This window comes from Nonomuraea sp. LP-02 (assembly GCF_036289125.1).
Lineage (GTDB): Bacteria > Actinomycetota > Actinomycetes > Streptosporangiales > Streptosporangiaceae > Nonomuraea > Nonomuraea bangladeshensis.
This window is the reverse complement of record NZ_JAXCLK010000001.1, coordinates 2024043-2081713: the sequence shown is the minus strand read 5'-3', so window position 1 is coordinate 2081713 and position 57671 is coordinate 2024043. Positions and strand designations below refer to the sequence as shown.

Here is a 57671-nt window from a genome sequence, read left to right as displayed (position 1 = left end):
CCAGGTAGCCGGTGCCCGGCATCACCGGCACCCCGGCCACCCGGTGCTCGCCGAGCACCCAGTGCGTCTCCGGCGACAGGGTCGCGGCGTACCAGGGGCGGCGGCCGGTGCTCTCGTGCCGGTGACCGAGGATCGGGTGCTCCAGCCGGGTGACGCGGTCGCCGCGCTGCAGGGCGCGGAACGCCACCGGCGCGGCCACCTCGGCGGCCATGCCGACCTCCAGCCAGGCCCCCCAGTTCACCGACACGACCCGGCCCGGCCAGACGTGCGCGTACGCGTCCATGAACGCGTTGGCCCCGCAGTAGTCCACCTGGCCGAACCCGCCCGCGACGGCGGTCACCGAGGAGCAGAGCAGCACGAAATCGAGCGGCAGGTCGCCGAACACCTCGCGCAGCGCCGCCGTCCCCGCGAGCTTGGGCCCCATGACGGCGTCGGCGGCCTGCCGCTCCTTGACCTCGGCCATGCCGCCGCCGGGCACCCCGGCCGCGTGCACGATCCCGTCGACCGTGCCGAACCTGGCGAGCGCGTCGTCCCGCACCCGGCGCAGCGACGCGGGGTCGGTCACGTCGGCGGACAGCACGACCACCTCGGCGCCCGCCCGCTCCATCCGGCGGACGGCGGCCACGGCCCGCCTGGTCCGCTCCGGGGCGCCGTCGAGCGCGTCCCACTCCTCGCGGGGCGGCAGCCCGGTCCTGCCGAGCAGCACCAGCCTGGCCTCGGCGCGCCGGGCCAGGTCCTCGGCCACGGTCAGGCCGATGCCGCCGAGCCCGCCGGTGATCACGTACACGCCCTGCCGGCGCAGCGGGTCGTCCTGCGGCGGCAGCGGCACCGGCGCGAACGCGCGCACCCAGCGGCGGCCGGCGCGCAGCGCGACCGGGGACGGCGGCACGCCCTCCTCCGGCTCGCCTGGCTCGGCGGCCAGCTCGGCCAGCACCTTCCCGGCGTCGTACGGCCCCGCCTCCAGATCGACGTGCCGGGCCGTCAGCCAGCGGGCCTCCAGCGGGACCACGCCCGTGATCCCGGCCACCGTGGCGTGCTCGGGCCGTGACACGTCCCCGCCGATGACGCCCTGCGTGCCGGCGGTCACGATGTCCAGGTGGACCGGCGTCTCCCGCTCGGCCCCCGCCATCGCCTGCACCAGCGCCAGCAGGCTGTGGAACCCGAGATCCTGGGCGGCGGTGACCTGCTCGGCGGTCGCGGCGGGAGCGCCGTCCAGCGCCCACGCGTGCACGACGCGGGCCGGCACGCCGGTCGCGGCCAGCAGCGCCTCGTAGTCGTCGCGCTCGGCCGGCCGGACGGTGACCGTCCCGTCGGGGCCGACGCCGTACGCGTCGCCCGGCACCACCCTGATCGCGTCCGCGCCGGCCGCGCGCAGCCCGTCCAGCAGCGGTTCGGCGGCCGGTCCGGCGAACACCAGGCAGCGCAGCCCGGCGAGCGCCGCCGTCCCGGCCGGGGCGACGGGCTCCTGCCGCCAGGCCGGCACCGAGAACCACTCCTCCAGCGGCAGCGCGCCCGCCCGCGGCGGCCGGGGGAAGACCAGCTCGGGATCGAAGTCGGTACGCACCCAGTGCTCGGCCCGCTCGTACGGGTACGCCGGCAGCGGCACCCGGCGGGCGGGCTCGGCCAGCGCGTCGGTGTCCAGCGGCACGCCCGCCGTCCACAGCGCGCCGGCCGTCGCGTACAGCACCTCCAGGTCGGACTTGCCGTCGGCGGGGCCGGGCAGGCTGGCCAGCGGGCGCGGCGCGGTCTTGGGGAGCTGGTTCCGCGCCAGCCCGGCGAGCTGCCGTCCCGGGCCGCACTCCACCAGCCGCCACTCGCCCTCGGCGGCGAGCGTCGCCACGCAGTCGCCGAACCGTACGGTCTCGCGCACGTGCCGCGTCCAGTAGGCGGGGTCGGTGGCCTGCTCGGCGGTGATCCAGTCGCCGGTGACGTTCGACAGGAACGGCAGCGCGGGCGCGTGCCGGGCCGCGGCGGCGACCGCCTCGTGGAAGTCGCCGAGAATCGGGTCCATCATCGCCGAGTGGAAGGCGTGCGAGGTGCGCAGCGCGGTGTGCTGGACGCCGGCCTCGTCGAGACGGGCGGCGTAGGCGGCGACCAGCTCGCCGGGGCCGGCGATGACGCACGTGCCGGGGCCGTTGACGGTGGCGATCGACAGGCCGTCCGGCAGGTCCCCGCGCACCTCCGCCTGGTCGAGGCGGACCGCGAGCATCGCGCCCGCCGGCACGCTCTGCATGAGCCGGCCACGGACGGCGACCAGGCGCAGCGCGTCGGGCAGGGAGAAGACGCCCGCGACGGTCGCGGCGACGTACTCGCCGATGCTGTGCCCGATCATCGCGGCCGGCTCCACGCCCCACGAGCGCCACAGGGACGCCAGCGCCCACTCCAGCGTGAACAGCGCCGGCTGGGTGAGCTCCGTCTGCCTCAGCCGCTCGTCGGCGGCCTCCCGCTCGTCGTCGCCCGGGAACAGCAGGGTGCGCAGGTCCAGGCCCAGCTCCTCGCGCAGGATCGCGGCGCACTCGTCCACGGCGGCGGCGAAGGCCGGCTCGGTGCGGTAGAGACCCGCGCCCATGCCCGCGTACTGCGCGCCCTGGCCGGAGAACAGCCAGGCCACCTTCGGCGTGCCCGCCCGGCCCTTGACCAGCCGGCGCGGCGTGGTCAGCGCCGCGACCGCGTCGGCGGTGTCGGTGGCCACCACGGCGGCGCGGTGCGCGTACCGGCGGCGGGACCGCAGCGTGTGAGCCACGTCGGCCAGGTCGAGCTCCCGCCCCTCCAGGTGGCCGGCCAGCCGGGCCGCCGTCGCGTCCAGCGCGGACGGGGTCCGCGCCGACAGCAGCAGCAGGTGGGCCGGGCGCGGCTGCGCGGTGGGCAGCGGCGCGGGCGGCGCCTGCTCGACCAGCACGTGCGCGTTGGTGCCGCCGATCCCGAACGAGCTGACGCCCGCCCGGCGCGGGAAGCCGTTCGTCTCCCACTTGGTCAGCGACGAGACCACCCGGAACGGGTTGGAGCCGAAGTCGATGCGCGGGTTCGGCGTCTCGAAGTTGAGGCTCGGCGGGATCAGGCCGTGCTCCAGCGCGAGCACGGTCTTGATGAAGCCCGCGATGCCCGCCGCCGGGCCGAGATGGCCGATGTTGGTCTTGACCGAGCCGAGGCCGCACCAGCCCGCCTCGTCGGTGCCGGCGCCGAGCACGCTGGACAGGGCCCCCACCTCGATCGGGTCGCCCAGCGAGGTGCCGGTGCCGTGCGCCTCCACGTATGTGATCGTGCGCGGGTCGATCCGCGCGACGCCGAGCGCCTGCGCGACCGCGGCCGCCTGGCCCTCGGCGCTCGGCGCGGAGAAGCCCATCTTGGTGGCGCCGTCGTTGTTGATCGCGTTGCCGATCACCACGGCGCGGATGTGGTCGCCGTCGGCGAGGGCGTCCGACAGGCGCTTCAGCACCGCCATGCCGCCGCCCCCGCCCCAGATCGTGCCGGCCGCGGCGGCGTCGAACGCCCGGCAGTGCCCGTCGGGCGCGTAGATGCCGTCCTGGTGGAACTGGTATCCCCACTCGGCGGGCAGCTCCAGCGAGGCGCCGCCGGTCAGCGCCATGTCGCACTCGCCGGTGCGCAGCGCCTCGCACGCCACGTGCAGCGCGACCAGCGACGAGGAGCACGCCGTGTGCAGGGTCACGCTGGGGCCGCGCAGGTCCAGCTTGTACGACACCATCGTGGCCAGGTAGTCGGGGTGGTTGCCCGTGTAGACGGCGAGGTTGCCGACGGAGGCGAACACCTTCTTGTTCGGCCGGATGTACATCCACTGGTACTCGTCGGAGCCGATGGCCCCGTACACGCCGATCTCGCCCGGATAGCGGGCCGGGTCGTAGCCCGCGTCGTCCAGCGCGCTGCTGGCCAGCTCCAGGAACATGCGCTGCTGCGGGTCGCGTAACTCCGCCTCGCGCGGCGACATGCCGAAGAAGGCCGCGTCGAGGGCGCCGTAGCCGTCCGCGATCGAGCACGCCCTGACGAACGTCGGATCGTCCAGCAGGTAGTCGGGCACGCCGAGCGCCGCCTGCTCCTCGCGGGTGTAGAAACGCACCGACTCGACGCCGCCGACCAGGTTGCGCCAGTACGCGGGCACGTCCTCGGCGCCCGGGAGACGGCAGGCCAGGCCGACGACCGCGATCGGCTCGACCCCGGGCCCCTCGTCGTCGTGGTTCAGCTCAGAGGTCATTCGTCACTCTCCCGTCTGGCCCGGTGGGGCCGAGTTGAGGGGCGTGCCCTGCGCGCCGCGACCCGCCGCGCGGCGCGCTCCGCGCCCGGCGTACGCCGCTCGCCGTCGAGGTGCGCGGCGAGCGTCCGTACGGTCGGGAAACGGAACAGGTCCACGATCGGCACCTCGCGGCCGAGTGCGGCGGCGAGGCGGGCCTGGACCTGAGCGGTGGCGAGCGAGTGCCCGCCGATCTCGAAGAAGTTCGCGTCCGCCGCCACTCGCGGCAGGCCCAGGACCTCCCGCCAGACGCCGGCGACCAGCCGCTCGGTCGCGGTGGCCGGCTCCTGCCCCGGCCCGGCCGCGGCGCGTGGGGGAGGGGCGGGCAGGGCGGCCCGGTCCACCTTGCCGTTCGGCGTCAGCGGCAGCGCCGGCAGCAGCACCAGCTCGGCCGGCACGGCGTAGTCGGGCAGGCGGGCCGCGAGATGCCGGCGCAGCTCCCCGGCCTGCACGGCCGCGCCCGCGGGCACCGCGTAGGCGTGCAGCACCGGCCCGCCGGGCTGCTCGGCCGTCCGCGCCGCCGCCGCCAGGACGCCGGGGTGCGCGGCCAGCGCCGCCTCCACCTCGCCCAGCTCGACGCGGTGACCGCGGATCTTCACCTGCCCGTCGGCCCGTCCGGCCGGCACCACCCGGCCGTCTGGGTCGTAGCGGCCGAGGTCGCCGGTGCGGTAGCGGGCGGGCCCGCCGCCGGGCTCCCTGCTGAACCGGCTCCTGGTCAGCTCGTCGTCGCCCGCGTACGCCTGCGCCAGGCGGCGGCTGCGCACCACGACCTCGCCGAGCTCCCCCACGGCCGCGGGGGCGCCGCCGGCGTCGAGCACCAGCAGCTCCGCCCCGTCCACGCCGTGACCGACCGGCACCGGGTCGCCGCTCGCGCCCACCTGGCCGGTGATCTCGTGGACGGCCTGCGCCTGGGGCGTCTCGGTGGTGCCGTAGGCGTTCACCAGGCGGGCCTTCGGCGCGACCGCCGCGAACCTGGCCACGTCCGCGAACGTCAGCCGGTCCCCGCCGAACACCACCAGCCGCAGATCGGGCAGCTCCACCCCGGCCGCGGCGATCAGGGTGGCGAGCTGCGGCGTCACGTGCGCCACCGTGATCGCCCGCTCCCGCAGCCACGCCGCGAGCCGCGCCGGGTCCCGCACCCGATCCTGGTCCGGCACATGCAGCGTCGCCCCCAGGGTGAGCGGCGTCCAGACGTCCCGCAGCAGCGGATCGTGCGCCAGCCCGGCCAGCAGCGCGAACCGGTCGTCCGCGGTCAACGCGAACTCGGCCGCGTACCAGTCCAGGAACCGGGCCAGCGGCTCCTCGGCCGCCACCACCGGCTTCGGCTCACCGGTGGTCCCGGAGGTGAACGCCACATACCCCCGCTCCCCGAACTCCACCCTCCCGACCTCCCACAACCCGGCCAGGCCGCCCGTCTCGGGGGACCGGGCCGGTTCGGGGAACCGGTCGGGATGGGGCGAGTTGGCCAGTTCCGGGGGCGTGGTCGGCTCGGGCAGCCACGGTAGTTCGGGCAGCCAGGCCAGCTCAGCCGGGACGGTGACGCCGGGGCAGGCGATCAGTGCACAGGCCCCGGCGGCTCGCGCCTGGGCCGCGAGGCGCGCGGCCGGCAGGGCGGGGTCCAGCACGGCCCAGCGCCCCCCGGCCCCCAGGACACCCAGCATCAGCGCGGGCAGCTCGCACGTCCGGGCGGCCAGGATCGCCACCACCGCCCCCGAACCCACTGCCTCGCACGAAGCGTGCGCTTCCGTTGAACCGATCGCCTCAGCGGGACCGAACGCCTCAGCCGAACCCACCGCCTGACCTGGGCTCACTGCCTTGCCCGGGCGCACCGCCGTGGCCACGGACTCCGCGACCGCCCCGGCGAGCCGGACCAGCGCCGCATAGCTGAGCGCGCCCTCCTCACCGGCGACCGCCACCCGGTCGCTCCCCGCGTGGCCGAGGACCCGTTCCACCACACCGGGCCCGCTCCAGCCGGGCAGGGGACGGGTGCCGTCGGGGAGCCGGACGCCCTCCCGGCCCGGCAGGGGGCGGAGGGACGCGCGTCGCACCGGCAGCTCAGGAGCGGCCACCAGGTCGCCGAGCAGCCGCAGGTAGCCGGCCAGCAGCTCCTCGATCCGCTCCGGGCGGAACAGCCGCGGGTTGTAGGCGGCCTGCAGCACGTACCGCCCGTCGCGTTCCCCGACGTACAGGGTCAGGTCGAACAGCGCGCCCGGAAGCCCCGGCGGCAGCGGGACGGCCGTGACGCCGGGCAGGTCCAGCCGCGGCTCGGCGAAGTCGTACATGTTGAACAGCACCTGGACCAGCGGGTTCCTGGACAGGTCGCGGCCGGGCCCGAGCCGGTCGACCAGCCGCTCCAGGTGCACGTCGAGATGGGCGAGCGCGCCGGACAGCGTCTCCTGGCAGCGCGTCACGTGCGCCGCGAAGCTCGCGCCGTCCTCGACGCGCAGCCGTACCGGCAGCACCTGCACCAGGCACCCGACCAGTGGGTGGAAGGCCGGGTCGCGCCGGTCGGCGACGGGCGCGCCGACGATCAGGTCGTGCTGCCCGGTGAGCCGCCGCAGCACCTGCCCGAACGCCGCCAGCAGCACCGCGTACGGCGTGCTGCCGAGCCGCGCGGCCAGCGCCCGCACGCCGTCGCTGACGGCCGCCCCGGCCTCGGCCGCCGCGCCGGCGCCCTCGAACGTCTGCACCGCCGGGCGCGGATGGTCGCGCGGCAGGTCGAGCACGGCGGGCGCGCCCTCCAGGTGCCGCCGCCACCACTCCAGGCTCGCCTCGCCGTCCCGCCCGCCGAGGTAGGCCGTGTACCCGCCGAACGAGGTGCGCAGCGGCGCGAGCGCCGCCTCCCGGTAGGCGCGGCCGAGGTCGTCGTAGAGCACCCGCTGCGACCAGCCGTCGAACACCAGGTGGTGCGCCGTGATCGCCAGCACGTGCTCCCCGGCGGCGACGCGCAGCAGCCGGGCCCGCCACAGCGGCCCCGCCGCCAGGTCGAAGGCGAGCCGGGCCTCCGCCGCCAGCCGCTCGCCGACCTCCGCCTCCGTCACGTCCTCCACGGGCAGCGGCACCGGGCCGGGCGGCGACACGGCGACGGCCGGCACCCCGCCGGACTCCGGGACGCGCCATCTCAGCACCTCGTGCCGCTCGGCCACCGCCGCCAGGGCGGCGCGCAGGGCGGCGACGTCCAGCGGCCCGGACAGGCGCTGCGCCATCGCGATGTTGTGCGCGGGCGTTCCGGGCGCCAGCCGCTCCACGAACCACATCCGGCGCTGCACCGCCGACAGCGCGGCCGGCGCCGCGGCGAGCGGTTCGTCCCGCGCGGGCGGCGCCAGCTCGGCCAGGCGGGCGATGCCGGCGACGGTACGGCCCGCGAGCACGTCCCTGACCTCGATCTCCTTGCCGAGTCTGGCCCGCAGCAGCGCGGCCAGGCGCATGGCCACCAGCGAGTGGCCGCCGGACGCGAAGAAGTCGTCGTCCGGCCCCGGCTCGGCCCCGGCCCCGAACGCCTCCGCCCACGCCGCCGCGACCCCTCGCTCCGCCCCGCTCCCGCCGGCCTCCGGGGTCGCGCCGCCCGCCGGGGACTCGTCGCGCCGGGCGCGCAGGGCCGCCAGGTCGATCTTGCCCGCCACCGTCAGCGGCAGCGCCGCCAGCCGTACCACCCGGGTCGGCGCCATGTACGCCGGCATGCTCTCCAGGCAGTGCGCCCGCACCTCCTCGATGCCGGGCGCGTCCTCGGGCGTCAGGTACGCGGTCAGCTCCTTCAGCCCGGTGGCCCCGTCCGTGACGTCCGCGACCGCCTGCCGCACGCCGGGATGCGCCCGCAGCACCGCCTCGACCTCGCCGATCTCGACGCGCTGGCCCTGGACCTTCACCTGCCGGTCCAGCCGCCCGATGAAGCCGATCCGGCCGTCGTCCTCCAGCACGACCTGGTCGCCGGTGCGGTACATGCGTGCCCCGGGCTCACCGTACGGATCCGGCACGAACCGCTCGGCCGACAGCCCCGGCCGGCCGAGGTAGCCGCGGGCCAGCTGCGGGCCGCCGATGCACAGCTCACCCGGCGTGCCGGGCGGGCAGGGCCGCAGCAGGTCGTCGAGGATGTACGCCCGGCAGCCCGGCAGCGCGTACCCGATCGGCAGCGGCCGGTCCCAGACGCCCGACAGCTCGGTGCCGACGACGCACACGGTGGTCTCGGTGGGGCCGTACCAGTTGTGGAAGCGCCGCCCGCCGGCCGTCCAGCGGGCCACCTGCTCGGGCCCGGCGGGCTCGCCCGCGGTGAGCAGGTCGCGCAGCCACGGCAGCCGCTCCGGCTCCAGCAGCGGGAGCAGCGCGGGCGGGATCGTGCCCCAGGTCACCTGGTGCCGTTCCAGGAACCGTTGGAGCCGGGCGGCGTCCACGCGGTCCTCCTCGGGCACCAGCATCACCGACCCGCCGCGCGCCAGCGGCGCGAAGACGTCCAGGACCGACACGTCGAACCCGAGCGCGGCGAACCCGATCGACCGGCACCCGGCGTCGAGCCCGAACACCTCGCCCGCCATCGTCACGAACGACACCGCCGAGGCATGGCTCACCACCACCCCCTTGGGCCGCCCCGTCGAGCCGGAGGTGTAGAGCACGTAGGCCGCCGCGCCCGCCGGCATGACCCACGCGGCCGCCCCAGCACCCCCGTTCTCCGCCGGCCCGGCCTCCGATTCCTCGGTCCCGAGCGACGCGGTTTCCAGCCGCACCGGCAGACCGGCCAGCAGGTCCGCGCCGGTCTCGTCCGCGACGACCGTGGTGATGCCGGCGTCCTCGATGACGCCGGCGAGCCGCCGGCGTGGGTGCGCGGGGTCCAGCGGCACGTACGCGGCCCCGGACATCAGCACCCCGAGCACGCGGACCAGCAGGCCGGGCGTGCGGCGGTGGCAGATGCCGATCCGCGTCTCGGGGCCAGCGCCGAGCTCGCGCAGCCGGTGCGCCAGCACCGCCGCCGCCGAGACCAGCTCGCGGTAGGTCAGGCTCCGCTCGCCCTGCCGTACGGCCGTCGCGTCCGGAGTGCGCCCGGCCTGCGCCAGGACGAGGTCATGAAGAAGCGCCCCGTTGGTCACTCGTGTCTCCCCGCTGTCTCCTCGCCCGCTCCCCGTCACCGTGCTCGTTCCGGCGGCAGGTCCACGCTCAGCCGCACCTCGTCGCGGGGCACGGCGACCGCGGCCAGCGCCTCACCCCGGGAGGTGTGCAGCGCCACGTGCGTGATCCGCCACCGGGACAGCCGGTCCGGCTCCTGGCCGGACTGGACGCGCCAGGGGCCGGGATCGGCGAGGTCGGGAAATTCGACCGCCGTGGGATCGGCGGACCCGCCGTCGGCGGCCATCAGCGCCCGCTTCGCGGTGACGGCGCGCAGCGCCAGCCACCCCCGGTCCTCCTCGGCGGCCTCCTCGACCTGCTCCCGCTCGTCCGCGCTCAGCTCGACCGGCTCGCCGAGGTCCCGCGCGCGCAGCACGCACACCCCGATCCCGGGCCCGTGCCCGGCGACCACGGCGGCCAGGTCGCCGGCGTCACTCGTGGCCACCGCCTCCCGCCCCGCGTGCCGGCGCAGCACCGCGTCGCGACCGGCCGCCGGACCCACCCAGAGGTGCACCTCGTCCGCCTCGGCGGGAACCTGTCCCGCCGTGAGGTCGGCGGTGATGAGCCCGGCCAGCTCGTCCGGGCGGTCCTTGACGAACAGGTGGCCGCCGCGGACCGTCCGCAGCCGGAAGCCCGCGCTGGTGTGCCGGGCCCAGCCGAGCATCTCCGCCACCCCGGCCTCCCCGTCGTCGAGCCCGGCGAAGGCCACGATCGGGGTGCCGAGGGGCGGCTCGGGGACGAAGGCGTAGTTCTTGATCCAGGCGAAGTCCGAGCGCAGCACCGGCAGCATCAGCTCCCGCAGCTCCGGCAGGTCCCTGAGCTCGGGCAGCGCCCCCGACCTGCGGATGAGCTGGTCGATGAAGGCGTCGTCCGGGAGGTCGGCGGCGGCCGCCAGCGGCACCCGGCGGTCCGGGGGGTGCGCGCCGCCGACGTACAGTCTCGACGGCTCGGGCAGGCCGCGCCTGCGCAGCTCGCGGGCCACCTCGAAGGCCAGCCGGGCGCCCATGCTGTGGCCGTACAGGACGTACGGCTCGCCGGTGGCGGGCGCGACCTCGTCGGCGATGTCGCTGATCGTGAAGGCGGGCGGCTCGCCGATGCGGTTCTCTCTGCCGGGAAGCTGGAGGGGGACCACGGTGAGGCCGGTGAGCCGGCGGAGGAGCCCGGCGTAGGCGCTCGCGCCTCCTCCGGCGTAGGGCAGGCAGATCATCGTGCGTGCGGGGCACGGACCGGTGGGGTGGGGGTCCCGCGTCGCCGCGGCTAGCTGGCCACTGATGGCCCAGCACCTCCCTTGCCGGGAGTCGCCGTCCGCGGCGCACGCGGCCTGGGCAGGGGGGTGGGCTGGGGGTTTCGTCGATGAATACGGAGGTCGTCAACCGCCATGTTACGGCGCTCCTCGACAAATGCCGCGAAACAACACCGAAATGTAAGGGGTGCGAAATGTCGGACAATGCGTGTGATCTCACGCTGTTGCACGACATGAACCTTATATCGACGCGGCAGGGTGGCGTCAATGAGCGATTCGCGGGCGCACGTCGGCCTGTCATTCGCCCGAGGAGCCTCTTGCGCGGCGGGTCGCGCGGTGATAGATGGGGGAGCTCTCCGGAGGACCGTAACCAAGTTTCGGACGTCCGAAACCGCCTGCCGCACCCGCCGGCAACGGAGGGAAAAGATGCGCGAGGCCCCGTACGCCGCGCCGCCCGCCGCCGTTCTCCGGCGGCCATTCGCCAAAAGCCGCCCCCTCCCTGGGGTGTGCGACCCGGCGGCGCGTCCACTCACCTCCGGACTCTCTTGTCGGCGACTTTGTCAAGATGCCATGAAACTTTCAAGTATCGGCCCGGCCGTTTGCCTGATCACCCTAACCAGAGCTCGTGACGCGCCGAAACTCCCGGCTCGACGTGCGCGGTTGATTATTCAACTAGAAATGAGTTCAATTCTCGATCAACCGATGAAAGGCGAAACTGTTCGCCGGAGAAGTCAAGGTGAAAGTCGCGCGGCTCAATCGACCGCGGAAAGGCGTAAATCGCGCACCTGGTTCCACCGCTGCCCCGTGACGATTCTCGCGGTCAAATCGTCCAGGTCGTAAACGATCGACCATTGGGTGTGCGGCTGGGCGACCCTGCGGAGCAGTTTCATCGCCTCCGTGCCGCCGCCCTCGGCGAGGAGCCGGTAGCGGCGGTCGGCCATTCTGGCGGCCCGGTCCGTGCCGGTCATGGTGATGTTGGTGAGGTAGCGGTCGTCGATGACGTTCATGCGGCCCTCGGCGTACTCGACGACCGCCGACCTGCCGGCGCGGTCCGCGATCAGGTAGTGGAGCTGCGGGCCGCCGGTGAAGTCGAGGTCGTAGCGGCGCATCAGCTCGATCGCCTCCGGCACGGTCGCGGCCCTGTCCAGCATCAGCCGGATGATCCGCACCCCGCTCACCGTGATACGGCCCGCGCCCGGCGCGGGCAGCTCGGCGTCCGGAGCCTGGGCCAGGCCGACGACGAGCCCCTTCTCGTTCATGCCGTCGAACGGGATCAGCACCGCGTGCGCCAGCCGCCGCCGGTCCTCGGCCTTGGTCAGCTTCGGCTTGATGCGCGGGTAGAACAGGTAGGAGACGTCCACCAGGGAGATCGAGGCGTAGCCGCCCGGCGGGCGGTTGTGGACGACCATCGCCGGGTTGGGCTGCCAGTCGAAGTTCCTGCCGAACTCGCCGGGGCGGTGGAACAGCGAGCAGGCCCAGCCGTCGCCCTTGCGCGCCAGCTCCGCGTCCGTGAGCGGCGCCTCGGCGTCGTAGCCGCCGTGGTAGGTCATCTCGTACAGCGGCAGGTCGTCGAGGAGGCGCATGCTCGCCGACGTACGGGCGATCTCGTCCGCCGTCTGCCGGAGGATTCCCTGCGGGGCCGTGGGGGAGGGCTTCGGGGGCGGTGAGGCCGTGGGCGCGCACGCCACCGAGGCGGCGAGAGCCAGAGCCGACAACACCGCCACGGCAGGGGTCCGCATGCCAGTAGTGTGCCTCACCTCACAAAAGGTGTCACCCCGCACCAAAGGTCGCGCGCCCCGCACGCACGGCGGCGTCCGGGGCGCGCGGGGCGCGGGGTCAGGCGTACGCCTTCACCTCCAGCAGCCCGACCGACCCCTGCCCGCTCTGCAGCACCACCCGCAGCCGCGTGGTGCTGAGGGAGGGGAAGCTCACCCGGTTGTAGGCGTCGGCCGCCACCGGGTACGTCCCCGGCACGTCGGCGTAGGCGCTGCCGGTCCAGTACTGGAGCTTCCAGGAGGCCGGGACGCGCACGCCGCCGCCGTCGTCGAAGAAGTAGACGTCGGCCGAGCGCAGGTTCTGTGCCGACGCCCAGGTCAGCTCCGCCCACTGCGTGCCGGTCTGCGGCCAGGTGCCCCAGCGGCGGTTGACGGTGTCGTTCGAGCGTGGCGGGTCGATGCCGTCGTTGATCGCCGCCACGCTCTCCCACGCCGAGGTGTAGGAGGCCGACGGGGTGGCCGAGCGGGCCAGGTTCGACGGGGCGGTGCCGGTGACCGTCAGCGTGTACGTCCTGGTCACCGGCGTGCTGAGCCGGTCGTAGTCGCGCAGCTGGACGGTGAAGGTCGACGTCCCGGCCGCCGTGGGGGTGCCGGTGATCGCGCCGGTGAAGCGGTCGAGGCTCAGCCCGGCCGGCAGCGACCCGCTGGTGACCTGCCAGTCGTAGAACGGCACGCCGCCCTTGGCCTGGAGGGTCTGCTGGTAGGCGGTCCCGGGCGCGGCCTGGGGGAGCGAGGTGGTGGTGATCGACGGCGGCAGGAACGGGGTGAGGTTGCGGTTGAGCTTCCAGCCGGCGTTCTCGGCGACGAGCAGCGCCAGCTTGGTCAGCATCCACCGGCGGGTCGGGAACAGGTGCGTCCAGCCGCCGCTCTGGCCGCTGAGGCGGTCCCAGTTGGGCTGGTCGCCCGGGATGTGGTAGCTGGAGTCCAGCGGGACCGCGCGCCCCTGGTAGGCGACCACGTCGGGGTCGGTGCCCCCGGAGGCGACGTAGGCGCGCATCCCGGCCCAGTCGCTGTGGAAGGCGACCGCGTGGCCGTACTCGTGCATGACCAGGCCGTGCACGTCGAGCACGGAGCCGGCGATGTCGGTCTTGTACCAGTCCTCGTCGGCCAGGGAGGTGAACAGCTGCTTGCCCGCCTCGTCGTACTCGAAGATCATCGCGGTGGAGCGGTGCAGCGGGCCGGCGAGCTGCTGGCCGCCCCGGGTGCTGTAGCGGCCGTTGGCGGCGGGGTAGCCGGTCGAGTACGGGGTCTGGATCCCGCGGAAGAACACGTACATGCCGTTGTAGGCGGCGTTGTTGGTGACCGTGATCGTGTTCTGCCAGTCGTTGCCGGGCAGGTGGTTGGTCTCCGCGCCGGCCGCCACGGTGTCGAAGGGCGCCATGTCGAAGAAGCGGAACCAGTCCTTGACCGCCTCCTCGGCCGCCGTGCGGAAGGCCGGGGCGGAGAAGTAGCCGGTGATGGTGTCGTAGCGGTAGTCGAACGTGAGCGGCAGCGAGGGCTCCAGCGCGGTCTTCTCGTCCTGCTGGACCCGGATGGGCATCGACTGCTGGTACGTCGCCCCGCCCGCGTCCCTGATCGTCAGCCGCAGCGTGTGCAGCTCGTCGGCGCCGGGCCCGCGCTTGGAGTGGATGGCCAGCCGGAACGGCTTCTGCTCGGAGGCGGAGGCGAAGGTCAGGGTCTTCGTCGCGCCGGTGGCGGTGAGCTGGCTCGGCAGGTCCATCATCAGCCGGGAGGTGCCCTCGGCCTTGAGGTCGACGGCGATCGGGTAGCGCACGTCGGCGGGCGGCCGGACGGTCAGCTCGACGTAGGGGTTGGCCAGGTAGCCCTGCCAGTCGACGAGCTTGACGCCGTAGTCGTTGACGACCCGGCCGAACATGTCCACGACCTGCGCGGTGGGCGCGGCGTGCGCGGCGGGCGGCGCGGCGGTGAGGAAGGACGCGAGCAGGACGGTGAGAAGGGTGGCCAGTACGGCCGGTCGTCTCATCGGCGGCACCTCTCTGTGTTAGCGCTAACAAATAGCGCGGCGGGACGAGCGGGGGGAACAGGTCCTGCGGGTGGCGTCCGGGTGCGCATGCGGACGCCCACGTACTCGAAAATCACTGAAAGGTTTTCGGCAGCAAACCCCACCGTCAACCCCACTGTCAAGAGCCGACTGCAACTCCAGCACAAAGGTTTTCGGTAGAACGGGGTCCAACGTGCAGCGCAACCGTTTTCTCGCCGCCCCTCACCACCCCTGAAGTCGGCGGTCTGCACAGGTGCCTCTATTGACGAGTGCTGTATCACACCTTACATTGCCTGCGAGAAAACCTATTCTCAGTTCGACGAGGAGCTCGATGTCCGGCTTCCCCGACCCTGTCCGCGGGCCGCTCGCCCCCAGCACCGGTGTCCTGCGGCCGTTGGGCGTGCACGACGTCACGATCACCGGCGGTCCGTTCGCCCGCTGGCAGGAGATCAACCGATCGGCCAGCATCCCGCTCGGCCTGGAGCAGATGGAGGTCTCCGGCGCGCTGCCCAACCTGCGACTCGCGGCGGGGGAGGGCGAGGGCGACTTCCGCGGCTACCGTTTCCAGGACTCCGACCTGTACAAACAGCTCGAAGCGGTCGCGTGGGAGCACCTTCGCGCTCCCTCCGCCGCCTACCCGGAGTTCGTCGCCGCCTCGGCCGCGCTGCTGGCCCGCGCGCAGCGCCCCGACGGCTATCTCAACTCGCACTACCAGGTGGTCAAGCCCGGCAAGATCTTCGCCGAGCTGGAGTACAGCCACGAGATGTACTGCGCCGGCCACCTGTTCCAGGCGGCGGTCGCCGCCGCCCGCGCCGGGTGCGGCGACGACCTGCTCGCGGTCGCCCGCCGCTTCGCCGACCTGCTGGTGGAGCGGTTCCTGACCGGCGGCGACGACGGCATCGACGGGCACGCCGAGGTCGAGACGGCCCTGGTCGAGCTCTACCGGCACACGGGCGAGCGCGCGTACCTGGAGCTGGCGCGCAAGCTCGTCGACAACCGGGGCAAGGGCCTGATCGCCGACAGCGGCATGGGCCCGCTCTACTCGCAGGACCACCTGCCGGTCCGCGAGGCCGACACCGCCGTCGGCCACGCCGTGCGCCAGCTCTACCTGGAGGCGGCCGTCGTCGACCTCTACCTGGAGACGGGCGACGAGTCGCTGCTGGAATGCTCGGTGCGGCGCTGGGAGGACATGGTCGCCACCAAGACCTACCTCACCGGCGGCCTCGGCTCCCGCCACGACGGCGAGTCGTTCGGCGAGCGCTGGGAGCTGCCCTCCGACCGCGCCTACAGCGAGAGCTGCGCCGCCATCGCGAGCGTCCACTGGAACTGGCGGCTGCTGCTGGCCACCGGCCAGGGCCGCTACGCCGACCTCATCGAGCGCACCCTCTACAACGCCTTCGCCGCCTCCACCTCGGCCGACGGCATCCGGTTCTTCTACGTCAACCCGCTGCAGCGCCGCGCCGACCTGTTCGAGGACCGCTACCTGGGGCGGCGCAGGGAGTGGTTCGCCTGCGCCTGCTGCCCGCCGAACATCATGCGCCTGGTCGCCTCGCTCGGCCACTACGTCGCCACCACCGACGACGAGGGCCTGTCGGTGCACCAGTACGTGCCGGGCGCCATCCGCGCCGGCGCGATCACGCTGGAGGTCGAGACCCGCTACCCGTGGGACGGCCGCGTCCGGTTCACCGTCAGGGAGACCCCCGGCGGCCCGTGGACGCTCAAGCTGCGCATTCCCTCCTGGAGCGAAGGCGGCCTCGTCCCTGACGCCGACGGCTACGCCCGCGTCCGGCGCGACTGGAAGCCCGGCGACGTGTTCGACCTCGACCTGGACCTGACGCCCCGGCTGGTCCTGCCACACCGCAGGATCGACGCGCTGCGCGGCTGCGCCGCCGTCGAGCGCGGCCCGCTGGTCTACTGCTTCGAGCAGATCGACCAGGAGGCCGATCTTGAGGACCTGGCGCTCGCCGCCGAGCCGCGGCTGCGCGCCGTCGAGCGCGACGTGCCCGGCCTCGGCCCGACCGTGGTGATCGAGGCGGACGCCGTCCGGCTGCCGCCCGCCCCGGCCGACGGGCTGCCCTACTTCCCCTCGACCTCCTCCTCCGCCGCCCGACCGGCGCCCGCCCCTGTCACCGCGACCGCCGTTCCCTACTACCAGTGGGACAACCGGGACGGCGGCGTCATGCGGGTCTGGACCCCCCACCTGTAAGGAAGCACGCCCATGAAGAGAAGAGACCTGTTCAGGATGGGCGGCCTGGCCGCCCTCGGCGCCGCCGCCGCGGCCTGCGGATCGGGGGGCGGGACGGCCGGCGCGGGGGACAAGCGGCTGCAGTTCATGTACTGGGGCTCGACGTTCGAGAAGACGGCCGTCGAGAAGATGCTCCGCTCCTTCGCGGAGAAGAACCCCGGCGTCGAGGTCAAGCCGCTGTTCACGCCCGACGAGTACGACGTCAAGCTCAACAGCCTCATCGCCGGCGGCAACGTGCCCGACCTCGGGTACGTGCCGATGTCGATGTCGTTCCGCCTGGCCGAGCAGGGCAAGCTCGTCAACCTGTTCCCGTACCTGAAGAAGTACCCCCAGCTCGCCGGCTACCTGCCGGACGCCTACCTCTGGTACGGCCCCGACAAGCTGCACGGCGTCGCCACCGCCAACGAGATCGAGCTGCTGTGGTACAGCAAGGCGGCGATCGCCGAGGCCGGCATCGCCGCGCCGCCCGCCGTCGCCGGCTCTGCCTGGACGTGGGACCAGCTCGTCGAGAACGCCTACAAGCTCACCGTCGACCAGAACGGCCGGCACCCCGACGAGTCCGGCTTCGACCCCAAGCAGGTCCGCCAGTTCGGCATCTCCGTCAGCATCACCTACGCCGCCGCCTGGTACGGCTTCCTGCGCGGCAACGGCGCCGACTTCGCCGACGAGGCCGGCAAGCGCTGCCTGCTGGACACCCCCGAGGCCGTCCAGGTGTTCCAGAACCTGCAGGACCTCATCCACAAGCACCGGGTCGCGCCGGGCCCCGGCCAGCTCGCCGCGACCGGCGACGACGTGCCCGGCACCAACATCCTGCTCAAGACCAAGCGGGTGGCGATGGTCGTGGACGGCCACTGGGCGCTGCTCGACATGAACGAGAGCAAGGTCGACTACGGCATCGGCGTGCTGCCGAAGTACAAGGAGCCGTTCACCACCTCCCAGGTGGCCGGCGCCTCGTCGGTGTTCGCCGGCGGCAAGCACGTCGAGGAGGCGGTCGAGCTGTTCGCCTTCCACATCGACCCGCGCTACGTGGACCTGTACCGGCAGGGGCTGTGGATGCCGCAGGAGCGCAAATACTACGAGGACCAGGCCGCCATCGACTCCTGGACGAAGAACGACGGCCACCCGCCCGAGTTCCGCACCGCCGTGGTCGACTACGCCCGCGACCACGGCGTGCCCGACCTGCGCAACCGGGTCAAGAACCTGTCGGCGATCTCCAGCGACGTTCTCACCCCGGCGCTGCAGGAGATCGAGTCGGGCAAGCGGCCCGCGGCCGAGATCCTGAAGGCCGTCAGCCCGAAGATCACCGGCATGCTGCAGGGCTGGCAGCACACCCAGGAGGTCTGACGTGGCCGGCCTGTCAGGTCAGCGCCGCCTGGAGCGGCGCTGGGGCTGGCTCATGGCGCTGCCCGCCGTCCTCGGGTTCCTGATCTTCACGGCGGGGCCGATGGTGGCCTCGCTGGTCTTCAGCCTCACCGACTGGCAGGTGGGCGGCACCCCGTCGTTCGTCGGGCTGGACAACTACACGGCGATGGCGAGCGACGAGCTGTTCTGGACGTCGCTGGGCGCGACCACGTACTACACGCTCGGCGCGGTGCCGCTGGTGCTCATCGTGTCCTTCGCGGTGGCGATGCTGCTCAACCAGCGCGTACGCGGCCTGGCGCTGTGGCGGACGATCTTCTACCTGCCGACGCTGGTGCCCTCGATCGCCAACGTGGTGCTCTGGATCTGGATCTTCAACCCGGACTTCGGGCTGCTCAACTCGCTGCTGCGCCAGGCCGGGCTGCCGGCCGGGCAGTGGATCTACGACGAGGCGACGGCGATCCCGTCGCTGATCGTCATGAGCACCTGGGGCTTCGGCAACACGATGGTGATCTTCCTGGCCGGGCTCCAGGGGGTGCCGCGCCACCTGTACGAGGCGGTCTCCATCGACGGCGGCGGCGCCTGGCGGCGCTTCTGGCACGTGACGCTGCCGATGATGACGCCGACCATCTTCTACAACCTGGTCGTCGGCGTGGTCGGCACCTTCCAGGTGTTCAACCAGGCGTACGTGATGACCGAGGGCGGCCCGAACAACGCCACCCTCTTCTACGTCTACTACCTGTTCCGCAAGGCGTTCAGGGAGAGCGAGATGGGCTATGCCAGCGCGCTCGCGTGGGTGCTCTTCATGATCATCGTGGTGATCACGTTCCTGCTGTTCAGGAACGCCCGCCGCTGGGTCCACTACGAGATGGCGGGCGCGAGGTGACCGCCGTGGCCACGCCGCCCCGCGAGCGCCGCAGCGGACGGGTGGCGCCCACCGGCGGGCTGCGCCGGCGGCGCCCGTACGGCAAGGCGCTGCTCTACCTCGCGCTGGTCGCCGGGGCGGTGCCGACGCTGCTGCCGTTCGTCTGGCTGGTGCGCAGCGCGCTCATGGAGGACGCGCAGATGTTCACCGCGCCGCCGGAGTGGATCCCGCGGCCGTTCCGGTGGTCGAACTTCGGCGAGGCGCTGACCGCGCAGCCGTTCGGGCTGTACTTCGTCAACACCGTGATCGTCGCGGTGATCAGCGTGCTGGGGACGGTGCTGACCTGCTCGGTGGCCGCGTTCAGCTTCTCCCGGCTGCGCTGGCGCGGCCGGAACGTGGTCTTCGCGCTGCTGCTGAGCGCCGTCATGCTGCCGTACGCGGTCACGCTCATCCCGACGTTCGTGATGTGGCAGGAGCTCGGGGCGCTCGACAGCTTCGTCCCGCTCACCGTGCCGAGCTGGTTCGCCGGGGCGGGCGGCGGGGTGTTCAACGTGTTCCTGCTGCGGCAGTTCTTCCTGACGATCCCGTTCGAGCTGGACGAGGCCGCCTACATGGACGGCGCCTCGCCCTGGCGGGTGTTCTGGACGGTCGTCATGCCGCTGTCGAAGCCCGCGATCGTCGTCGTCACCATCTTCACCTTCATCGGCACCTGGAACGACTTCCTCGGCCCGCTGCTCTATCTCAACGACGAGCAGAAGTACACGCTCTCGCTGGGGCTGGCCTCGTTCCAGAGCATGTACATCACGCAGTGGGGCTACTTGATGGCCGCCTCGGCCGCCGTCATCGCCCCGATCATCGCGCTGTTCTTCTTCCTGCAGCGCTACTTCATCGAAGGCGTCACCCTCACCGGCATCAAGAACTGAGGAAGGCACCCTGGGAAACCTGTTTCCCAGGGTGCCTGTCAGATGCTGCGCCGGGTCGAGGCGCGCGGCACGAGCGTGGCCGGGACGGTGTGGACGCCGGACGGGACCGGCTCCCCGGCGATCGCGTCGAGCAGGTGGCGGGCGGCCAGCCGGCCGATCTCCCCGAGGTTCATGTCGACGGTGGTGAGCGGCGGCCGGCAGCCGAGCGCCATCGGCTCCCAGTTGTCGAAGCCGACCAGCGCCACGTCGTCCGGCACCCGCCGCCCCCGCTCGCGCAGCGTCTCGGCCACCCCGCGGGCGATCTGGTCGCTGCCGCAGAAGACCGCGTCCACGTCGGGGGCGGCGTGCAGGAGGATGTCGGCGGCCTGCCGCCCCCACTCCTCGCTCCACTCCCCGAACAGGATCTCCCCGGCGGGCTCCAGGCCGGCCTCCGCCAGCGTCGCCGTGAGGCCGGCGGCGCGTTCGCGGGCCGCCTGGAACCCTTCGGGGCCGGTGATGTGCCCGACGCGGGCGCGGCCGGTCGCCAGCAGGTGGCGGGTGGCGAGGACGCCGCCGCCCCGGTCGTCGGGGATGATCGAGTAGTCGGACTCGTCGGTGGACTGCGTCATCGCGTACACCACCGGGACCGGCAGGTCGTGGCCGATGCCCGGGCGCGGCTCGGTGCGGCGGCCGGTCACGATGATCCCCTCGACCCGCCGGGCCAGCAGCCGCTCCAGGTAGTGCCGCTCCCTGATCGGGTCGTCGCGGGTGTCGCAGAGGAAGACGGAGATCTGCCCCGCGCCCAGCGCGTCCTCCGCGCCTAGCATCACGGGGATGCTGAAGCGGCCGTAGCTGTCGCCGGTGACCAGGCCGACGGTGTACGTGCGGCCGGCCAGCAGCCCCTGCGCGAGCGGGTTGGGCCGGAAGCCGAGCCGCTCGGCGGCGGCGAGCACGCGGTCGCGGGTCTCGTCCCGCATCCTGCCCCGGCCGTTCAGCGCCTTGGAGGCGGTGCCGATCGACACGGCGGCCGCGGCGGCGACGTCCCTGATGGTCGCCGGGCGCGCCACCTGCTCTGGAGGGCTGGCCAATCCTGGATCCTTTGCGTACGCGGGGGTCGGTGTGCTGTATGACACTCTACTCCGACCGTGCGCAAACGTATTCCCACTTCTTTGTGATCTACAATGTAAAGGCGCCGGTCTGTCGCGCTCTGTGCGGGACAAGGAAATCAAGAACATCAGCGGGGTGATAGGCGTAGGCGGGTGCGAGTACTCCAGGCTCGGCCGGGCCGGCGACGAGCCGGCGGGCGCCTTCGACGGCGACCACCGCCGGGTCGCCGCCCGGGAGTTGCCGGGACCGCGCCGGCAGACGCGCGAAATCCACCTTTTGTCCCGCTTTGGTGGGGATAGTACTTCTTCTTCTCCTTCTGCCAGAGAGACTGGAAGCGCTCGGAACGTACGTGAGATCTGCTTCGATCGGGCCGCGGGCCAACCCCGCCGGCACGAGAGATTCGGGGGACACTGTGAAACGAGTGCTTCTCGCGGCGGCGCTCGCGCTGACCGCGGCCACCGCCGGGACCAGCGCGGCATCCGCCCGCGCTCCTGAGCCCGAGGGCTCACCGGCGCCGGAGATGACCAGCATGCCCGAGGAGACCTCGCCGGACGGCGGCATGCCGGAAGAGACCACACCCGGCGAGACCGGCGAGCCAGGCGCTCCCGGCGGTCCGGAAGCGACGGCGACGGGGGAGATGACGCCGGGCGCGACCACCAGCCCGATGGGGCCGGGGTGCGCGGCGATGAAGGACAGCCTCTCAGGCGTCGCCGATCAGCCGGCGGGCACCGCCCTGACGAAGATCCCGGACCTGTCGAAGCTCTCGCAGGCGGTCAAGCAGACCGGCCTGGAGGAGAAGCTGAACTCCGCGAAGGACATCACGATCTTCGCGCCCAACGACGCGGCCTTCAGCGCGGCGCCGACGGACGTGCAGGACGCGATGTCCGACAAGGCCGCCGCCACCAAGATCCTCTCGTACCACGTGGTCGAGGGGAAGGTGAACCCGGCCGACCTCAAGGACGGCGACATGCTCAAGACGCTCCAGGGCGGCGAGCTGTCCGTGAAGGGCACCGGCGAGAACATGACCATCAACGACGCCAAGATCGTCTGCGGTGGCATCCCGACGAGCAACGCCACGCTCTACGTCATCGACAAGGTCCTCATGCCGAAGTGAGGCACCCGCCCGCCTGGACGGACGGAGAGGGCACGGTCACCGCTGAACGCGGTGGCCGTGCCTTCTCGTGCGGCGCCGGGGCGGCCGGATTTGGCCCTGACGCAGGGTCAACCTCCCACCATGGGCGCATGACGACGACCCCCACGCTCCGGCACCACACGATCCACCACGACGGCGTCACGATCCCGGTGTCGCGCGGCGGCACGGGACGGCTGCTGGTCCTGTGCCCCGGGCTGAGCTCCACCCAGGCGGACCTGAGCGAGCTGGCCGGGCTGCTGCGGCGCGACCACGACGTGGTCACCTTCGACCTGCGAGGCCACGGCCTCGCCTCGGCCGCCGGCCGGTACTCCTTCGCGGCGTTCGGCGGCGACCTCGCCGCCGTGCTGGCGGACCTGGCGCGCCGCGAGCCGGGCGTGGCGCCCGTGCTCGTCGGCTACTCGATGGGCGCTGACCTCGCCGTCCACCATGCCGCCGACGACGCCGCCAAGGGTGCCGCCGACCACTCCGTCGCCGGGCTCGTGCTCATCGACGGGGCCAACCCGGTGCCGGAGCCGTTCCTCACCGAGGACCTCCTGCCGCTGCTGCGCGTCATGTGGGAGGACCAGGCGGCGCGGCAGGAGGCCCTGCGGGGCACCGCCCGCCAGGTGCTGCTCACCGCCCCCGAGATCGAGGCGCTGAACGCCGAGATCGACGCGGTCCGCTCCGCCGTCCTCGACCGCTACCGGAGGATCGGCTGCCCGATCAGCATGATCATGTCGACCGCGATGGCCGGTCACGGCGGCGAGGACCCCCTGCCGCGCCTCAACCGGAACTGGCGCTCGGGAGTCGAGCGGCTGACCCGCGAGCTGCCGCGGGTCGCCGTGTCCTGGCTCGACGCCGATCACGGCCTGGTCCACACGCACGCGCCGGAGATCGCCCGGATCATCCGTGGGAGGCTGGAACGGTGTTGACCATCGGGGAGCTGGCGTCGTACGCGGGGGTGTCCGTGCGCACGGTGCGGCACTACCACGCCAAGGGGCTGCTGCCGGAGCCGGAGCGGGACCACCTCGGCTACCGCAGGTACGACGCGGGCGCCGTGGTCGAGCTGATCAGGATCCGCACCCTCACCCGCGCCGGGGTGCCGCTGGCGCGGACGCGGGAGCTGCTGCGGGCCGGCGAGGAGGAGTTCGCCGCGGCGGTCGCCGACATCGACCGGCGGCTGGAGGCCGAGATCCGGCAGCGGCAGCGACGCCGCGAGCACCTGGCCGGGCTCACCGCCGGGGACGGCCTGGCCCTGCCGCCCGAGGTGGCGGGATACCTGGCCCGGCTGCGGGTGCTGGGCGTCGGTGAACGGCTCGTACGGGCCGAGCGCGACGGCTGGATCCTGCTGACCGCGCACGCGCCCGAGCGGGTCGCGGAGTGGATCGCCCGCAAGCACGAGCAGCTCGCCGACCCGCGGCTCGCCGGCTTCTACCTCACCCTGGGCCGGGCCCTGGAGCACGCCCCGGACGACCCCCGGACGGCCGGGCGGGCCGACGAGCTGGCCGCCTGGCTCACCCAGCTCGCGGAGGAGAAGGGCGAGGACTACCTCGGCGACGTCGACCTGGACCCGCCGCTGATCACGCTGATGGACGCGCGGGCGCTGGACACGCTGCCCGCGGCCCGCCGGCTGATCGAGCTGCTCCGGGAACGCGGCTGGACCGGCTGGACGAAGCTCGAACGCGTACCCCCGCACAGCACTCCCAGCCCACGCGCCGGCGCTCGGGCTCGGTGAGGCCGCCACCGGCGGGTGACGAGCCGCGCCGAGCCGCGGCAGTGGCCCTGCCCCAGCGCGGGCGCGCCGGCGGGCGCCCGCTCCGCCGTCAGAGGATCAGAGAAGGAACCTGAACAGCGGGCTCCCGGTGTCGATGCGCTCGATCCGCGGCGGCGCCGCGTCCATGCGGGCCAGCAGCCCGACCAGGTCGGAGGGGCTGGCCAGCTCGATGCCGACCAGCGCGGGACCGGTCTCGCGGTTGCTGCGCTTGATGTACTCGAACAAGGTGATGTCGTCGTTGGGGCCGAGGACCTCGTCGAGGAAGCGGCGCAGCGCGCCCGGCTCCTGGGGGAACTCCACGAGGAAATAGTGCTTGCGGCCCTCGTGGACGAGGGAACGCTCGACGATTTCGGCGTAACGGCTGACGTCGTTGTTACCCCCGGACAGCACGCACACCACGCTCGCGCCGGCCGGGATGTCGACCGTCTCGGGACAGCCGAGGGCGGCCGCTGCCAGCGCCCCGGCCGGTTCGGCGATGATCCCGTCGGACTGGTAGAGCGCCAGCATCTCGCTGCACACCCGGCCTTCGGGCACGGCGACCATCTCCACCTCGGCGGCGGCCACGATCGGCACGGTCACGTCGCCGGCTCGGCGCACGGCGGCACCGTCGACGAAGGTGTCGATCTCCGGCAGGGTGACCGGGTGGCCGGCGAGCAGGGCCGCCGCCATGCACGCGGCTCCGGCCGGCTCTACCCCGATGATCCGGGTCTGCGGGTGATGCTTGCCCAGCCAGGCCAGTGTGCCGGCCAGCAGACCGCCTCCGCCGACGGGGACGATCACCACGTCGGGGGCATGGCCCAGTTGAGTCACGGCTTCGTGGACGACAGTGCCCTGACCCGCGATGGTCCGCGGGTCGTCGAAGGCCGGGACCAGGGTCGCGCCTGTGCGGGCCGCGTCCGCCGCCGCGGCGGCGGACGCCTCGTCATAGGTGTCGCCCTCCAGCACGATCTCGATCGCCGAGCCGCCCAGAGCCGCGATCCGGTCCCGCTTCTGCCGGGGCGTGGTGCGCGGCAGGAAGACCCGGCCATGGACGCCCAGCGCCGCACAGGCATAGGCGAGGCCCTGGGCGTGGTTGCCCGCGCTGGCGGCCACGACGCCCGCCGCGCGCGCGTCGTCGTCGAGCTGCGCGATCAGGTTGTAGGCGCCGCGGACCTTGTAGGAGCGCACGGTCTGCATGTCTTCGCGTTTGAGCCATACGTGCGCGCCTCGCAGCTCGGACAGCCGTGGGTTGCGCTCCAGCGGCGTCGTCGTCACCACGCCGGTCAGGCGCTGTGCCGCTGCTTCCACGGCCGCCGCGTCGACCAGCGAAGCCTCTACCGTCATGTTTCCTGTTCTCCCAGTTCAGAGCCCACGCGCCGGAGCGGCGGTGATCGGGGTGTCTCCGCAGCCCCGACCAAACCCTATTCGCCCCGAACAACTGCTCCGTTGAGCCGGAGGCCGCAATCCGGAACCGCCTGCGGCCCTGCCCCGGGACAGCGGCAGGGAGAGGCGGATTCAGGGGCGCCCTGCCGCGGCGTAGCGCGCGTATCGGGCGCCGGTGATGAAGGCCCAGTAGCGGTCGCCGTAGGACCAGTGCCACCACTCGGTGGGATAGTTCACGAAGCCGGCGGATGTCATGGCCGCCGACAGGACCTGGCGATTGGCTCGCGCCTCGACCGGAATGTCCGACGCTGCGGTGTAGCAGGCTTCGTCACTCTCCGGCGGAGTGGCGTTCACCGCCGTCCCCATCGCGATCTCCGCGCCCTCGGCGGTGCACAGGGTCAGATCGACGGCCCCTCCCGAGGTGTGCGGAGCCACGTCGGGAGGTGAGACGTACCTGCTGGCCTCGGTCCGGACGCGGTCGTCGTCCCAGCTGGGGTGGGCGGCTCGGTGGCGGGCGAGGGAGTCGGCGAAATAGCGGGCCTGCAGGGCGGGTGGGCGATAGCCCTCGACGACCAGCAGGCGCAGCCCACGAGGCAGCTGGGTCTGCGCCGCCACGAGCCGGTCGGCCACGCTCAGCCGTACGTGCGCGAAAGCTCCTGTACTCTCCGAAAGCCGCGAATCCACCCGGACGGTAGCCAAGGTACGGAGATCGACCAGCGGCTCCCCACACTCTTGCGTCAGGACCTCGGCAATCCGCTTATCTGATAGAAGCACCATCTCAGTCATGAACGCCTTCATGGTGGTCATGGACGCTCCCCATGAGACGCCCACCTACCACCATGGGCTCAGGCGCTCCAAAACCTCTGTAGACGGGCTGCAGCGGATTACAGAGAGAGGGATTCGCCGTACTCGCGGGAGCCGTGCAAGCGGAAGGTCTCCAGGGCCTCCGCCCGCATGGCCTCGGCGGCGACGTCGTCACCGAGGGCCTGATGCACCCGGGCGAGATCGCGCAGGGTACGCGCGCGGAACAGGGCGATGCGCAGCGTCTCCCACAGCCGCAGCGACTCCTCCAGATGGCTCTTGGCCTGGTAGAGCCGCCCATCGGCCAGACAGAGCTCGCCCAAGGTGCGCAGCGTGCAAGCTTCCCCCCAACGGTCGTGCAGGTTGCGCGTGGTGACGAGGGCCTCCTCCAGCGCCTGGCGCGCCTCGTCGCATCTCCCCTGGCGTAAGCGCGTCTTGGCCAGCGCGCGCTGGCAGTAGGAGACCATCAGGCGGTCATCGAGGTCGCGGAAGATCGCCAGAGCGCGTTCGCCCAGCTCCTCCGCGCTGTCCAGCTCGCCTGTCGCGCGGCGATGGATCGACATGTTGCGCAGGGTGAGTCCTTCACCGCGGCGGCTGCCGACGTCCTGGTAGAGGGACAGCGCGGCGGTGAGGTCGGCCCACGCCGCGGCGTAATCCCCACAGTCCAGGCGCACCGTGCCCGCCAGCCGCTTGACGTGCGCGAGGGCCACCGAGTCGGCGAGATCGGCCCAGAGCTCCTCCGCCCTGCCGAGGAAATGCAGAGCCTCGGGCAGGTACCCCTGCTCGCGGCAGGCGGCGCCCAGCGCGGCGAGTGTCGTGGCCTCGCCGCGAGCGTCCTCGGCGGTCCGGAACAGGGACAAGGCCTGGCTGAGATACTCGCGCGCGTCGGCGTACAAGTCACGTTCGTAGGCGAGCTGCCCGAGACCGGCGAGCAGTTTCGCCTCCCCGACGGCGTTGTCCATCCGACGGGCGACCGCGAGGGCGGCCTGGTGCGTCCTGTGCCAGGCTGCGAACGGGTTGTCGATGACGTACTGGCTGCCCTCGAAGGCCACCGCCGACAACGCGGATGCCAGCTCGACGGCCAGCTCGTCGAGGTCCATCACCGCCGCGAGCTCGACGGCCACGATCAGGGCCTCCTCCTCCCGGCGGATCCAGGCGCGCGGATCCGCCAGCATCGTGCGCAGCACCTCGTCGCTGACCGGGTGGGCCAGCCCCGTCGTCACCGGCATCGGGATCATGCCCGTGGGTACGGCCGCGCTCAACTGCTCCACCAGCCAGAGCCAGCCGCCCAGCACCCGGGCGATCATCGCCTGACGTTCCGGTGCCGTCTCCTCCGCGAGAGCGCGTTCCTTGGCGAACAGGCGGATCAGATCGTGCAGCCGATAGTGGAGCCGGTCCGCGTGCTCTCCCTCCACGATGTCGACGAGGGACGCGTCGACGAGCTGCTCGAGCACGCGCTCCGCCTCGTCCATGCCGGTCTCCATGGCGGCCGCGGCGACCCATACGGTGAAGTGCGGAAATCCGAGCAGACCGAGACGCCGCAGCGCGGTCCTGTCGGGCGGAGGCAGCAGTTGGTAGCTCAGGCCGATGCTCGCCCGCACCTCCTGGTCACCGACGGCCAGCTCGTCCAGCCTGCGGTGCTCATCGGCCAGCCGGTCGGCCAGCCGCGCCACCGACCACTGGCGGCGAGACGCCAGCCGTGCTCCGGCGATCCGCAGGGCGAGGGGAAGTCCCCCGCACTGACGCACGACACACCAGGCCGCTTCCGGATCGGCGGCGGTCCGCTCCGGCCCGGTGATCTGTGACAGCAGCTCGAACGCCGACTGAGCCTCCAGCAGGCCGAGATCGACGAAGGCGGCGCCGGCCAGCCCGCCGAGTCTGTTGCGCGAGGTCACGATCACCCCGCAGCCACGGGAGCCGGGGAGCAGCGGTCGCACCTGGCTCTCGGAGGCGGCATCGTCCAGCACGACGAGCTTCCGCCGGCCGGTGAGCAGGGTGCGATAGCGGCCGACGCGCTCCTCCAGCGTCGCGGGCAGCGGCGTGCCGGGTGGCTCGAGCTCACGCAGCAGCCGCCCCAGAACCTCCTCCGGGCTCACCGGCGAGTCGGTCGTGCCGCGCAGCTCGACGTGTAGCTGCCCATCGGGGTAGAAGGCCGCGACCTGGGAAGCCGCCTGGAGCGCCAGAGCCGACTTCCCCGCACCGCCCTGCCCGGAAATGACGCACAGCGGCATCGTGGCCGGCCTCATCAGGTGCTCGCACAGCGTCGCCATCTCCTCCGCCCGGCCGGTGAAGTCGGGAACGGGCAAGGGGAGCTGGCGAGGCGCAGCGGCCTTCGCGGCCGCGAGCAGCGCCGGATCCGAACGCAGGATGGACGTGTGCACCTGGCGTAGCTCCGGCCCCGGTTCGATGCCCAGCTCCTCGACCAGGACCCGATGGCCGTGCTGGTAAACGGCCAGGGCGTCGGCTTGTCTGCCCGTGCGATACAGCGCCACCATGAGGTCGCGGCGCAGCCGCTCGCGTCCGGGATGCAGGGCGACCAGCTCGGTCAGCTCCTCGATGAGCCGCTCGTCCCGGCCGGCCGCCAGATCGGCGGCGACCCGCTCCTCGATGACCGTCATCCTCAGCTCTTCCAGCCTGACCGCCTCCGCGCGGAGGAAGCAGTCACCGATCCCACCGAGAGCAGGCCCCCGCCACAGCGTCAGCGCGTCCCGGAAGATCTTCCCGGCCTCCCGGTTGTCACCCTCCCGCGCCGCCTCCCGTCCCTCGGCGACGCGTGCCTCGAAGACGTCCTTGTCCAGCGAGCGAGGAGGAATCTCGGAGAGGTAGCCGGCGCGGTGGGACACGATGACGGAGGCCGACCCCGCATCGCGGAACGCCCGGCGCAACGAGGCCACATAGGTGTGCAGCAGTGCCTTCGCGGTGGGCGGCGGATCTTCGGCCCAGATCGCGTCGATGAGCCGCTCTCTGGTGACCACCCGGCCCGGGTCGAGCAGGAGCGCCGCGAGCAGGGCCCGGGGCTTGGCTCCGCCCAGGGGCACCTGGTGTTCTCCACTCCACGCTTCGACTGGGCCGAGCAGGCGAAACTCCATCACAACCCCCAACTCGCGCACCGAGGCTCAGCACACTGAGAAAGACGCAGATTTCGCTATAAGAGGCATTCCATCACCTCTAAAGGCTTTTTGGAGGAGTCATGACGATGCTCCTCTCAGAGCCGAAAAGAGGGGAATGCGTGTTGAACAGATTCTCTGGCCGGGCCATCGCGAGTGCCACGGCCTTGATACTGCCGACGGCCGCCATGATGGCGTTGACCGCGGCCCCTGCCGCCGCGGCGACACGAAGCGACATCGTGAGCATCGCCCAGCGAGAGCTGGCTGATGGCGACCGCAACGTCGAGCGGCCCGCGGGCAGCAACTGCAACTACTACACCGGGGTCTTCAGAACCTGGAAACCGTCGAACGGGTGCGGTTCGGCCGAAGGCGTCCAGTTCCGCGACAGTGACTGGTGCGCCGACTTCGCCAAATACGTGTGGAAGGCAGCGGGGGTCCGCCACGCCGACGTCGCGGAAACGAGCGGCGGAGTACTGACAGGGTGGGCCGCGTCTTTCAAGGACTACGGCACCACCTATGGGACCTGGCACAACCGGTCCAGCGGTTACACCCCACTACCCGGCGACGCTGTCGTCTTCGACTGGGACCAGAGCGGCGACATCGACCACGTTGGCATCGTCACCTCCGCCAACGCCGGCACGGTCTTCACCATCGAGGGCAACAGCGGCGACCGGACCAGGTCGAAGAGCTACTCGCGGGGCGACGCCGACATCGTCGGGTACAGCGCGCCGGTGGGCGTCACGAACGAGACTCCTGCGGAGCCGGAGGACGCGACGGGTGAGGCCGCGGACTTCGACGGGGACGGCAGGCCGGATCTGCTGGGGACGCTCAGTGACGGTGAGTTGCGGGTGTATCTGGGCACGGGAGAGCCGGGTTCGCCGAGTGTGACGGGGTCGGGTGCGGAGATCGGCAGCGGATGGAATCCGATCACGCGGATCTCGGTGGGTGATGTCGACAATGACGGCAAGGTGGACCTGCTGGGCCGGCACAGTGACGGGACTTTGTACGCGTTCTTGAACGCGAGCACGGTGGGTTCGGTCAACGTGCGTAATCGGGTGACGATCGGTTCGGGCTGGAACGGCATCACCCGGGTGAACATGGCCGACATCGACAACGACGGCAAGGTCGACGTGATCGGCCGCAACAGCGAAGGCGTGCTGTACGCCTACCTGAACAAGGGCGTGCCGGGGGCGCCGGACATCACCACCCGGGTGACCATCGGCTCCGGCTGGAACGGCATCACCCGGGTGAACATGGCCGACATCGACAACGACGGCAAGACCGACGTGATCGGCCGCAACAGCGAAGGCGTGCTCTACGCCTACCTGAACAAGGGAACCCCGGGCGCACTGGACATCACCACCCGGGTGACGATCGGGTCCGGCTGGAACGGCATCAGCGTGGTCAACGTGGTCGACATCGACAACGACGGCAAGACCGACGTGGTCGGCCGCAACAGCGAGGGCGTGCTGTACGCCTACCTGAACAAGGGCGTGCCGGGGGCGCCGGACATCACCACCCGGGTGACGATCGGTTCGGGCTGGAACGGCGCGAACCGGCTGACGGTCGCCGACATCGACAACGATGACAAGCCCGACATCGTGGCCCGCTTCGCCGACGGCACCTTGAACGCGTACCTGAACAAGGGCGTGCCGGGCGCGCCTGACATCACCACCCGGGTGACCATCGGCTCCGGCTGGCACATCATCACCCGCCTGGCCGTCATCAACTGACCTCTACCCGCTTTCGCGCCGGCCTTCCGCCCGCGACTCCGGGGGCCGGCGCGTCACCTCTCAGGATCATCGCTCACCGAAGGAGCACACTCATGCCCAGAACACTCGCCTTACGCCTCGGCGTCGCCACCACGATCACCGCCTGCGCTCTCGCCGCCATGGCCACCCCCGCGATGGCCGATCCGGACCCCCGCCCGACGACGGCGTCCGACGTCACCGCCGCCTATCAACTGGCGGCATGCGACCCGAACGGCCCCACTTCCACCGACGCCTCGCTGGCTACCCAGCTCAACAGCTCCCTGCGGGCCAAGATGCGGGGTTACATGTCGGCCTACCGCGTCTCCTGTGCGCGGATGGTGGTCGAAGCCGTGCATGACCGGGGGCTGGATCCCCGAGCCGCCGTGATCGCCATCGCGACCACGATCGTGGAGACCAGCATCCAGAACATCAGCGAGGAAGTCGACCACGACAGCCTGGGACTGTTCCAGCAGCGCGCCTCGTGGGGAAGCCGCGCCCAGAGGCTCGACCCGACCTGGGCGACCAACGCGTTCCTCAACAAGATGATCAAGCTGTACCCGAACAACTCCTGGAAGACCGCACCCATCGGGGAGGTCTGCCAGGCAGTGCAGGTGTCGGCATACCCGTCCCGCTATCAGCCGGAGGCCGCTGACGCGCAGCTGATCGTCAACGCCATCCTGCCCTACGTCAGAGGGGTTCCCCCGGAGCCGGAGGACGCGACGGGTGAGGCCGCGGACTTCGACGGGGACGGCAGGCCGGATCTGCTGGGGACGCTCAGTGACGGTGAGTTGCGGGTGTATCTGGGCACGGGAGAGCCGGGTTCGCCGAGTGTGACGGGGTCGGGTGCGGAGATCGGCAGCGGATGGAATCCGATCACGCGGATCTCGGTGGGTGATGTCGACAATGACGGCAAGGTGGACCTGCTGGGCCGGCACAGTGACGGGACTTTGTACGCGTTCTTGAACGCGAGCACGGTGGGTTCGGTCAACGTGCGTAATCGGGTGACGATCGGTTCGGGCTGGAACGGCATCACCCGGGTGAACATGGCCGACATCGACAACGACGGCAAGGTCGACGTGATCGGCCGCAACAGCGAAGGCGTGCTGTACGCCTACCTGAACAAGGGCGTGCCGGGGGCGCCGGACATCACCACCCGGGTGACCATCGGCTCCGGCTGGAACGGCATCACCCGGGTGAACATGGCCGACATCGACAACGACGGCAAGACCGACGTGATCGGCCGCAACAGCGAAGGCGTGCTCTACGCCTACCTGAACAAGGGAACCCCGGGCGCACCGGACATCACCACCCGGGTGACGATCGGGTCCGGCTGGAACGGCATCAGCGTGGTCAACGTGGTCGACATCGACAACGACGGCAAGACCGACGTGGTCGGCCGCAACAGCGAAGGCGTCCTGTACGCCTACCTGAACAAGGGCGCCCCGGGGGCGCCGGACATCACCACCCGGGTGACGATCGGGTCCGGCTGGAACGGCGCGAACCGGCTGACGGTCGCCGACATCGACAACGATGACAAGCCCGACATCGTGGCCCGCTTCGCCGACGGCACCTTGAACGCGTACCTGAACAAGGGCGTGCCGGGCGCGCCTGACATCACCACCCGGGTGACCATCGGCTCCGGCTGGCACATCATCACCCGCCTGGCCGTCATCAACTGACACCCATCGACCGCGGAGGACGGCCTGGCGGCCCCGTCCTTTTCCTGGACGGACTCACCGCGCATCTCGAACCGGGCGGTGGAGGATGGATCATCCTGTCGGACCTGGCCGAGCGCCTCGGACTCAGGACGCGCGGCGAACTGACGGCCGCCATCGAGGCGGCGGGCCTGCGCGTGCTGGACAGGACCGACATCCGGCCGCGGCATCCGCGGGTGAGGGACACCGCTGATCCCCTCCACGCCGCCCGGGCCGCGGAGGTCACCTCGCTCTGGCGTCTCGCCGGCGCCTGACGACGGATCGTCACCGGGCGGGTCCGGCGGGACCTGGACCGTGTCGCTGTTTATGTTGGAAACATGCAGGCAGACAGGCGCCGGGGCGACCACCGCTACCTGCCGATCGGCGAGCACGGGCTGATCGGCGATCTGCGCACGGTTGCGCTCGTCGGCACCAACGGCACCATCGACTGGTACTGCTGTCCCCGCTTCGACGCTCCGTCGGTGTTCGGCTCGATCCTGGACGCCGACCGGGGCGGCTCGTTCGAGCTGGCCGCCGACGTGCCGTACACGACCAAGCAGTTCTACTTCCCGGACACCAACGTCCTGATCACCCGGTTCTTCGCCGACGACGGCGTGGGCGAGATCCAGGACTTCATGCCCGTGGAACGTGACAACACCGAGGTCGACCGGCACCGGCTGATCCGGCGCGTCACCGTCGTACGCGGCCGGCTGCCCTTCCGCGCCCTGGTCGCGCCCCGCTTCGACTACGGACGCCAGCCGCACACCGTCACCCAGGACGGCGGCCTGACCGTGTTCACGTCCCCGGCGCTCGGCCTGACGCTGTTCTCCAGCGTGCCCATCGAGCACGACGGCCGCGACGCCACCGCCCGGTTCGCGCTGCGCGAGGGGGAGCGGGCCGTGTTCGCGCTCGACCGGGCCGCTCCCGGCGTCGAGCCCCGTGGCTGCCCGCTGGAGCAGGCCGAGGAGCTGTTCACCGCCACGGTCGGGTTCTGGCGCAAGTGGCTGTCGGCCTCCCGCTACCGGGGCCGCTGGCGGGAGATCGTGCACCGTTCGGCGCTCACGCTCAAGCTGCTCACGTACGCGCCGACCGGCGGTATCGTCGCCGCGCCGACCACGAGCCTGCCCGAGCAGATCGGCGGCCGGCGCAACTGGGACTACCGGTACGTGTGGGTGCGCGACGCCGCGTTCTGCGTCTACGCCCTGCTCCGGCTCGGCTTCACCGAGGAGGCCGAGGCGTTCATGGGCTTCCTGGACAAGCATGTCCGGCTGGACGGCAGCTGCCCCGCCGGGCCGCTGCAGATCATGTACGGCATCGACGGCCGCCGCGAGCTGCCCGAGGAGGAGCTGCCGCAGCTGGAGGGCTATCGCGGCTCGCGTCCCGTCCGGATCGGCAACGACGCGGTCGGCCAGCTCCAGCTCGACATCTACGGCGCTCTCATCGACTCGGTCTACCTGTACAACAAGTGGGGCACGCCCATCTCCAGCCGGCGCTGGGACGAGCTGTGCACGCTGGTCGACTGGGTCTGCACCCACTGGGACCAGCCGGACGAGGGCATCTGGGAGACGCGCGGCGGGCGCAAGAACTTCACCTACTCGCGCCTGATGTGCTGGGTCGCGATCGAGCGCGCCATGCGCATGGCGATCCAGCGGGGCCTGCCCGCCGACATGCCGCGCTGGCGCGAGAGCCGCGACGCGATCTACCGCGACATCATGGAGCACGGCTGGTCGGAGCGGCTGCAGGGGTTCGTCCAGCACGCCGGCGACGAGGTGCTCGACGCCGCCGTGCTGATGATGCCGCTGGCGAAGTTCGTCTCGCCGACCGACCCCAAGTGGCTGTCCACGCTGGACGTGCTCGGCGACGCGCTGGTCTCCGACTCCCTGGTCTACCGCTACGACCCGGAGCAGAGCCCGGACGGGCTGGAGGGCCCGGAGGGCACGTTCTCGATCTGCTCGTTCTGGTACGTCGAGGCGCTGTCGCGGGCCGGCCGCCTCGACGAGGCCCGCCTGGCCTTCGAGAAGATGCTCACCTACGCCAACCATCTCGGACTGTACGCCGAGCAGATCGGGCACACCGGTGAGCAGCTCGGCAACTTCCCGCAGGCGTTCACCCATCTGGCGCTCATCAGCGCGGCCTTCAACCTGGACCAGGCGCTCGGCTGATCAGTTGGGGGCGAGCAGGCAGAACTCGTTGCCGTCGGGGTCGAGCAGCTCCACCAGGCCGCTGCCGTGCCCCCGGTCGCCGGCGAGGCTCGCGCCGAGGGAGAGCAGGCGCTCGATCTCGGCCTGCTGGTCGCCGCCCTCCGGGGGAGTGAGGTCGAAGTGCAGCCGGTTCCTGCCGTGCTTCGTGGCGACCGGCGGGCCGCCCCACGTGATCTTCGTGCCGCCGCGCGGCGACTGGATGGCGGTCTCCTCGTCCTGGTCCCAGACCAGCGGCCAGCCGAGCGCCTGGCTCCAGAAGTAGCCGACCGCCTGGGTGCCGTCGCTGGCGAGCGCGCCGATGAACCCGCATGCGGCGAGGAACTTGTTGCCCGCCTCGATCACGCAGAACTCGTTGCCCTCGGGGTCGGCGAGCACCACGTGGCCCTCCTCCGGGCGCTGCCCGACGTCGATGTGCTGCCCGCCGAGCTCCAGGGCCCGCGCCACCGTCCGCTGCTGGTGCTCGGGGGAGTCGCTGGTCAGGTCGAAGTGCGCCTGGTTCTGGCCGATCTTCTTCTCCAGCGTCGGCAGGAAGCGGAGCTCGAAGCCGGTCTCGTCGTCGGGCGGGAGCACGACGCCGTCGTGGCGGCCGTCGGTGAGCTTCCTGCCCAGCAGCCCGGCCCAGAACCGGCCGAGTCCTACGGGGTCGTGCGCGCCGAAGCAGAGCGCGGTGAGCTGCGAGCTCATCAGATCTCCCATCCGGTGGAACGGCGGGCGCGGACGGGCACACGTCTCCGCGCCGCGCACATGACCCACGTCACGCTAGCCAGCCGCGGATCCGCGACGCGAATGCTTTTCCGCTCGGCTCAGAGCCCCTGCCCGGTGCCCAGGCCGCGCAGCAGGGTGTCCACCAGCCGCGCCGCCAGCGCCTCGGGGTCGCCGTCGCGGTCCTGCGCCGACTCGTGGATCAGCGCGTAGTAGACCCGCCGCGCCCAGCGGAGGTCGACGTCGGCGCGGAGCATCCCGGTCTCGCGGGCTCTGGCGAACAGCCGCTCGCAGCGCTCCTCCGCGTCGGCGTGCACCTGGGCGGCCGCGTCGGTGGTGTACGCCAGGTTCATGGCGAAACCCCAGTCGATCTTGACGCGCAGCACGTTGGCGGTGACCTGGTAGAGCGCGACGAGCGGCGGCGTGGTCTCGGGATGGGCGGCGTCCACGGCCTCGGCGAACCGCCGGGTGGCCCAGTCGGCCATCGCGGCCACCAGCGCGTCGCGGGAGGCGAAACGGCGGTGCACGGTGGTGCGCGCCACTCCGGCGGCCTCGGCGATCTGCTCCATGCTCGCCGCCGGGTTCTTGCTGAGCACGCGCTCGGCGGCGGCGAGGATCGTCCGGACTGTCCGTTCGGCGTCGGACCTCAGTGCCCGTGTCGTCCCGCTCATCCGTACAGGATACGCCCTGGTCGCCACTCAACACCGAACTTGCAACATTAGTGTTGCAAGTTCTAAGGTGAACGCATCTGAAGTGACGCAGCTTTCCGAAGGAGAACGTCATGGACCTGCGACTCACGGGCAAGACCGCCGTCGTGACCGGCGCCAGCAGGGGCATCGGGCTCGCCATCGTGCGGGCGCTCCGCGACGAGGGCGTACGGGTCGTCGCCGCGGCCCGTACGATCACGCCCGAGCTCAAGGAGACCGGGGCCGTCGCGCTGGCCGCCGACCTGTCCACCCCCGAAGGCCCCGCCGGGCTGATCGAGCGCGCCCTGGCCGAGCTGGGCGAGCTCGACCTGCTGGTCAACAACGTGGGAGGGGGCGACATGGGCGACCGCCCCGTCGGCGGCTTCCTCGACGCCACCGACGACCACTGGCTGCGCGACCACGAGCTGAACTTCCTCAGCGCCGTGCGCGCCACCAGGGCCGCCATGCCCAGCCTGGTGCGCAACCGCGGCACGGTGATCAACATCTCGTCCAACGGCGCGCGCCTGCCGCACGCCGGGCCGGTCACGTACACGACCGCGAAGGCGGCGCTGACGGCGTTCGGCAAGGCCCTCGCCGAGGAGTTCGGGCCGCAGGGCGTGCGGGTCAACACCGTCTCGCCCGGCACCACCCGCACCTCGCTGTGGGAGTCCCCCGACGGGTACGGCGCGGCGCTGGCCGGCGCGCTCGGCGTGGAGCACGAGCAGCTCCTGGCGCAGTTGCCGGCCGGCACCGGGATGACCACCGGCAGGCTCGTCGAGCCCGGCGAGGTCGCCGCGCTGGTGACGTGGCTGGCCTCGCCCCACGCCGCCAGCGTCACCGGGGCCGACTACGTGATCGACGGCGGCGCCGTCAAGACGGTCTAAGCCCGTATTGACCCGGTGGGCGGTCATCGCCCAGACTACGGTCCAAACCGGACAATTGCGTCCGGTTCGAGGGAGGCGACTTCCGCGATTCGAGAGGGGCCGAGTTGACCGACCACTGGGACAGCATCGTCGACGTGCTCGTCGCGGGCTCGGGCGCGGCGGGCCTGACCGCCGCCATCGCCGCCGCCGACCGCGGACTGGACGCCCTGGTCGTGGAGAGCACCCCGCGCTGGGGCGGCACCACGTCCGTCTCCGGCGGCGGCCTCTGGATGCCGGCCAACCCGCTCATGCTGCGCGCCGGCGTCCGCGACTCCGCCGAGGAGGCCCTGCGGTACATGAACGAGGTCATCGAGGAGGCCGGCCCCGCCTCCTCGCCCGAGCGCAGGAAGGCGTACGTGCGGACCGCCCCCGAGGTGGTCGCCTTCCTCGGCCGCCTCGGCGTGCGCTGGCGCAGGTCCCCCGACTACCCCGACTACTACCCCGACCGGCCCGGCGGCAAGGTGGGCCGGGCGATCGAGGTCGCGCCGTTCGACACCAAGCTGCTCGGCGCCTGGTACGACAGCGCCCGCTCCAAGGAGAGCGGCATCCCGCTGCCCCTCATGACCGACGACGTGTGGCTGCTGTCGCGCGCCTGGTCCACCCCGGGCGGTTTCGTACGCGGTGCCCGGTTCGTCTTCCGCACGCTCGGCCAGTACGCCGGCGGCAGGCGGCCGACCGGCATCGGCGGCTCGCTCGCCGCCTCGCTCATGCACATCGTCCGCACCCAGCAGACCCCCGTCTGGCTGTCCGCCCCGATCGTCGACCTGATCATCGAGGACGGCGCGGTCGTCGGCGCGGTCGTGGAGCGGGGCGGCCGCGCCCGCCGGATCCGCGCCAGGCGCGGCGTCGTCCTGGCCGCCGGCGGGTTCGCCAACAACGGCGCATGGCGGCGCGAGCACCACGGCATCCCCGGCTACTCCTCCGCCCCCGAGGGCGACCTGGGCACGGTCATCGCGATGGGCGCGAAGGCGGGCGGCGCGCTGGCGCTCATGGACGACGCCTGGTGGGGCGCGTCCCTGCTCGGCCCCGACGGCGAGCCCCGCTTCCTCGTCGCCGAGCGCTCCCTGCCGTTCTCGATCATGGTGAACGCCGCCGGCGAGCGTTTCACCAACGAGTCGGCGTCCTACATCGACGTCGGGCACGACATGCTCAAGCACGGCGAGGCCGGCCCGATGTGGATGATCACCGACGTCCGGCACACCCGCCGCTACCTCAACACCGCCGTCGCCGGGCAGGCCGGGAAGTGGAAGCGGGCGGGCCTGCTGGCCGAGGCCCCGACCGTGGAGGCGCTGGCCGCCGAGATCGGCGTCGACCCCGTACGCCTCGCCGCGACCGTCGAGCGCTTCAACGGCTTCGCCCGCACCGGCGTCGACCCGGACTTCGGCCGCGGCCGCACCGTCTACGACAACTACTACGGCGACCCGCGGGTCAAGCCCAACCCGAACCTCGGGCCGCTGGAGAAGGGGCCGTTCCGCGCGTTCCGCGTCTATCCCGGCGACCTCGGCACCAAGGGCGGCCTGCTCACCGACGAGCACGCCCGCGTGCTGCGCGAGGACGGCGGCGCCATCCCCGGCCTGTACGCGGCGGGCAACACCACCGCCTCCGTCATGGGCCGCACCTACCCCGGCCCCGGCTCCACCATCGGCCCGGCCGTCGTCTTCGGCTACCGCGCCGCCCGCCACGCCGCCGGCGACCCCGCCTGACGGCCCCCGCGGCCGGCGTACGGAACAGAGCGCCTCCCGAGGCACACCGGATGGGTCGCGGTAAGAGACCGACCTCTAATCCCAGTGGTGGAAGCCTTGGCCGGTCTTGCGTCCCAGGTGTCCGGCGGCGACCTTGTCGCGCAACAGCCGCGGAGGCGCGAACCGGTCCCCGAGCTTCGCGTGCAGGTATTCGGCGATCGCGAGGCGGACGTCGAGCCCGACGAGGTCGGTCGAGCGCAGAGGTCCCATCGGGTGCCGATAGCCGAGTTCCATCGCCTTGTCGATCGCTTCGGCATCGGCGACGCCTTCTTCGAGCATGCGGATCGCTTCGAGGCCCAGCAGAACACCGAGCCGGCTGGTGGCGAAGCCGGGTGAGTCCCGTACGACGACGTCGGTCTTACCCAGGCCGCGGACCCAAGCGCGGACGCGCTCCACGACGTCGGCGGCCGTCTCGGCTGCGGTGACGACCTCGACCAGCTGGGACGCGGGGACGGGGTTGAAGAAGTGCATCCCGAGGAACCGGGCCGGGCGCTGGAGAGCGGCGCCGAGTTCGGCGATGGACAGCGAACTGGTGTTACTGGCCAGCACAGCCTGATCGCCGACTGCTGTCTCCGCGCGGGTGAGGACGTCGACCTTGAGGCCCGGCTGTTCCGGCACGGCTTCGACGACCAGCTCGGCCCTCGCCGGCAACGCGGCGAGGTCGTCGACGACCTCCACACGGGCGAGTACGAGGTCCGGCGCGCCGGCGAGTTTCCCGCGTTCAGCCGCTCTGGCCAGGCCGTCGGCGATGCGGCGGCGCGTTGCCACGGCATCGCCGGGCTCCACCACGGTCACCGCGGCGCCCCGGGCGGCGAAGACCTGCGCGATCCCGGCACCCATCCGGCCGCCGCCGATCACGCCGACCGTCGTGGGCATCTGCACTGTGGTCACCCTCTTCTCCGTTCCAGGAACTCTGTCATGCGGGTGTGTTTGTCCTCGGTCTCGAACAGGACGGCCTGGGCCAGGTCGTCCGCCAGCGGGTGGAGGCCGGGGGAGTCGAGGACCAGCTTGGTCAGTCGCAACGCCGCGGGCGACAACGCGGCCATCCGGTCCAGCAGCCGGTGCCCGGCGTGGAGAAGCTCACCCGACGGGACGATCTCGGTGACCAGGCCGCACCCGAGGGAGGCTTCGGCGTCCAGCCGTCGCCCGCCGAGCAGCACCTGTTTCGCCACGGATGTGCCGACCAGTTCGGCCAGCCGCCAGCAGGCTCCGGCCGCGGCGATGATGCCCAGGCCGGGTTCGGGATTGGCGAACACGGTGGCCGGCGTGGCCAGCCGGAGGTCGCAGGCGTAGGCGAGCTCGGCGCCACCGCCGATCGCGTAGCCGTCGACCGCGGCGACAGTGGGCATCGGGAGCCGGGCGATGCGGTCGAAGAGCCTGCTGTTGATGCCTTGCAGGGCTTCGTCCCGGCCGCGTTCGCGCAGTTCGGCGATGTCGGCGCCGGCGGCGAACACTCCGCCCGCGCCGGTGAGCAGCAGCAGCCGGGGCCGGCGTTCGAGCAGGGCGCAGACGGCGTGCAGTTCGTCGATCATCGGCGCGTTGATCGCGTTGCGGGCGGCTGGACGGTTCAGCGTGACGACGACGCGGTCGTCGCGCTCGTCCACGACGAGAGCGTTCATCCGCGGTCCTGCCCGGCGATGCCGCGGGAGATGAGGTCGTCGGCGTCCACGCCGCATTCGTCGAGCAACGCGCGGGTGTGCCGGCCGAGCGCGGGGACGTCACCCATACGGGCTTCGACGTCGGCGAACGTCACCGGCGGCAGAAGGGCGTCCACCCGGGCGTGCTCCGTGCCGATCGTGCGCCAGCGGTCGCGGGCGCGCAACTGGGGGTGATCGACGACCTGGCCGACGTCCTTGAGCTGGGCGGCGGGGATGCCGGCTGCGGCGAGCCTGGCGTCGAGTTCGGCGCTGGACCAGCGGGAGGTGCGGGCCGAGACCAGGGCATCGCACTCTGCGCGGTTGCGTACGCGCTGGACGTTGGTGGCGAAACGCGGGTCGCCGGCGAGTTCGGGGGCGTCGAGGACGGCGGTGACGAGGGTGCGCCAGCCGGCGTCGTTCTGGACGCCGATCAGCATCTTGCCGTCGCGGGTGGGGAACGCGTCGTACGGGGCGATCGAGCTGTGGCTCAGCCCCATCCGTTCCGGCGGTGTCCCGGCGTACATCTGGGTGTAGAGGGCGTAACCCATCCACTCGACGGTGGCTTCGAGCATCGAGACTTCGATCGTCGCGCCCTCGCCGGTACGCGCGCGACGCAGCAGCGCCGCCAGCACGGCCTGCGTACAGTACATCCCGCTGGCGATGTCGGCTGTCGGGATGCCGGTCTTGACCGGAGTGTCCGAGGTGCCGGTGATCGCGATGAGCCCGGCCTCCGCCTGGATCAGCATGTCGTACGCCTTGCGCTGCTCCATCGGCCCGCCCGCGCCGAACCCCGACAGGTTCACCACGACGAGCTCGGGCTGTGCGGAGCGCAGGCCGCCGAGGCCGAGGCGCGCCGCGGCGCCGGGGGCGAGGTTCTGCACGAAGACGTCGGCCTTCGCGACGAGCCGCCGGACCACGTCGCGTCCCTCCGATGTCTTGAGGTCGAGGGCGATCGACTCCTTACCGCGGTTCAGCCAGACGAAGTGCGCGCCGGTGCCGTGCACGGCCTGGTCGTAGCCGCGGGCGAAGTCGCCGCCGTCGACGCGTTCGACCTTGATCACGCGGGCGCCGAGGTCGGCGAGGTTGCGGGTGGCCAGCGGCGCGGCGACGGCGTGCTCGATGGTGACGACGGTGACGCCGTCGAGTGGACGGGTCATGTCCGCTTCCTCTTCTCGGCGCGGACGAGGCCGCCGCCGATGATGAGACGCTGGATCTCGCTGGTGCCCTCGTACAGCCGCAGCAGCCGGACGTCGCGGTAGACGCGCTCGACCGGCACCTCGCGGATGTAGCCGCTGCCGCCGTGGATCTGCACCGCCAGGTCGGCGGCCTTGCCCGCCATCTCGGTGCAGAACAGCTTCGCGGCCGACGGCGCGATCCGGCGGTCCTCGCCGGTGGTGTAGAGCCGCGCGGCCTCGCGGGCGAGGGCCCGGCCGGCGAGCACGCCGGTCTGCTGGTCGGCGATCATCGCCTGCACGAGCTGGAATTCCCCGATCGGCGTGCCGCCCTGGGTCGCCGCGGCGGCGTAGGCGACCGACTCGTCCAGCGCCCGCTGCGCGGCGCCGACGGCCAGGCCCGCCATGTGGATCCGGCCCCGGGCCAGGGACGTCATCGCCGCCTTGTACCCGACCTCCTCGTCCCCGCCCACCAGCGCCTCAGGGCCCACGCGGACCTGTGTGAAGGTCACGTCCGCGGTGCGGGAGCCCTCCTGCCCCATCTTGGCGTCGTGCACTCCGATCTGGATGCCTGGCGTGTCCGCGGGCACCAGGAACACCGCGATGCCCGTGCCGGAGGCCGACGCCGGCCGGGTACGGGCGAACACCACGAACAGGCCGGCCTCGGTGGCGTTGGTGATGAACCGCTTGCCGCCGTCGATGACCCAGCCGTGGCCGTCCGGTGTGGCGGTGGTCCGCAGGCCGGCCGGGTTGGATCCGGCGCCGGGCTCGGTGAGCGCGAAGGAGGCGACGATCTCGCCGGAGGCGATGCCGGGCAGCCATCGGGCCTGCTGCTCCGGGCTGCCGAACCCGACCAGGACCTGCCCGGCGATGCCGTTGTTCGTGCCGAACATGGACCGCAGCGCGAGCGACGTGTAACCCAGCGCCATGGCCACCTCGACGTCCTGGACGAGGTCGAGACCGAGCCCGCCCCACTGCTGGGGGATCGCGTAGCCGAACAATCCCATGTCAGCGGCCTGCCGGCGTAGATCGGCGGGAACAGCGTCCGTGTTCATGATCTCCAGCTCGCGCGGCATGACGCGGTCGCGAACGAAGTCCTTGATCTGGCTGAGGACGTCTGCGAAGACGTCGCCGGGGACGTCGGGGTTGCCGGTGTACATAGCGACCACCGTCCCCCACCGATTGAGATCAGTCCAATACTTGATGAGTCCTTGTCTGATACTTTGAGGGCAATAATCGCGCGGGGGAAGGAGCCGGCGGTGGAGCTGCAGCAGCTGCGGTGTTTCCTGGCCGTGGCCGAGGAGCTGCATTTCGGGCGCGCCGCCGAACGGCTGCACGTCGCTCAGCCGCCGCTCAGCCGTACGATCAAGCAGCTGGAGCGGGAGCTGGGCACGCGGCTGTTCGACCGCAACACCCGGTCGGTCAGGCTCACCGCCGGCGGGCAGGCGCTCGTGGGCCCGGCCAAGGACGTCCTGGCCGGCCTCCGTCGTGCGGAAGAGGCGGTACGTTCCGCGGACGACGGCGAGGTCGGGCTGGTCCGGATCGCGTTCGCGGGTGTGTCGACGCACCCGCTCGTGGCGCGCCTGGCCCGGGCGGTGCGCTCCCGGCGGCCCGGCATCGAGCTGGAGTTGTCCAGCCAGAACTTCGCGCAGCCGGCGATGCGCAGGCTCGTCCGGGGTGAGACCGACCTCGCCTTCGGCCGATGGGACGTGATTCCCGCTGATGTCGCCGCGCGGGTGGTGATGCCGGACTCGCTGGTCGTCGCGCTCCCCGCCACCCATCGGCTCGCCGGCGCCGGCCGGCTGGAGACCGGGCAGCTGGCCGAGGAGACCTTCGTCTCGCTGCCGCCGCACGACGGAGCCGTGCTGCCCGACCGGTTGCGGCGGCTCGCTCACGCCGCCGGTTTCGTCGCCGACATCGCCCAGGTCGCACCCGACACCCAGACCGCGCTGGCGCTGGTCAGCGCCGAGGTGGGCTGTCACCTGACCTTGGCCTCGGTGGCACGGAACGTGACCGATCCGCACGTGGTGTTCGTGGCGCTCGACGACGCGCCGCACGACGTCGACCTGCGCGCGGCGTGGCGGCGTGACGACGGCCGTCCGGCGCTGCGGGGCGTGCTGACCGAGCTCTTCGCGCTGGGGGACGCCTCCGCACAGCCGTGCGCAGGGTGAGCGCCTGATCCGTCACCGCCTGACCGGTCTTCTCGTCCGTGCGGCCTTGCAGAGCTTCGTGGCCAGGTCGGCCAGGACGGCGGCAGCCTTACGAAATTCCATGCCTGGGCATCGCGCTGGTTGAACTCCTCGTCCTGGATCGCCGATCCCAGGGCTGCGATGAAGCCGGTGGGGGAGAAGACGCCGAGCAGGTACTGGCTGTCGCCGGTGAGGGCGCGCACGTAGCCGCGGGTGAACTTGCCCGGCCGGTTCTCCGACAGGTCGATGTGCGCCCGGACCTCCTCCCACATGCGCGCGATGATGTGCTGGTAGACCGCGTGGATCAGGGCGTCCCGGGTGGGGAAGTGGTACATGAGCCCGCCCTTGGTGACGCCTGCGGCGCCGGCGATGTCGACCAGGCTCACCTGGGCGCCGCGTTCGGTGAAGGAAGGCGTCGCGGGCGGCGGCCAGGGCGGCGGTGTCGGTGACGGTCGCCGTGGTGGCGGCCAGTGACTGCCGCACGGCCGCGGGCAGGCCGGCGGGTACGGTCAGATTGGCGTGGTACGTGGCGACCTGGATCGAGCCCAGGACCGCGATGCCCAGCGCGCCGCCGAGCTCGTAGCCGGTCTCGGAGATCGAGGACGCGGCGCCGGCCCGTTCCGTGGGGACCGAGGTGACCACGGAGTCGGTGGACAACGTCATGGACAGCCCCACGCCGAGGCCGAGCACGACCAGGAAGACGCCCAGCCCCCAGTACGACGGGGCGGCCGCGAACAGGCCCAGGCCGACGAGCCCGGCGGCGGAGGCCGGGACTTTGAACAGCGAGACGTCCAGCAGCGGGAAGGCCGGCCGTCGCCGGCGGCGCAGGAACACCCAGCCGGCGACCAGACCGAGCGCCGGCGGCGGCCGAGACGGTCGCGTCCAGGCCGGTGCCGACCCCGTGCTTGATCGCGTACACCAGCGGAACGATCGCCAGGATCGACAGCACCGAGGAGAGCAGGTCCCGGGGCGGAGCGGGTGTTCCCCTCGGCGGGCGTCGGCCGGGCCGGGTCAGAGGCGGCGGGCAGTGCGCCGACGAGTTCGCCGATCTGCCGGGTCAGCGTGCTCCTGCATGCGGCCGGCCGAGCGGGTCCTTCGGCCGGTAAAGGCCGCCCGGCGGATCGGAGCGGCGGGCCGGAGCGGCGGGGCGGGTAGGCTGGCGGCCATGACCGAGCGTCCTTCCCCAGTCGTGACCGCGGATCAGCACGCGCAGGTCAGCGGGTGCGACGTGCAGTTCGTGGACGTGTTCAAGGTGCTCGGCAAGCGCTGGAACGGCATGATCATCGTCGCCCTGATGCAGCGGCCCGCGCGGTTCAGCGAGCTCGCCAAGATGATCCCCGGCATCACCGACGGCATCCTCTCCGACCGCCTCCGGGAGCTGATGGCGGTGAGCCTGGTGGAGCGGCAGCTCGCCGACGGGCCGAGCACGGCCGTCCTCTACCGGCTCACCCCGGTCGGCGAGGACCTCCGGCAGGCCTTCCATGAGCTGCGTGAATGGGCCGCCCGCAACAGCCTCGGCGAGCTCTGCCGCTGACGGGCCGGCGCGGACGCCCGTCCGCCCGCCGGCGGCGGCCCCCGTTCGCCGCCGGCGGCGACTGCGCCCCTCCGCCTACCGGCGGGCCAGGCGGATGAGGTCGGAATAGAGGGAGAGGGTCTCGTCGAGCCCGGCCTCCGCCTCGTTGCCCGCCGTGGCGAACAGCACGTGGTCCACTCCGGTGCCCTCCAGCCCCGCGAGGTCGTCGGCGATCTGGCGCGGCGAGCCGCCCAGGAACGGCCGCTCGTCGCCCAGCGGCTCGGCCGTGAGCGGCACGTTGGCCCGCGCCACCACGGTCACCGAGCCCGGGTCGCGGCCCTGCTCCTCGACGGCCGCCCGGAACGCCTTGGTCATGTCGATCAGCGTGTCGCGGGTGATCACCACCGGGTTGAGGCCGTCGGCGATGCGCGCGGCCCGCCGGATGCCGCCCGGCGTCATGGCGCCGAGCAGGACCGGCAGCCGCGGCTGCACCGGCTTCGGGTTGATCTCGGATTCGGCGATGTGGGTGAAGTCGCCCTCGTACGCGACCGGGTCCGGCCCCCAGCAGGCGCGCATGGCGGCGACGACCTCGTCCATGCCGCGCCCGATCCGGCTCATCGGCGTCTCGGTGGCGGCGAACTCCTGCGGCATCCAGCCCTGGCCGAGCCCGGCCACCGCCCGGCCGCCGCTGAGCTGGTCGAGGGTGGCCAGGCGCTTGGCGAGGACGACGGCCGGGTGCAGCAGGGCGTCGATGATGCTGGTGCCGAGCTTGACGCGGTCGGTGAGCGCGGCCACGTAGCTCAGCGTCTCCAGCGGCTCGTAGGCGACCCGGTAGATCTCGGGCACCGGCTGCGGGTCGCCGCCGCCGATGGCGACGGGCGCGGTCGGCCGCAGCAGTCGTTCGTAGGTCCACACCGAGTCGTAGCCGAGTTGCTCGGCTTCCTGGGCGACGCGGGCGATGGCGGCGGGGCCGGCCAGGGGCCCGGAGGTGGGCAAGGCGATACCGAGTTCCATGCCCAGCACACTACTACGTTCTTGATAGCTCACTCATAAAAAACGAGTGGCCTGTCCGTGTTGTCCCCTCGGCGGCCCGTCTGATCTTCTGGGATCATGACCGCTCAAGCCGTACGCCCCTCCGACGGGCTGCCGTACGCGTCCGGCACGATCCTCACCGACACCGAGGCCCACCTGCGTAAACAGGCCGAGGCCTGGCGGCACATCCAGCACCGGCGGGCGGCCGGCGCGCCGCTCCACAACGTCACCGGCCTCGAACGCGGCCTGCCGATGCCGGACGTGGACCCCTGGCTCATGGACGACGAGTGGACCGGCGCCCTGTACGGCGACCGGCTGCGCGAGCTCGGGCTCGCCCACCTGGGCGGCACCCCCGGCGAGCACGACATCGTGGTCACCAACCGCCTGACCGCCGCCCTCTTCGCGGCCATGCAGGTCGTGGTCCGTCCCGGCTCCACCGTGGTCGGCCTGTCCCCGTCCTACAGCCATCCGGCCGTCGTCCGGGCGGTGCGCGACGCGGGCGGCCGGCTCGCCGACACGACCGGCCTGGAGGCGTACAAGCGGGCGCTGGACGCGCACCCCGACGTCTCGGTGGTGGCCGTGACCAGGCTCGCCGTCACCTACGAAGCCCTCGACGAGGCCGACATCCATCGCGCGGTCGAGCTGGCGCACGCCCGGGGCGCGCTCGTCGTGGTGGACGACGCCGGCGGCGCGCGGGTCGGCCCGGCCGCCCTCGGCCAGCCCCGCACGCTGCGGCTCGGCGCCGACCTCGGCGCCACCGGCCTGGACAAGTACGGCGTCGCCGGCCCCCGCGTCGGCCTGCTCGGCGGCCGGGCCGACCTGGTGGCCCGCGCCCGGGCCAGGGCCTACGAGCTGGGCAGCGAGTGCCGCCCGGTGTTGTACCCGGCCGTCGTACGCACCCTGGAGACCTACACCGACGAACGCGTCCGCGAGCTGATCGCCTCGACCCGGCTGGTCGGTGCGGCGCTGCGCGAGCGGCTCGGCGGCGAGCTCGTCCAGGACACCCCGTTCATCACCCGCCTGCCGGGGGAGGCGCTCAACGCGGAGCTGGCCCGCCGCGCCGGTCCCGGTGCGCCGCCGCTGGAGCCGATCGAGGCCACGGCCGCGCTGGCGATGGTGCTGCTGCGCGACCACGGCCTGCTCACCGTGCACTTCGCGGGCCTGCCGCCGGGCACGGCGGCGCTGCTGGTCAAGTTCCTGCCCGCCGCCACGGTCGCGGCGCTCGGCGGTCCGGGGGCGTTCGCCGCCGCCGTGGACGACTCGCTCGACCGGGCCGCGGCCGTGCTGGGGGAGGGGGAGGAGGCGGTGCGCCGGCTGATCCTCGGCCCCTGACCCGGGGACCGGCACCGGCCCGCGCGTCAGGTCCTGGGCCTGATGGCCAGCCGGGTCACCAGCCACAGGGCCACCCCGAGCACCAGCAGCACGCCCGCGATCTCGTACTGGCCGGCCGGCCGCCCGGACGACCACGGCAGCACCAGGTAGAGGCAGGTGATCGTGCCCAGCACGGGCAGGACCCGGCCCGCGTTGAAGTGCGCGACCTCCACCCGGTCCCGCCGCAGGACCAGCACGGCCACGTTGACGGCGGCGAACACGGCGAGCAGCAGCAGCGACGTCGTCCCGCCCAGCAGCGCCACGACCGGGCTCTCCGGATCCAGGGAGACGAGGACGATGAGCCCGACGGCCAGCACGGTGGTGAACAGGATCGCCGCCTGCGGCGTGCGCCTGACCGGGTGCACCGAGGCCAGGACGGGCGGCAGCACGCCCCGCCTGCCCATGCCGTAGAGGAGCCGGCTGGCCATCATCATGTTGATCAGCGCGGAGTTCGCGACGGCGAACATGGAGATGAACGGCATCAGGCCGGCGATCGGGAAGTCCGGCGTCGCCGTCCGCACCACGGTCACCAGCGGCGTCTCGCTGCCGGCGAGCTGCCCGACCGGCACCACGGCGACGGCGCAGATCGACACCAGGACGTAGATCAGCCCGGTGATGCCGAGCCCGGTGAACATCATCCGCGGGAACGTCCGCACCGGGTCCTTGGTCTCCTCGGCCATGTTGACCGAGTCCTCGAAGCCCACCATGGCGAAGAAGGCCAGCGACGTCGCGGTGCTGATCGCCAGGAAGACGTTCTTGTCGGCGGCGGTCTCGAAGGCGACCACGCGGGAGAAGTCCGCCTGCCCGCCGAGGATGAAGAACATGCTGAGCACGATGACCAGCAGCAGCCCCGACAGCTCGATCAGGGTGAGCACCACGTTGGCCTTGACGCTCTCGCCGACGCCGCGCAGGTTGACGGCCATGACCAGGAGCATGAAGCCTGCCGCGATGAGCAGCACGAGGAGGTTGCCCCCGCCCAGGCCGAACCCCTCGACGAGGTTGGCGGCGAAGGCCCGCGCCGCGGCCGAGGCGGAGGTGATGCCCGAGCACATGACGGCGAAGCACACCAGGAAGGTCAGGGCGTGCCTGCGGAACGCCTTGTCCACGTAGAGCGCGGCGCCCGCGGCCTCCGGGTACTTCGTGACGAGCTCCAGGTAGGAGCAGGCGGTGATCAGCGCGACCGTGAAGGCGACGACGAACGGCAGCCAGGCGGCGCCGCCCACCTCGCCGGCGACCTCGCCCATCAGCGCGTAGACGCCCGTGCCGAGGATGTCGCCGATGATGAACAGCAGCAACAGGCCGGGTCCCATCACGCGCTTCAGGCTGTGGGGGCCGTCGCCGGTCCTGGCCGGGCCGGGGGGAGTGGTCTGGGTCATGGCCGGTCCTTCGCTGTACGTCCTGCGGAGCCGTGCGTGCACATACCATCACGGTAGGTCACGTGCGCGCCGGTGTGCGGTGGTCAGCGACACTGCCCGGTCACGGCCCGGATCAACGTCGGGCGAAGTCCTGCGTCCAGTAGAGCCGGCCCTGCCCGTCCTTGGCGGCGCCGACGCCGATGTGGGTGTAGGCGCAGTTCATGATGTTGCGCCGGTGGCCGTCGCTGTTCATCCAGCCCTTGACGACCTCGGCCGCCGTACGCTGCCCCATGGCGATGTTCTCGGCCCAGGCCGAGCCGGTGAAGCCGGTGGCGCGGATGCGGTCGCCCATGTCGCGGCCGTCCTGCGAGTCGTGCTCGAAGTAGTCGTTCTTCGCCATGTCGGCCGAGTGCCCGAACGCGGCCCGGCGCAGCCTGAGGTCATGGGTGAGCGGGCCGCAGCCGCCCTTGGCCCGTTCGGCGTTGGTGAGCCGGACGACCTCGTTCTCCACCGCCGTGCCGACGGCCGCGGCGGACGCCTTGGTGGGAGCCTGCGTCGGCCGGGCCGTGGGAGCGGGGGTGGGGGCGGTGGTGTGAGCGCGTGCCGGGGTGGGCGGGGCGCAGGTCAGCCGGACGGCCTTGGACGTGGCGGTCCCGCCCCGGTAGTCGGTGGCGACCGTGTAGTACGTGCCGGGCTTGCACGGCAGCCGCAGGGTGATCCGGCCGTCCCTGGTGGCGCCGCTCTTGACGACCGGGTCGGCGCCGGGGACGGCGCGCTTGACGCGGATGCGCAGCAGCGCCGGACGGACGCAGTCGCGGCGGGCCGCGCCGGCCACGATGGTGAGCGTGGCGACCTCCGGGCGGGCCACGCTGACCCGGCAGTCGTCCGCCTCCTGGGGCTTCTTGTCCGGCTGCCCGGACGGGGCCGGCGTCGCGGTGTCCGCCGGCGTGGTCATCTTCGGCGCCGCTCCGGCCGCCGCGTCCGGGGTGTCGTCGGCGGACGGGCCGCAGGCGGCGAGGGTGGCGACGGTGGTGACGGCGGCGAGCACCCCTAGGGGTCTGCGCATGAGGTTCCTCCAGGTGGCGGGAGACGCAACGCAGTCCCGCATTCTGCCACAAAAAGGACATTTCGCCCCCAGATGATGCCAACTGCGCATCATTGGCACTGTGGCACCGCCGGCGCGCCCTGGCAACACCCGCCCCGCAGGACCCGCCGGACGGGATTAGCCGCGGCCGTCCGGAGAAGGTGAGGGTCATGAGTACATCCGCGCTGGTCGTCATCGACATGCTGAATCCCTACGACCATGAGGACGCCGACAAGCTCACCCGGCACGTCGCGCCGATCGTGGAGCCTCTGGCGCGGCTCGTCGCCCGCGCCCGTGAGCGCGACGACGTGGAGCTGATCTACGTCAACGACAACTACGGCGACTTCTCCGCGGACCGGCACGAACTGGAGAAGCGAGCGATGGAGGGGGAGCGGCCGGACCTGGTGGAGCCGATCCTGCCGCCGGCGGAGTGCGCCTTCCTGCCCAAAGTGCGCCACAGCGCGTTCTTCGGCACGTCCCTGGAGTACCTGCTGACCCACCTGGAGGCCGGGACCGTCGTGCTGACGGGGCAGGTGACGGAGCAGTGCGTGCTCTACAGCGCGCTGGACGCGTACGTGCGCCACATGGACCTGACGGTGCCGCCGGACTGCGTGGCCGCCATCCACGAGGACCTCGGCGAGGCGGCGCTGCGCATGATGGAACGCAACATGTCGGCGCGCCTGACCCCGTCCCGCGACGTCTTCGCCTGAGCACGGAGATCGTGTATTTAGAAATCTACATTGTAAAGGCGCTCCGCCGGTGAGGTTGCGGTGAGCGTCCGGTGAGCGGCTTCAGCCATCGTCAAACCCATCACCGGGGCCACCAGGGGACCGGCTGTGCACGGAGGAACGGGACGATGGGCATGCTGACGGGGAAGACGGCGCTGGTGACGGGCGCGTCGCGGGGGATCGGCCGGGCGGTCGCGCTGCGGCTCGCCGCCGAGGGGGCGCTGGTCGCCGTCCACTACGGCGCGAACGCCGAGGCGGCCAAGGAGACGGTGGCGCGCATCGAGGACGGCGGCGGCCAGGCCTTCGCCGTCCAGGCCCGCTTCGGCGCCGAAGGCGCGCTGGACCGGCTGTTCGACGGCCTGGCCGCCGGGCTCGCCAACCGCGGCCTGGACGTGCTGGTCAACAACGCGGGCATCGCGTCCATCTCCCCCGTGACGCAGGTTTCGCCGGACGAGCTGGAGCGGGTGCTGGCGATCAACGTCGTGGCGCCGTTCTTCGTGATCCAGCGGGCGTTGCCGCTGCTGAACGACGGCGGCAGGATCGTCAACATGGGCTCCACGGCCAGCCGTTTCGCCGTCACCATGCAGATCGCCTACACCGTCAGCAAGGCCGCCCTGGAGTCGCTGGCCCCGACGCTGGCCAACGAGCTGGGCCGGCGCGGCATCACGGTGAACACGGTCGCGCCCGGCGTCGTGCGCACCGACATGACGGCCGGGCACACCTCCCTGCCCGAGCTCGTCGCCGGGCTGGAGGCGATCACCGCGCTCGGCCGGCTCGGCGAGCCCGAGGACGTCGCCGACGTCGTCGCGTTCCTGGCCGGGCCGGACAGCCGCTGGGTGACCGGCCAGACGATCGACGTCTCGGGCGGCACCTGGCTCGGCCCGCTCGGCGCCGCCTGACCCGTCCCGCACGTCCCGGCGTCCGGTCGCGGGGCCGGTGGATAATCACCGGCATGCGGTTCGGAATCCTCGGCGAGACGCGGGCCTGGCGCGACGACGGCACCGAGGCGCCGCTGGGCGGGCCGGCCCGCCGCGCCCTGCTGGCGCTGCTGCTGCTGCGTCCCGGTGCGGTGGTGCCGGCCGAACGGCTGGCGGGGGAGCTCGGTCAGGGGGTGGAGCCGTCGGCGCACGCGCTGCAGTCCCAGGTGTCGCGGCTGCGCGCGGCCCTCGGGCCGGCGGCGGCCATCGAGCGGACCGGCGCCGGCTACCGGATCGTGGTGCCGGCGGACGCGGTCGACGCCGTCCGTTTCGAGCTGCTGGCCGCCGAGGGCCGGTCGGCGCTGCGCGAGGGCGACGCCGGGGCCGCGGTGCGGCTGCTGCGCGAGGCGCTGGGGCTGTGGCGCGGGCCCGCGCTGGCCGGGCTGCCCGACGGCGAGAGCGCCCGCGCCGCCGCCGCGCGGCTGGAGGAGCTGCGGCTGGCCGCGCTGGAGGACCGCATCGAGGGCGAGCTGCGGCTGGGTGAGCACCGCGCGGCGGTGCCGGAGCTGCGGGAGCTGGCCCGCCGGCATCCGCTCAGGGAACGGACGGCCGCGCTGCTCATGCGGGCCCTGTCGGCCGGGGGCGGGCAGGCGGAGGCGCTGGTGGTGTTCGAGGAGACCCGGCGGCGGCTGGCCGGCGAGCTGGGCGCCGACCCCTCGCCGGAGCTGGCCGCGCTGCACCGCGAGCTGCTGGCCGCCGGTCCTGCGCCGTCGCCCGCCGCGCCGCCCGCGCAGCTCACCTCCTTCGTGGGCAGGGACCGCGAGGTGGCCGGGGTCGCCGCTCTGCTGGGGACGGCGCGGCTGGTCACGCTGACCGGGCCGGGTGGCGTCGGCAAGACCCGGCTGGCGGTCGAGGTCGCCGCCGGCGCGGACGGTGAGGTGTGCTTCGCCGAGCTGGCGGCGTTGAGCGACGGCGGCGGGCTGCCCCAGGCGCTGCTGGCCGCGCTGGGCCTGCGCCACGACGGGCTCCAGCTCGCGGGCGGGGCGTGGGCGCCGCTGGAGCGGCTCGTCGCGGCGTTGTCGGACCGGGAGCTGCTGCTCGTGCTCGACAACTGCGAGCATCTGATCGACGAGGCCGCGGCGCTGGCGGCGCGGCTGCTGTCCGCGTGTCCGCGGTTGCGGGTGCTGGCGACCAGCCGGGAGCCGCTCGCGGTCATCGGCGAGCACGTGTGGCCGGTGCGCCCGCTCGACGGCGCGGCGGCGGTCCGCCTGTTCGCCGACCGGGCGGCCGCCGCCGGGCGTGGTCTCGCCGCTGATCCCGGTCTCGTCCGGCGGATCTGCGCGGCCCTCGACGATCTGCCGCTGGCGATCGAGCTGGCGGCCGCGCGGCTGCGCACCCTGGACGTGCGGGAGCTGGCGGCGCGGCTGGACGACGTGCTCGGCGTGACGGCGCGGGGCGCCCGTACGGCCGACGAGCGGCACCGTACGCTGCGTTCGGTCGTCGCGTGGAGCTGGGAGTTGCTGTCGCCCGAGGAGCGGCGGGCGGCGCGCCGGTTCACCGTCTTCGCGGGCGGCGCGAGCAGGCGGGCCGCCCGGGAGGTGTGCGGGGCCGGCGGTGACGTTCTGGAGTCGCTGGCCGACAAGTCGCTGCTGGAGGTCGCGGGCGACGGCCGGGTGCGCATGCTGGAGACGATTCGCGCGTACGGGGCCGAACGGCTGGAGGAGGCGGGCGAGGGCGAGGCGGCCCGGCGCGCCCACGCCCGGCAGCTGCTGGAGCTGGCGCGGGCGGCCGACGCGCACCTGCTCCGCGCCGAGCAGCTCGACTGGCTGCCGGTCCTGGGGGCTGAGCACGGCAACCTGCTGGCGGCGTTGCGGTGGGCGGCCGGGGCGGGGGAGCGGGCGCTCGGGCTGCGGCTGCTGGCGGCGGCCTCGGCGTACCTGTGGATCCGGGGTGTGTCCGCCTCGGCGGCGCCGCACGCGATCGCGTTGCTGTCCGGTGAGCCGCCGCAGGACGACGGGCTCGGTGAGGAGTACGCGATCTGCGTCCTGCACGCGGCCGCCGTCCCCGCTGGGCGGGAGCTGTGGCTGCGGCACGCGGCGGCGGCGGGCGAGGCGCTGGCCGCCGCGTGGCCGGGTGACCGGGCGGGCCGCCATCCGGCCGCGCTGCTGTTGTGGATGATGCGCAACGCCGGCGAGAAGGATCCGGGGGACGCGTTCACGCTGGTGTCGGCGCAGCGGGACTGCCCCGATCCGTGGGCGCGGGCGCTTTCGCACTATGTCAGTGGTTTCGACGCGCTGGGGACGGGCGGCGCCGCGGCGGGGGAGGACGCTTTCCGCGCGGCCGCCGTGGGGTTCCGCGCGACCGGCGACCGCTGGGGCCTGGCGCTGGTGCTGGACGTTCTCGCCGGGGTGGCGAGTGGGCGCGGCGACCACGCGGAGGCGATCGCCCTGACCGATCGGGCGCTCATGCTGACGGGTCAGCTCGGCGCGCTGGAGGACCATGTCGACTTCCTGGTCAACCGGGCCGACTACCTCATCTCGGGGGATGCCGCGGGGGATTTCGCGGCGGCGCGGGCCGGCTATGGCGCGGCCGCCGCGCTGGCTCGCCGTGCCGGCAGTTCGTCCGGTCTGGCCGCGGCGCTGCGCGGTTTCGGTGACCTCGCGCTGCTGGACGGCGACCTGGCCGAGGCGGAGCGGCTCTACACCGGCGCGCTGGAACGCAACGACCCGCACTGGGTCAAAAGCTTAGGCACCCAGGTACGCATCCTCGTCGGCCTCGGCCGGGTGGCCGCCGGGCGCGGCGACCAGGCCGCCGCCGCGACGCGCTACCGCCAGGCCGCCGAGGCCGCGGCCGCGATGGGCCCCTCGGTCCCCGGCGCGCTGCGCCTGCTCGGCCTGCCCGCCGGGATCGCCGCCGTCCTGACCTCCTGGTGAGCGCGGCGCCCGGCGGCCCCCGGACGAGCTGAAAGTTTCAGGGGGAAGCCGCAGGTCGTCCGGCACCGCGTCCGCGCGCCGGTTGACGTCATGCCGGTGACATGCGATCAAAGCTCGCACGGGACGACGGAGTCGCGTATCAGGGCATGTTAGCGCTACCAAAGGGGACCCGATCCTATGAGACGCCTGGCCATCCTGCCCCTTCTGCTGCTCATGACGTTACTGTTCCCGCTGCGGGAGGCCGCGGCGGACACCAACGTGGCCCGCTCGGCCACCCCGTCGGCCTCCTACACCTCGGCGTGGGAGAGCGTGGCGGCGATCAACGACGGCATCGACCCGCCACGCTCGAACGACACCGTCAACCGCCGCTGGGGCACCTGGCCGCAGACCGGCACGCAGTGGGCGGAGCTGACCTGGGCGTCGGCGCAGAACCTGCGCTCGGCCGACGTCTACTTCTTCGACGACGGCGGCGGCGTGCGCGTCCCGGCCTCCTGGAAGCTCCAGTACTGGACCGGCAGCGCCTACGCCGACATCTCCGCCTCGTACCCGGTGGCCGCCGACACCTACAACACCGCGTCCTTCTCCCAGGTCAGCACCACGCGGCTGCGGGTCGTGCTGCAGAGCGGCCAGGCGTCGGTGGGGCTGCTGGAGGTGCGGGCGTTCACGCCGGACACCGGCGGCGGCACCAGCGGCTGGAACCCGCCCTCCTCCCTCGTCACCCCGCTCGACGAGGTGTGGCGGCACGTCGAGTCGACGTACTCCAACCCGTACGGGTTCCGCAACTACGGCTGGGACCAGATCATGGCCAACCGCGGCTCCATCAACTACTGCGTCCGCTGGGATTCCAGTGCCAACGTGACCGCCGCCCAGCGTGACCAGATCCACGCGGCGCTGGCCCGCCAGTTCAAGAAGTGGATGGACGTCATGGCCGGGCACAACGGCTGGCCGTACGCGGATGTGCCGCTCAAGGTCGTCGGCTGGGCCGTGCGCGACCGCGCCCAGCTCCAGTGGAGCGACACCAGCGTGGACGTCTACGTCAACAACATCCGCGAGAACGCGCCCCAGTGCTCCGAGCCGTGCGGCCGTTTCTTCAACCAGAGCGGCAATTATCCGAACTGCCCGGGCGGCGCGTCCCACCACTACGACATGTCCCTGTGGCTGACCGCCGGGTTCTCCGGGGGCGCAGGGGGCGACTGGGGGCAGCGGGTCGGCAGCGAGTACTACCTGTCCAACCTGAACGCCGCCAACATGCACATCCTGCTGCACGAGATAGGCCACTCGTTCGGGCTGGACGACTTCTACGACTGGACGCCGACCGGCGTGTGCTGCTTCCTCATGAAGGCGGGCAGCGCGACGTCGATCACGGACTTCGACGCGTGGATGTTCCGTGACTGGTGGCGTCACCTGAAGAGCCGCTACGGCCTGTGAGCACGGCGATCTGCGCGGCGGCTAAGGCCACGGCCGGGGCGAGGAGCGCGGTCAGCAGCGCCTGCGCGTACGGGCCGCTCTGCGTGCTGTGGTCGTAGGCCCTAGGCCCGACCGCCGCGTAGACGGACCAGATGAGGAGGGGGCCGGCCAGCCCCGCGACGAGGCCGGGCCCCCTCCTCGCGGCCCGTCGTGCCGTGCGGGCCGCGACCACCGCCACCACCACGAACGGCGTCACCAGCAGCAGCGGGTCCGCGATCACTTCGAGGGGCTCCGGCCACTCTCCCGGGCCGCGGTCGAGGGCCTGCAGGGTGCGGAGCGCGACGAAACCCACCAGCCCTGCTGCGGCCCCCGGGTGCCGCAGCGCGAGGACTCCGGCGGCGGCCCCGATGCCGCCGCCCGCCAGCGAGGCCAGCAGCGCCACGCCCGGGGGTTCGACGGTCACGCCGAGGGCCTGCGCGTACTGCACCGGGCCGCCGGCCAGCGCCGCGCCCAGCCAGGCGGCGACCGGCACGGCGGCCCACGACTCACGCCCGCCCCGCAGCCGCCCGGCGAGCACCGACGCCAGCACGACCGACGCGGCCGGGTACCACAGGGCGGAGGTGAGGTCCCGGTACCAGCCGGGCCCGTCGTACGGGTGGTAGTCCGTCCACAGCGTCAGCCCGGCCGCCCGCGCGGCGGCGAGCTGCCCCGCCGCCAGCACCGCGCCCGCCACCGCGGCGACCGTCACCGCCGCCACCGGGGGCCGGGAGGTCCGGACGCCGCCCGGCACACCCCGGACACCGCCGGGCGTGTGGCGGGCGGCCAGCGCGTACGCGAGCACGGCCCCCACCGCCCACCCGGGCCAGCCGGGCCACTCCAGCCAGCTCCCCATCGCGTCGGCGGTCTCGATCTCGGCCAGCTCGGTCGCGAGCACCGCCCACGCGCCTCCCCACAGGGTGGCCAGGGCCGCCGCGGCGGGCGACCCCCGTAACAGCAGGCCCGCGAGCACGCCGATGAGCGGCCCGGCGGGCTCCGGCCGGCCGGCCAGGGTCAGCAGCGCGGCCGCCGCGGGCGCCGGCAGGCCGGCCACGAGCGTGGCGCGCAGGATCGGCATCCGTTCAGCGAACCACATCCCGCTACGTCATGACAGGCGTTCGCATTCCGGTGCGGGCCGACTCCAGGGCCGCCGTCACCATGGCGAGGCTGCGGATGTTGTCGTGGCACTCGCCCTGCGGCGCCCGCCCGGTGCGCAGCCCGGTCACGAACTCCTCCAGCCCCTCGGCCAGCCCGCCGAAGCGCCGGGGCCGCTCCGGGTAGGGGTCGTCCTCCTGCTTGCAGGCCCGTACGACCTCGCCCTTGGCCGGTTCGGCCACCGGGTCGCCGTCGCCGTCCCATAAGGCGGTGCCGCGCGGGCCGGTCGCCCGCCAGGAGCCGGTCCACGACGTCGGCAGGCCGGGCGCCGACCAGCTCCCGGTGAAGGTGTAGCGCAGCCCGCCGGTCATCTCGAAGATCGCCGTGGCCGAGCACGCGCCCGGGTACCAGGTCCATGCCGGCCGGAACGACTCGCAGTACACCGACACCGGATCGGCTCCCGACACCGCCCGCGCCGCGTCGAACAGGTGG

At 72.6% G+C, this 57671-nt stretch carries 39 protein-coding genes and 1 pseudogene (2 of these 40 cut by a window edge); 19 read left to right on the top strand and 21 right to left on the bottom strand.

Annotated features, from left to right (window positions below):
• From SMD20_RS09660 to SMD20_RS09640, 5 genes are all read right to left on the bottom strand, one after another.
• Positions 1-4207 carry the 5' portion of a type I polyketide synthase gene (locus SMD20_RS09660; RefSeq protein WP_329577895.1) on the bottom strand. Its footprint begins 1280 nt before the window's first position, so the window shows 4207 of its 5487 coding nt (coding positions 1-4207); the start codon lies at positions 4205-4207; its stop codon lies beyond the left edge, outside the window.
• Positions 4204-9321, bottom strand: a complete 5118-nt coding sequence (locus SMD20_RS09655) for a non-ribosomal peptide synthetase (RefSeq protein WP_329577892.1) — start codon at positions 9319-9321, stop codon at positions 4204-4206. Before SMD20_RS09655 ends, SMD20_RS09660 begins: the two co-directional genes overlap by 4 nt.
• A 35-nt stretch (positions 9322-9356) precedes the next feature.
• Positions 9357-10544 carry a thioesterase domain-containing protein gene (locus SMD20_RS09650; protein ID WP_329577889.1) on the bottom strand — a complete coding sequence of 396 codons (1188 nt, stop codon included), beginning with the start codon at positions 10542-10544 and terminating at the stop codon, positions 9357-9359.
• Positions 10545-11332: 788 nt separating this feature from the next.
• On the bottom strand, positions 11333-12319 hold the full coding sequence (locus tag SMD20_RS09645) for a linear amide C-N hydrolase (RefSeq protein ID WP_329577886.1): 987 nt from the start codon (positions 12317-12319) through the stop codon (positions 11333-11335).
• Positions 12320-12416: 97 nt separating this feature from the next.
• Positions 12417-14339: an Ig domain-containing protein gene (locus tag SMD20_RS09640; protein ID WP_329577883.1), complete on the bottom strand. Its 1923-nt coding sequence runs from the start codon at positions 14337-14339 to the stop codon at positions 12417-12419.
• 349 nt (positions 14340-14688) lie between these two features.
• On the opposite strand from SMD20_RS09640, the gene SMD20_RS09635 reads away from it, so the two are divergent.
• Genes SMD20_RS09635 through SMD20_RS09620 form a run of 4 tightly spaced genes read left to right on the top strand, consistent with a single transcriptional unit; the run spans position 14689 to position 19749 of the window.
• A complete protein-coding gene (locus SMD20_RS09635; protein ID WP_329577880.1) occupies positions 14689-16563 on the top strand; it encodes a glycoside hydrolase family 127 protein in 1875 nt (624 codons plus the stop codon).
• Positions 16564-16575: 12 nt separating this feature from the next.
• Complete coding sequence (locus SMD20_RS09630; protein WP_329577877.1) at positions 16576-17946, top strand: extracellular solute-binding protein; 1371 nt, start codon at positions 16576-16578, stop codon at positions 17944-17946.
• A gap of 1 nt (position 17947) precedes the next feature.
• Positions 17948-18847 carry a carbohydrate ABC transporter permease gene (locus tag SMD20_RS09625; protein WP_329577874.1) on the top strand — a complete coding sequence of 300 codons (900 nt, stop codon included), beginning with the start codon at positions 17948-17950 and terminating at the stop codon, positions 18845-18847.
• A 5-nt stretch (positions 18848-18852) separates the two neighbouring features.
• Positions 18853-19749 carry a carbohydrate ABC transporter permease gene (locus SMD20_RS09620; RefSeq protein ID WP_329577872.1) on the top strand — a complete coding sequence of 299 codons (897 nt, stop codon included), beginning with the start codon at positions 18853-18855 and terminating at the stop codon, positions 19747-19749.
• 38 nt (positions 19750-19787) lie between these two features.
• Here SMD20_RS09620 and SMD20_RS09615 read toward each other — a convergent pair whose 3' ends face one another.
• Positions 19788-20816, bottom strand: a complete 1029-nt coding sequence (locus tag SMD20_RS09615; protein ID WP_329577869.1) for a LacI family DNA-binding transcriptional regulator — start codon at positions 20814-20816, stop codon at positions 19788-19790.
• Between the two features lie 431 nt (positions 20817-21247).
• Between SMD20_RS09615 and SMD20_RS09610 the strand changes: the two genes are divergently transcribed.
• From SMD20_RS09610 to SMD20_RS09600, 3 genes are all read left to right on the top strand, one after another.
• Positions 21248-21949: a fasciclin domain-containing protein gene (locus tag SMD20_RS09610; protein ID WP_329577866.1), complete on the top strand. Its 702-nt coding sequence runs from the start codon at positions 21248-21250 to the stop codon at positions 21947-21949.
• Positions 21950-22077: 128 nt separating this feature from the next.
• Positions 22078-22899: an alpha/beta fold hydrolase gene (locus SMD20_RS09605; RefSeq protein WP_329577864.1), complete on the top strand. Its 822-nt coding sequence runs from the start codon at positions 22078-22080 to the stop codon at positions 22897-22899.
• Entirely contained in the window at positions 22893-23702 is an 810-nt protein-coding gene (locus SMD20_RS09600; protein ID WP_329577862.1) for a MerR family transcriptional regulator, read from the top strand. Before SMD20_RS09605 ends, SMD20_RS09600 begins: the two co-directional genes overlap by 7 nt.
• A gap of 96 nt (positions 23703-23798) precedes the next feature.
• Here SMD20_RS09600 and ilvA read toward each other — a convergent pair whose 3' ends face one another.
• The 3 genes from ilvA to SMD20_RS09585 form a co-directional block, all read right to left on the bottom strand.
• Positions 23799-25064 (bottom strand): threonine ammonia-lyase IlvA, encoded by a 1266-nt coding sequence (gene ilvA, locus SMD20_RS09595; protein WP_329577859.1) that lies wholly within the window; start codon positions 25062-25064, stop codon positions 23799-23801.
• 171 nt (positions 25065-25235) lie between these two features.
• A complete protein-coding gene (locus tag SMD20_RS09590; RefSeq protein WP_329577855.1) occupies positions 25236-25910 on the bottom strand; it encodes a M15 family metallopeptidase in 675 nt (224 codons plus the stop codon).
• A gap of 77 nt (positions 25911-25987) precedes the next feature.
• Positions 25988-28942: an AfsR/SARP family transcriptional regulator gene (locus SMD20_RS09585; RefSeq protein ID WP_329577852.1), complete on the bottom strand. Its 2955-nt coding sequence runs from the start codon at positions 28940-28942 to the stop codon at positions 25988-25990.
• Positions 28943-29094: 152 nt separating this feature from the next.
• Here SMD20_RS09585 and SMD20_RS09580 point away from each other — a divergent pair, with 152 nt between their 5' ends.
• The 3 genes from SMD20_RS09580 to SMD20_RS09570 all read left to right on the top strand — a co-directional run bounded on the left by SMD20_RS09580 (position 29095) and on the right by SMD20_RS09570 (position 34618).
• A complete protein-coding gene (locus SMD20_RS09580; RefSeq protein WP_329577850.1) occupies positions 29095-30744 on the top strand; it encodes an FG-GAP-like repeat-containing protein in 1650 nt (549 codons plus the stop codon).
• 158 nt (positions 30745-30902) lie between these two features.
• Positions 30903-32441, top strand: coding sequence for an FG-GAP repeat domain-containing protein (locus SMD20_RS09575; RefSeq protein ID WP_329577847.1), 1539 nt, complete (start codon positions 30903-30905; stop codon positions 32439-32441).
• A gap of 353 nt (positions 32442-32794) precedes the next feature.
• On the top strand, positions 32795-34618 hold the full coding sequence (locus SMD20_RS09570) for a glycoside hydrolase family 15 protein (protein ID WP_329577845.1): 1824 nt from the start codon (positions 32795-32797) through the stop codon (positions 34616-34618).
• Here SMD20_RS09570 and SMD20_RS09565 read toward each other — a convergent pair whose 3' ends face one another.
• Together SMD20_RS09565 and SMD20_RS09560 are read right to left on the bottom strand one after the other, a co-directional pair.
• Positions 34619-35341 carry a VOC family protein gene (locus SMD20_RS09565; RefSeq protein WP_329577841.1) on the bottom strand — a complete coding sequence of 241 codons (723 nt, stop codon included), beginning with the start codon at positions 35339-35341 and terminating at the stop codon, positions 34619-34621. It abuts the gene before it with no gap.
• Between the two features lie 119 nt (positions 35342-35460).
• Positions 35461-36030 carry a TetR/AcrR family transcriptional regulator gene (locus tag SMD20_RS09560; protein WP_329577838.1) on the bottom strand — a complete coding sequence of 190 codons (570 nt, stop codon included), beginning with the start codon at positions 36028-36030 and terminating at the stop codon, positions 35461-35463.
• Positions 36031-36140: 110 nt separating this feature from the next.
• Here SMD20_RS09560 and SMD20_RS09555 point away from each other — a divergent pair, with 110 nt between their 5' ends.
• Together SMD20_RS09555 and SMD20_RS09550 are read left to right on the top strand one after the other, a co-directional pair.
• A complete protein-coding gene (locus SMD20_RS09555) occupies positions 36141-36929 on the top strand; it encodes an oxidoreductase (protein ID WP_329577836.1) in 789 nt (262 codons plus the stop codon).
• A gap of 104 nt (positions 36930-37033) precedes the next feature.
• A complete protein-coding gene (locus tag SMD20_RS09550; RefSeq protein ID WP_329577834.1) occupies positions 37034-38671 on the top strand; it encodes an FAD-dependent oxidoreductase in 1638 nt (545 codons plus the stop codon).
• A gap of 75 nt (positions 38672-38746) precedes the next feature.
• Here the strand turns inward: SMD20_RS09550 and SMD20_RS09545 are convergent, their stop codons facing one another.
• Genes SMD20_RS09545 through SMD20_RS09530 form a run of 4 tightly spaced genes read right to left on the bottom strand, consistent with a single transcriptional unit; the run spans position 38747 to position 42679 of the window.
• The gene (locus SMD20_RS09545) at positions 38747-39586 is read right to left on the bottom strand and encodes a 3-hydroxyacyl-CoA dehydrogenase family protein (protein ID WP_329592483.1); all 840 of its coding nucleotides are present in this window, start codon (positions 39584-39586) and stop codon (positions 38747-38749) included.
• An 11-nt stretch (positions 39587-39597) separates the two neighbouring features.
• Positions 39598-40329, bottom strand: a complete 732-nt coding sequence (locus SMD20_RS09540) for an enoyl-CoA hydratase/isomerase family protein (RefSeq protein ID WP_329577831.1) — start codon at positions 40327-40329, stop codon at positions 39598-39600.
• Positions 40326-41504, bottom strand: coding sequence for a CaiB/BaiF CoA transferase family protein (locus SMD20_RS09535; RefSeq protein ID WP_329577829.1), 1179 nt, complete (start codon positions 41502-41504; stop codon positions 40326-40328). Before SMD20_RS09535 ends, SMD20_RS09540 begins: the two co-directional genes overlap by 4 nt.
• Positions 41501-42679 carry an acyl-CoA dehydrogenase family protein gene (locus SMD20_RS09530; protein ID WP_329577827.1) on the bottom strand — a complete coding sequence of 393 codons (1179 nt, stop codon included), beginning with the start codon at positions 42677-42679 and terminating at the stop codon, positions 41501-41503. Before SMD20_RS09530 ends, SMD20_RS09535 begins: the two co-directional genes overlap by 4 nt.
• Positions 42680-42778: 99 nt before the next feature.
• Between SMD20_RS09530 and SMD20_RS09525 the strand changes: the two genes are divergently transcribed.
• Positions 42779-43690, top strand: a complete 912-nt coding sequence (locus tag SMD20_RS09525; protein WP_329577825.1) for a LysR family transcriptional regulator — start codon at positions 42779-42781, stop codon at positions 43688-43690.
• Positions 43691-44013: 323 nt separating this feature from the next.
• Here the strand turns inward: SMD20_RS09525 and SMD20_RS48335 are convergent.
• Positions 44014-44103, bottom strand: a pseudogene (locus tag SMD20_RS48335) (TetR family transcriptional regulator); the annotation flags it as partial.
• 770 nt (positions 44104-44873) lie between these two features.
• On the opposite strand from SMD20_RS48335, the gene SMD20_RS09520 reads away from it, so the two are divergent.
• The gene (locus tag SMD20_RS09520) at positions 44874-45242 is read left to right on the top strand and encodes a winged helix-turn-helix transcriptional regulator (RefSeq protein ID WP_329577823.1); all 369 of its coding nucleotides are present in this window, start codon (positions 44874-44876) and stop codon (positions 45240-45242) included.
• Between the two features lie 75 nt (positions 45243-45317).
• Here the strand turns inward: SMD20_RS09520 and SMD20_RS09515 are convergent, their stop codons facing one another.
• Entirely contained in the window at positions 45318-46235 is a 918-nt protein-coding gene (locus SMD20_RS09515; RefSeq protein WP_329577820.1) for a TIGR03619 family F420-dependent LLM class oxidoreductase, read from the bottom strand.
• Positions 46236-46331: 96 nt separating this feature from the next.
• Here SMD20_RS09515 and SMD20_RS09510 point away from each other — a divergent pair, with 96 nt between their 5' ends.
• Positions 46332-47585 carry an aminotransferase class I/II-fold pyridoxal phosphate-dependent enzyme gene (locus SMD20_RS09510; protein ID WP_329577817.1) on the top strand — a complete coding sequence of 418 codons (1254 nt, stop codon included), beginning with the start codon at positions 46332-46334 and terminating at the stop codon, positions 47583-47585.
• 26 nt (positions 47586-47611) lie between these two features.
• On the opposite strand, the gene SMD20_RS09505 is transcribed toward SMD20_RS09510, so the two are convergent.
• Complete coding sequence (locus SMD20_RS09505) at positions 47612-49000, bottom strand: APC family permease (RefSeq protein WP_329577814.1); 1389 nt, start codon at positions 48998-49000, stop codon at positions 47612-47614.
• A 112-nt stretch (positions 49001-49112) separates the two neighbouring features.
• Complete coding sequence (locus SMD20_RS09500; protein WP_329577811.1) at positions 49113-50045, bottom strand: CAP domain-containing protein; 933 nt, start codon at positions 50043-50045, stop codon at positions 49113-49115.
• Positions 50046-50233: 188 nt separating this feature from the next.
• Here SMD20_RS09500 and SMD20_RS09495 point away from each other — a divergent pair, with 188 nt between their 5' ends.
• From SMD20_RS09495 to SMD20_RS09480, 4 genes are all read left to right on the top strand, one after another.
• A complete protein-coding gene (locus tag SMD20_RS09495) occupies positions 50234-50773 on the top strand; it encodes a cysteine hydrolase family protein (protein ID WP_329577809.1) in 540 nt (179 codons plus the stop codon).
• Positions 50774-50919: 146 nt separating this feature from the next.
• Positions 50920-51690 carry an SDR family NAD(P)-dependent oxidoreductase gene (locus SMD20_RS09490; RefSeq protein ID WP_329577806.1) on the top strand — a complete coding sequence of 257 codons (771 nt, stop codon included), beginning with the start codon at positions 50920-50922 and terminating at the stop codon, positions 51688-51690.
• Between the two features lie 53 nt (positions 51691-51743).
• Entirely contained in the window at positions 51744-54641 is a 2898-nt protein-coding gene (locus SMD20_RS09485; RefSeq protein WP_329577803.1) for a BTAD domain-containing putative transcriptional regulator, read from the top strand.
• 177 nt (positions 54642-54818) lie between these two features.
• Positions 54819-56069, top strand: a complete 1251-nt coding sequence (locus tag SMD20_RS09480; RefSeq protein WP_329577800.1) for a hypothetical protein — start codon at positions 54819-54821, stop codon at positions 56067-56069.
• Here SMD20_RS09480 and SMD20_RS09475 read toward each other — a convergent pair.
• Together SMD20_RS09475 and SMD20_RS09470 are read right to left on the bottom strand one after the other, a co-directional pair.
• Positions 56002-57162: a hypothetical protein gene (locus SMD20_RS09475; RefSeq protein WP_329577798.1), complete on the bottom strand. Its 1161-nt coding sequence runs from the start codon at positions 57160-57162 to the stop codon at positions 56002-56004. The genes SMD20_RS09480 and SMD20_RS09475 overlap by 68 nt on opposite strands.
• A gap of 22 nt (positions 57163-57184) precedes the next feature.
• Positions 57185-57671, bottom strand: partial view of a Gfo/Idh/MocA family protein gene (locus SMD20_RS09470; protein WP_329577796.1) — the 3' portion only. 560 nt of this gene lie beyond the right edge of the window; 487 of the gene's 1047 nt are visible here — the last part of the coding sequence; its start codon lies off the right edge, out of view — the gene reads right to left on this strand; the stop codon is at positions 57185-57187.

Coding starts and splice junctions, on each gene's coding strand:
- SMD20_RS09650 (WP_329577889.1), bottom strand. CDS start 10,544: ATGATCTGCCTGCCCTACGCCGGAGGAGGCGCGAGCGCCTACGCCGGG.
- SMD20_RS09645 (WP_329577886.1), bottom strand. CDS start 12,319: ATGCGGACCCCTGCCGTGGCGGTGTTGTCGGCTCTGGCTCTCGCCGCC.
- SMD20_RS09640 (WP_329577883.1), bottom strand. CDS start 14,339: ATGAGACGACCGGCCGTACTGGCCACCCTTCTCACCGTCCTGCTCGCG.
- SMD20_RS09635 (WP_329577880.1), top strand. CDS start 14,689: ATGTCCGGCTTCCCCGACCCTGTCCGCGGGCCGCTCGCCCCCAGCACC.
- SMD20_RS09630 (WP_329577877.1), top strand. CDS start 16,576: ATGAAGAGAAGAGACCTGTTCAGGATGGGCGGCCTGGCCGCCCTCGGC.
- SMD20_RS09605 (WP_329577864.1), top strand. CDS start 22,078: ATGACGACGACCCCCACGCTCCGGCACCACACGATCCACCACGACGGC.
- ilvA (WP_329577859.1), bottom strand. CDS start 25,064: ATGACGGTAGAGGCTTCGCTGGTCGACGCGGCGGCCGTGGAAGCAGCG.
- SMD20_RS09590 (WP_329577855.1), bottom strand. CDS start 25,910: ATGACCACCATGAAGGCGTTCATGACTGAGATGGTGCTTCTATCAGAT.
- SMD20_RS09580 (WP_329577850.1), top strand. CDS start 29,095: ATGACGATGCTCCTCTCAGAGCCGAAAAGAGGGGAATGCGTGTTGAAC.
- SMD20_RS09575 (WP_329577847.1), top strand. CDS start 30,903: ATGGCCACCCCCGCGATGGCCGATCCGGACCCCCGCCCGACGACGGCG.
- SMD20_RS09570 (WP_329577845.1), top strand. CDS start 32,795: ATGCAGGCAGACAGGCGCCGGGGCGACCACCGCTACCTGCCGATCGGC.
- SMD20_RS09565 (WP_329577841.1), bottom strand. CDS start 35,341: ATGAGCTCGCAGCTCACCGCGCTCTGCTTCGGCGCGCACGACCCCGTA.
- SMD20_RS09560 (WP_329577838.1), bottom strand. CDS start 36,030: ATGAGCGGGACGACACGGGCACTGAGGTCCGACGCCGAACGGACAGTC.
- SMD20_RS09555 (WP_329577836.1), top strand. CDS start 36,141: ATGGACCTGCGACTCACGGGCAAGACCGCCGTCGTGACCGGCGCCAGC.
- SMD20_RS09545 (WP_329592483.1), bottom strand. CDS start 39,586: ATGCCCACGACGGTCGGCGTGATCGGCGGCGGCCGGATGGGTGCCGGG.
- SMD20_RS09540 (WP_329577831.1), bottom strand. CDS start 40,329: ATGAACGCTCTCGTCGTGGACGAGCGCGACGACCGCGTCGTCGTCACG.
- SMD20_RS09535 (WP_329577829.1), bottom strand. CDS start 41,504: ATGACCCGTCCACTCGACGGCGTCACCGTCGTCACCATCGAGCACGCC.
- SMD20_RS09530 (WP_329577827.1), bottom strand. CDS start 42,679: ATGTACACCGGCAACCCCGACGTCCCCGGCGACGTCTTCGCAGACGTC.
- SMD20_RS09520 (WP_329577823.1), top strand. CDS start 44,874: ATGACCGAGCGTCCTTCCCCAGTCGTGACCGCGGATCAGCACGCGCAG.
- SMD20_RS09515 (WP_329577820.1), bottom strand. CDS start 46,235: ATGGAACTCGGTATCGCCTTGCCCACCTCCGGGCCCCTGGCCGGCCCC.
- SMD20_RS09510 (WP_329577817.1), top strand. CDS start 46,332: ATGACCGCTCAAGCCGTACGCCCCTCCGACGGGCTGCCGTACGCGTCC.
- SMD20_RS09505 (WP_329577814.1), bottom strand. CDS start 49,000: ATGACCCAGACCACTCCCCCCGGCCCGGCCAGGACCGGCGACGGCCCC.
- SMD20_RS09500 (WP_329577811.1), bottom strand. CDS start 50,045: ATGCGCAGACCCCTAGGGGTGCTCGCCGCCGTCACCACCGTCGCCACC.
- SMD20_RS09495 (WP_329577809.1), top strand. CDS start 50,234: ATGAGTACATCCGCGCTGGTCGTCATCGACATGCTGAATCCCTACGAC.
- SMD20_RS09490 (WP_329577806.1), top strand. CDS start 50,920: ATGGGCATGCTGACGGGGAAGACGGCGCTGGTGACGGGCGCGTCGCGG.
- SMD20_RS09485 (WP_329577803.1), top strand. CDS start 51,744: ATGCGGTTCGGAATCCTCGGCGAGACGCGGGCCTGGCGCGACGACGGC.
- SMD20_RS09480 (WP_329577800.1), top strand. CDS start 54,819: ATGAGACGCCTGGCCATCCTGCCCCTTCTGCTGCTCATGACGTTACTG.
- SMD20_RS09475 (WP_329577798.1), bottom strand. CDS start 57,162: ATGCCGATCCTGCGCGCCACGCTCGTGGCCGGCCTGCCGGCGCCCGCG.